Here is a 57671-nt window from a genome sequence, read left to right on the forward strand (position 1 = left end):
GGCTTGCAAGCTAGTTGACTGGCGACGTTCGAAAATCTAAGTCGCTCAGCAAAAGCTCTGAGATAGTGTCTGCAAAGAGCTTTGTATTAATATGACAGCTAGTATGTCCTGTACCCGCGAAATGCCCTAATTCAAAAAATTTTGAGGCAGGATGACCTCCGCCGCAGACACGAAAATAAGCACAGGTTTTCCGACAGAGATCGACTCCGCTTTCTATTTCTTGAGTGAAGCTTATTAGCTTTTTGTTATTTAAAACAACTTTCCTATCTAGAGCACCAATTGAGAAACTGCCAAGGTTTTCATGAGCAAAGCCAAGCAGCTCAGGTGAAAAAGTAAATAACTCTCCATGGGTAGAGACTGTCAGTATGGAAAGAGGAATGTTTTCGCAAAGCGTCATGGATTCTTGATTGCCGAGCAGTAGTTTTCGCATACGCTCAATCTGCGTGATCCTAACACTTAGTGGGATGTTTCTTCTGGCGTAAAAGAATTGGATAAAGGATTTAATCAAGTCTTCTACAGGTCGAGTGGATCGCAATCCAATTTTGTTCTCACCTTCTTTCTCTGGAATATTGATTGAGACGTTTCGGATGTTCAAAGAGGAAAAGAAATCAAACAATTTTTCTGGGTTTTTTAGGCTTTCTTCATCTGCAACCGAGATGATACCAAAGTCTACACCTGTATCCTGAACAAGCTTCAATCCACGCATCGTGGCTTCAAAGGTTCCCTGGCCATTGCGACGCACTCGGTTCTTGTCATGAATTTCTTTAGGGCCATCAAGACTTATCCCAATATGCAAATCACCATTAGAAATAAAACGTTGCCATTTGTCGTCAATCAATGTGGCGTTCGTTTGCAACTGAAAATATATGTTGGATTTTAGTTCGGATTTAATGAAATTTACGGCTTCCTCATAATATTCAACGGGGAGTGCCAGAGGTTCACCTGCATGCCAGCTGATGTTGACATTGTCAGCGAGCATTCCGGAAGAATTGAGTGCGCGTATATTATTTTTGAGGGACTCTAAGCTCATTTTGGTTTTGTTGTCTTTGTCCCCTAAATAACAATATGAACATGCAATGTTGCAAAAAGGAGTGGATTGAAGTATCAGAGTTGTCGTTGTTTTTGAGTAATCAGGGAAGGGTGTCTCTCCAGTATTTTCCAAACTGAGTGGATTGGGATATAACATGCGCATGTTGCACCTTTCTCTTTGGCTTTAGTTCTAGGTCTCTGGCGATACTTTCTTTTTCATCCAGCCCTCTGGTTTTGGACCTGTTTGTTTTTTTAGCCATCCCTCTGTAGTTTTTTGCTCTTCATCGTCATCTTGAGGTGTTTGAGAGTTTTCTGACACATATTGCTGTAATTGTTCATAGGCCGTCGAACTTTCAGGTGGGGCTGATTGATTATTCATCTTATATCCTGCGAGAAAAAAGTTAGGGGTTGTATGACCTCCCAGCTAACGCTAGCTTAGCTTGAAGAAAAAGCAAGGATGAAACTGAGTAATGTTAGACGCATTATTTTTGATGCTACAGCTTGATGATTGTTTAGTTTTTTATGCCAAGCAGCCCCGTTTTACAGTTTGATATTAGTTTTCGCTATTAAGACCCCGGTTCAATGAACCATCAGAGTTCGGAGTGGTGAGAGTCTGCTTTGGCCGATAGCCGTCACTCCGGCGCCATCATCACCGCGAGCGTCATCTTGATGAACTCTTCGTTCTTGTCGATGGCTTCCAGGGCGCAGCGCACATTGTCGGCGACATCAGCCGATCCGCGCTGCTCGACCCAATTCGAAAGCTCCAGGATGGCGGCTTCGAGGGCGAGTTGGTTTTCGTTGAGCTTGAACAGCAGGGAAGGGAGCAAGTCAGAATTTGGCATCGCGAATCCTCCGTGGAGATTTCAGCGTAGCATTGGGAGATAGTGAATGAAGGGATTGGTGTTCGGTCGGCAGGACGCCGGGGAGGGCCGAAAAGGTGTGGGGACTTTTTCGGGGATTCGCTATTTTCGGTTGAGCTCTGTAGGGCACCGTTTGCAGCGAGCGCCAGTAGAAGACTCAACAAATGCTGGGGATTGCGCCCATTTTCAAGCATGGGGTGCTAGGGGTCGAGTGTTCGAATCACTCCGTCCCGACCATATAATTCAAGGGGTTGCGAGATTTTATCTCGCGACCCCTTTTTATTTTTCTTCGTTTTTACCCCTACGAAACGACTGGCTCTTGGTGGAATCCTCACCGCTTTCGTGTGAGTAGACGTCCGTTGTTGTAACGCCTGGGTGATCTTCGATTCACCTGTTTCTGATAAGCGTCAGACTGGCGTCCCATCCGTTGCCAACCCCGAAAACTCCTCCATTGCATCCAGCAACGCCGCGTTGAAGTAAGCCTTCGATGTCCGGTCACACAGGATGAATAAGCTCGGCTGTTGCAGGGTACTGGCGTTGATCACGATCACGTTGATACGCGCGGCCGAGGTTTGCGCGACCGTGCCCGTGCCAAAAACCTGCGGACTCAAATCGACACCACAGAGTTTGGCCATGACCTCTGTGAGGTGATCGCCACTGAGTTGAAACCAGGCATGGCTATCCTGGCGCGGCAGCAGGTAATTGGCCTTGTGGTCCAGCTCCCAACGGGCCTCTTCGTCTGCAACACGCTCACCTTGATCCTGGGGGCTGCCCAGCAACAGGTACTCGGTCTGGGACAGGCGCGCCACTTGACTGCCGTCATCCTGTACGACCGCGCGGTTGGGAGCGTCCGGTAGCAAAAAGTGGCGGCTCAGCAAATATTCCGCACTGTGTGCACCGCGAAAACCCACCCGTGGCAGGTCGGTGAGGTCGGTTAGCGTGCAACTGGACAAGAGGGCCAGGGCAGGATGGCCGGTGCCAGGTTGTTGTCTCAGGCTGGTCATGGGTCAAAGCTCCTGGCGCGAGTTAGTGGGATCAAGGAAGGGTAACGGCACGACGTCGGCCTGGACCACGATTCCACCTTCGACGCGGATCGGAATTCGTTGTCCCGGCGAGCTTTGGTCGATGCCGGCATAGGCCAGGCCGATGATCTTGCCCAGGCTTGCGGAATATTCGCAGGAGGTGACGTTGCCACTGATGTCCGGGCCATTGAGCACCAGATGGCCTTCCAGCGGTTGCAGGCTGCCCTTGGGCAAAGTGAACCCAACGAGTTTGCGTTTTTGTGGCTGGGCTTCGAGGATATCCACCGAGCGCCGGCCAACGAAGAATGGCTTGTTGCGACTGACCGCCCAGCCCATGTCGATTTCCGCCGGATGGGTCATGCCATCGGTATCCTGGCTGATGATCACATGGCCTTTTTCCAGGCGCAGCAGACGCTGGGTTTCGACGCCGAAGGGACGTATGTCGTGTGCTTTGCCAGCCTCGATCAGCGCGTCCCAAAGTTTCAGCCCGTGACGCGCGGGTACGTGGATTTCATAACCCAGTTCGCCGACGAAACCGACTCGCAACAACCTGGCCTTGATACCGGTAACCGTACCTTGGCGGACGCCCAGATAAGGGAACGCTTCGGCGCTCAGATCCAGATCGGTGCAAACTTTCTCCAGCACCTGGCGTGAATCCGGACCGGCAACGTTGACCGCGCAGACAGCGGCGGTGACGTTGGCGACGTCCACGTCCAGGCGCCATTGTGCGTTCCACTTGAGCATTTGCTGATAGATGCGGTCGACGCCGCTGGTGGTGGCGGTGACGTAGAAATGGTTCTCGGCGAAACGAGCGCACACACCGTCATCGATCACGACGCCGTGCTCATTGGTCATCAATGCATAACGAGAGCGACCGATCGGTTGCTTGAGAAAGGCAAAGGTGTACATGCGGTTGAGCAGTTCGGCGGCGTCAGGGCCACGTACGTCGAGACCGCCCAGAGTCGATACATCGATAATCCCGACCTTGTTGCGCACGTGCAGTGCTTCGGCCTGCATACAGGCGTCGCGATCCTTGGCACTGCCATAGTAGGCCGGCCGCTGCCAAATCCCGGCGGGCATCATCTTTGCCCCCGCTTGTACATGCCGGGCGTGCATAGGTGTCTGGCGGTAAGGGTCGAAAGCCCTGCCGGCAACATGCGCCAGCTTTTCCGCCACAAAGGGTGGGCGTGCCGTGGTGACCCCGGTTTCGCTGATGTTGCGCTGGGTAGCCCAGGCGACCAACCGTGCGGTGGGCAACGCTGAGTGACGTCCCTGGGAAGGGCCCATGCCCACGGTGGAGTAGCGCTTGACCAGTTGCACGTCGCGATAGCCGATTTTGGTCGCGTTGACGATATCGGCCACTTGCAGATCCTCGTCGAAGTCGACGAAGTCCTTGCCTTTGGGGTGGGGGAAGATCGGCCAGTTGAAGTTGACCCGGGCTTCACCGCTGAACGGCGCGCGTTGCGTGCCGACCGTCAGGCTCAGCGCGAGGGCGGCTTCGGCACCGGCATTCACGCCGTCGGCAATCACGTTATCCAGCTGGTGACGACCGTTGACCGAACCGGCGACATTCAGATTCTTTGGCAGGCCGCTTAGAGTGAACTCGGCACGCAGATCGTCGTAGGCCAGTTTGCCGCCGGCTTGGCACAGCAGTTGATAGACCGGCATGTAACCGGCGGACATGCACAGCAAGTCGCAATCCAGTTGTAGGCCACTCTCGGCGACCTGACCTTGTGCGGTGATCTTGCGTACGTCGACGCCGGTGACATGCCGCATACCCTTTTCGTGCAGGGCTTCGTACACCGTGCTGTTGCTCAAACAACGGATTTTGCGTTGCGCCAAGGCCGCCAGCAGGGCGACGTTCCCCGGTGCATTGCGCAAGTCCACCACTGCGGCGACTTCCACGCCCTGATCGTGCAGATCCAAAGCCGCGAGGTAACCGTCATCATTACCCGTCAGCACCACCGCGCGTTTGCCCGGCTTGACTGCATACAACTTCATCAAGCGTTGCGCAGCGCTGGTCAGCATCACGCCCGGCAAATCGTTGTTGCGAAACACCACCGGTTGGTCGAAAGCGCCGCTGCACACCAGGCATTGGCGGGCACGCACCTTGTACATGCGCTTGCCTTGGATGACCGGCAGGTAGTTGTTGGTGAACCAGGCGTTGCAGGTCGCCTCGGTGAGGATCCGGATATTGGCGTGTTGTTCCACCGCAGCGAGCAGCTCGCGGCGCAGGGATTCGGCTCTCTTGCCTTCGATATCGAAACGGGCATAGGTCAACGAACCACCGAGAATCGGTTGTTGTTCGATGAGCAACACCTTCGCCCCGGCATTGGCCGCCGTCAGCGCCGCATGCAGTCCGGCGGGCCCGGCACCGATCACGGCAACGTCGGTGAACAGGTAAGCCTTGTCGTAATACTCGGGCTGGAGGGTCAGGTCGAGCACGCCGAGGCCGGCCTTCTTGCGAATGATCGGTTCCCAGACTTTCCACATGCCCTTGGGTTTGTAGAAGGAACGGTAGTAAAAGCCCACTGGCATGAATTTGGAGAACTTGCCCAGGTAGGCATCGCGATCGTTGTCCAGTGAGCCGTTGACGTTCTGCGCCGTGACCTGCAAACCGGCCGACAGCGCGTGAGCATCGGCCAACACATTGGGCTCCTGGGGCAGTTGCACCAGGCTGTTGGCGTCCTGTCCGGCCATGGTCAGCGGGCCGCGCGGGCGGTGGTATTTGAACGAGCGCGAGATCAGGAAGCGTCCATTGGCCAACAGGGCGCTGGCGATGCTGTCGCCTTGCAGGCCTTGATAGCGATGACCGTCGAAACTGAAATCCAGCGGCTGATCACGGTCGATCAGCAGGCCCATCGGGGCGGGTAGGCGGTTCATCCTGCGATCTCCTGGGCGGCGCTGAAGTCGACGCGGGCGGTGAAGAGTTCCTTGGGGTCGAAGGTGCGAAGAATTTCATCGCTGACGGTGTGACGCTCTGCCAGAAACCAGTAGCTGGAAGGGGTGTGCATCCACCATTCGCGCACCACGCCGGCGAGGTTGTCGGTGTTGAACACGTAGTCGGCCCATTCGGCATCGCTGCAGCGAACGGGATCGGGCATTGGCTTGAACTCGCCGCCATAAGTGAATTCGCTGATATTGCGTGGCCCGTTGAGCGGGCAATTGATGATTTTCATGGTCCGCTCTCCGTCAGTGGCTGGCCGCCGTAGCGCCCATTTCGTTGACTTGCTGGAAGGTCGAAAAGCGCTCGAGGCCGAAAGGCTTGATCAGATCCGGCACCTTGCCGCCGCTGGCCACCAGTTCTGCCATGGTCTTGCCGCAGATCGGTGTCGCCTTGAAACCCCAGGTGCCCCAACCGGCGTCGAGGTAGTAATTTTTCACCGGCGAAAGCCCCATGATCGGGCTGTAATCCGGGGTCATGTCGGTGATCCCGGCCCATTGGCGCATCAGCTTGGCGTTGGCCAGAAACGGGAACATTTCGATGGCGTGGGCCAGCAGGCTTTCCTTCAGATCGAGCGTGGAACGGGTGTTGAACAGCGGATAAGGATCGGAGCCGCCGCCGAACACCACCTCACCACGGCTGGTCTGTTGCACGTAGCAATGCAGCGCCGAGGAGCTCACCAGCGGATCGAGAAAAGGTTTGAATGGTTGCGTGACCATGGCTTGCAGCGGAAAGGTCTGGATCGGCGAACGAATCCCTGCCTTGGCCATCAGCAGCGAACTGTGCCCGGCAATCGCCTGCACCGCGCAGCCGCACTTGATGGTGCCGCGATTGGTCTTCACGGCGGTGATTGCCCCATTCTCGATGATCAGGTCTTGCACTTCAGTGAGCTGGTGGATTTCCACGCCGCGCTTGGCCGCCTGCTTGGCGTAGCCCCAGGCGACGGCGTCGTGGCGCGCGGTGGCGCCGTCGATGTGCCAGAGGCCCGCGATGACCGGCAGGTGACCGGGGTCGAGGTTGAGGCTGGGCACCAGTTCGCGAATCTGCTGGCGGTCGATCATTTCGGTGCGACCACCGAAGTGCTTGTTGACCTCGGCCCGCTGGCGGAACGAACGCACGGTGGCATCCGTATGGGCCAGGGTCAGTTGGCCGCGCTCGGAGTACATGATGTTGAAATCGAATTCGTTGGACAGCCCCTGGAACATCCGCACCGACTCGGCGTAAAAGCGCACGCCTTCGCTGGTCAGGTAATTGGAGCGGATCACCGCGGTGTTGCGCGCGGTATTGCCACCACCCAGATAGGACTTTTCCAGTACCGCGATGTTGGTAATGCCGTGGTACCTGGCCAGGTAATAAGCGGTTGCCAGGCCGTGGCCGCCGGCACCGATGATCACCACGTCATAGCTCGATTTGAGTTCCCGGGGCGGCGGTAGATCGACTTCCACCGGATACTCCGAACTCAACCCGTACTTCAATAGATTGAACGGCATAGGGCCTCCGATTGGCTGCGTTGAGCCTGATGTTGCACCAGGGCTGCGGTCACGGTGTTTTTCATCAAAAAGGCAATGGTCATCGGGCCGACGCCACCGGGAACCGGGGTGATCGCCGCGACGTGGGGCAGGGCGCTGTCGAAATCGACGTCGCCCACCAGACGGCTGCGGCCCTGGTCGTCGATGCGGTTGATGCCGACATCAATCACCACCGCGCCGGGCTTCAGCCAGCTGGCGTCGATCAGCCGTGGGCGCCCTACGGCGGCGATGACGATGTCGGCCTGACGGCACAACGCCTGCGGATCCGGGCTGCGCGAATGCAGCACGGTCACTGAGCAATCAGCCTTGAGCAGCAGGGCGGCCATGGGTTTGCCGACGATGTTCGAGCGGCCGATCACCACCGCGTGTTTACCGCGCAGATCGCCGCAGGTTTGTTCCAACAGGTACAGGCAACCGCTGGGCGTGCAGGGGGCCAGCACCGTGCGGCCCTGGCTGAGGCCACCGACGTTTTCACTGTGAAAACCATCGACGTCCTTGACCGGGGCGATGGCCTCCAGGGCGCGCAATTCGTCGATGTGAGCCAGCAACGGCAATTGCAGCAGAATGCCGTTGATCGAAGGGTCGGCATTCAGCCTGCCAATCAGGTTCAGCAGTTGTTCGGTGCTGGTGTCGCTGGACAGTCGATGCTCCACGGAGCGAATGCCCACCTCTTCGGCGCGCAGGATCTTGTTGCGCACGTAAACCTGGCTGGCCGGGTCGCTGCCCACCAGAATCACAGCCAGGGCCGGTTGAATGTCTTGCTCGCGAAGATCATCCACGTCCTTGCGAACCTGGATCAGCACACGCGCGGCGGCGGCTTTTCCGTCAATCAGTCTGGGCGTGTTCATCGAAAGATCACCGTTCTGTCCTGGTTGAGGAAAACCCGGTGCTCCAGGTGGTACTTGACTGCCTTGGACAGGGCCACGGTTTCTGTGTCACGGCCGGTGGCGACCAGATCGTCCGGCAGATAAACGTGATCGACGCGCTGCACTTCCTGTTCAATGATTGGCCCTTCGTCGAGGTCACTGGTGACGTAGTGCGCCGTAGCGCCGATCAGTTTCACCCCGCGTTGGTAAGCCTGGTGATAAGGCTTGGCACCTTTGAATCCCGGCAGAAACGAGTGATGGATGTTGATCGCGCGGCCCGAGAGTTGCTTGCACAGGTCATCGGAAAGGATCTGCATGTAGCGCGCCAACACCACCAGTTCGGTGCCAGTGTCGTCGACAACTTTCATCAACTCGGCTTCCTGCCGGGCCTTGGTGTCTTTCGTCACAGGCAAATAGATGAAGCGTATACCCTCGCGCTCGGCCATGGGCCGCAGGTCCAGATGGTTGGAAACGATGGCGGTGATGGTCATGTCCATCTCGCCCTTGTGGTAGCGGTAGAGCAGATCGGTCAGGCAATGGTCGAACTTGCTGACCATCAGCAGTACGCGCATCGGTTCGCGGGTGTCGTGCAGTTCCCAGGTCATGTCGAATGCGTTGGCGACGTCGCTGAAGCCTTCTTTGATCTGCTGGATATCACCCAAGTGTCCGTCGTTGAAACGGAACACCGCGCGCATGAAAAATCGGCCGCTGAAGTCGTCGTCGAATTGCGCCATCTCCCCGATGTAGCAACCGTTGTCAGCCAGGTATGTGGTGACCGCCGCGACGATGCCGGACACCGCGGGACAGGTGATCTTGATGATGAAATGGTTTTTTTCGTGTTGCATGACACGTCCTCGGGAAGATGGCGGCAGCTCATCGCATAGCGAAAAAAACATGGGTAAACAGCAATCTCGTCCGTGAGTGAATTTTCTTATGGGGAATAAAATATTCCTGAAGTTGGCTTTATAGGGGAATGCCCGCGCCGCGTCCAGAATTTTTGTGAAAGTTTTTTAACTGGCAGGAAAACGCCTGAGGCCGACACAGGTCGGCCTCAGGGTTGGAATCGAACGGGGAGTGGGGCGGGGATTATTCTTTGTCGTTGCCGTAATTCATGATCGACAGCAGGCGGATCGGCACTTGCACCAGCTGTTCCGGGCCATGGGGGATTTCTCCTTCGAAGGTCAGGCTATCACCGGCTTCCATGCGATACAGCTGATTGCCGTGGCGATAAATCAATTCGCCTTCGAGCAGGTGGAGAAACTCGGTGCCCGGATGGGAGAAGGTCGGAAACTCCTCGCTGGCGTCATCCATGCTCACCATGTAGGCCTCGAAACTCTTCTTCGGCCCGCGTGTGTGATTGAGCAGATGGTAGGTATGGCCTTTCTCGGTTCCGCGACGAACCACTTCCATACCTTGATCGGCCTTGACCAACTGCGCGCTGCCATCTTGCTGATCGTACTCACTGAACAACTTCGACAAGGGTAGACCGAGCACGTCGCACAGACGGCTCAGGGTATCGAGGCTGGTGGAGACCTGGGCGTTTTCAATTTTGCTCAACATGCCTTGGCTGATGTCGGCAATTTTCGCCACATCGGACAATTTCAGGTCCTGCGCCTGGCGCTGGCGTTTGATTTGCAAACCCAGGTATTGCTCGAGCTTGAGGCGCGGGGCGGTTTCGGTCGGCATAGTCTTTAGATCCTGCACACTTTCTGTTCAGTAATATTAGTTTCGCACTGAGAAAGTGCAAATCTCGGCGTTCCTCTCCAGCCCATTGGGCGGTATTCCCACCGGGAAAAGAATATTCCCATATATACAGCACAAAAGCGCTGGTTACGGCACTTCAGCTTTTCATTCGCGATTCTGGCAAGGGCCTTGCATTCCTATTGGGAAACTAACTTTCTTTTCAGGAATATAAAAAGGAAGTGACGGCCTTTCCACAATGATTTGCCCTTTTTCGCGAGGAGTGACGAGCAATGTTGCCAGCAGAAACCCAGCGCATCATCGACAAGCACGGGATCAAGTATGTGCTTGCGCAGTTTGTCGATATCCATGGTTCGGCCAAGACCAAATCGGTGCCGATCTGTGGACTCAAGGCCGTGGCCGAGGACGGCGCGGGTTTTGCCGGGTTCGCCATCAGCGGCATGGGCATGGAACCCCACGGTCCGGACTTCATGGCCCGTGGCGATTTGTCCACGCTGATGCCTGTGCCCTGGCAACCGGGTTATGGCCGGATCGTGTGCATCGGTCATGTCGACGGCAAGCCGCATCCTTATGACAGCCGTTACGTTCTGCAGCAGCAGGTTCGTCGCCTGGAAGACAAGGGCTGGACGCTCAACACCGGCCTGGAACCTGAATTCAACCTGATGCGCCGCGACGAGCTGGGCAAACTGCAGTTGGTCGACGCCAGCGACAACCTGGACAAGCCTTGCTACGACTACAAAGGCCTGTCGCGCTCCCGGGTGTTCCTCGAGCGCCTGACCGAAGCGTTGCAGGCGGTGGATTTCGAGGTCTATCAAATCGACCACGAAGACGCCAACGGCCAATTCGAGATCAATTACACCTACAGCGACGCCATGACCTCGGCGGATCGATTCACCTTCTTTCGTATGGCCGCCGGCGAGATTGCCAATGACCTGGGCATGATCTGCTCGTTCATGCCCAAGCCCGACCCGAAACGCGCCGGCAACGGCATGCACTTTCACCTGTCGATCAGCAGCGCCGAGAACAAGAACCTGTTCTTTGATGCCAGCGACCCGAGCGGCATGGGCCTGTCAAAAATGGCCTATCACTTCGCCGCTGGGCTGCTGGCCCACGGCCCGGCGCTCTGTGCTTTTGCCGCGCCGACGGTCAACTCCTACAAGCGGCTGGTGGTGGGCAACTCGTTGTCCGGCGCGACCTGGGCGCCAGCCTTTATTGCCTTCGGCGCCAACAACCGCTCAGCGATGGTGCGGGTGCCCTACGGTCGCCTGGAGTTCCGCCTGCCGGACGCCGGTTGCAATCCCTATCTGGTCAGCGCGGCGATTATCGCGGCGGGCCTCGACGGTATCGACCGTCAGCTGGAAATCGACCACGTCTGCAACGAAAACCTCTACAGCCTGAGCCTGGAGCAGATTGCCGCGCGCGGCATCAAGACCCTGCCGCAATCGCTCAAGGAAGCCTGCGATGCGCTGGAAGCCGACCCGCTGTTCGCCGAGGTCATGGGCCCGCAGATCGTTGGCGAGTTCATCAAGCTCAAGCGCATGGAGTGGGTGGAATACAGCCGCCATGTTTCCGACTGGGAAGTGCAGCGCTACACCGAATTTTTCTAGGCGCCACCGGCGCGCTCAAGCGAACCATCTCGCAGCTTGAAACTTGCGGCTGCCGAACGTAGTGAGGACTGTTGTCATGTGTGGAATCGTAGGCCTTTACCTGAAAAATCCGCAGCTGGAATCCCGGCTCGGTCAGCTCTTCGAACCGATGCTACAGGCCATGACCGATCGTGGCCCGGACAGTGCCGGCTTCGCCATCTATGGCGATGAAGTGCCCGATGGCTGGGTCAAGCTGACCCTGCAGGCGACCACCGAAGCCTTCGACTGGAAAACCCTGATGGGCGAACTGGAAGGCCGTCTCGGCTGTTCGCTGGACTGGTTCCAGAACGCCAGCGCCGCCGTCTTGAAGATCCATGCCGAAGAAACGCCAGTCCGTCTGGCCCTCGCCGAACTGGCCCCGAGCATCCGCATCATGAGCGCCGGGCAGAGCATCGAAATCCTCAAGGGCATGGGCTTGCCCCAGGAAATTTCCCAACGCTTCGGCCTGGCCAGCATGAAGGGCAGCCACATCATTGGCCACACCCGCATGGCCACCGAAAGCGCGGTGACCATGGAGGGCAGCCACCCGTTTTCCACCGGCGCCGACCTGTGCCTGGTGCATAACGGCTCGCTGTCCAATCACTTTCGTCTGCGCCAGGAACTCAAGCGCGAAGGCATCCACTTCGAAACCGACAACGATACGGAAGTGGCCGCCGGCTACCTGACCTGGCGCCTGCAACAAGGCGACTCGCTGAAAGAGGCGCTGGATCATTCGCTGGAGGACCTGGATGGCTTCTTCACTTTCGCCATCGGTACCCGCAATGGCTTTGCGGTGATCCGCGACCCGATTGCCTGCAAACCGGCGATTCTCGCCGAGACCGACGATTACGTTGCCATGGCCTCCGAATATCAGGCGCTGTCGAGCCTGCCAGGTATCGAACACGCCAGGATCTGGGAGCCGGCACCGGCCACCCTGTACATCTGGGAACGCGAGTCAGCTTAAGGAGCGCACACATGAAAACCATCGATCTTTCCACCGCCACCGTGCGTGATCTCAATCAGGCGCTGCATGACCAGGTCCATAACGTAGAAGACCGCGAGTGGGTGGTGACTCATTCCAACGGCAAGCACAACCTCGCGGTCGGGGTGAACCAGGCCGTGTCCATCGATATCCAGGGGCACGCCGGCTACTACTGCGCGGGCATGAACCAGAAAGCGTGCATCACCGTACATGGCAATGCTGGTGTCGGTGTCGCGGAAAACATGATGTCGGGCATGGTGCGGATCAAGGGCAGTGCGTCCCAGGCCGCAGGCGCCACCGCTCATGGCGGGTTATTGGTGATCGAAGGCGATGCCGGTGCCCGTTGTGGAATTTCCATGAAAGGCATCGACATCGTGGTCGGCGGCAGCATCGGCCACATGAGCTGCTTCATGGGCCAGGCCGGGCGCCTGGTGGTGTGTGGCGATGCGGGCGATGCCCTGGGTGATTCGCTGTACGAAACCCACATCTATGTGCGGGGTACCGTCGCTTCCCTGGGTTCGGACTGCGTCGAAAAAGAGATGCGCGCCGAACACCTGGAGGAACTGCAAGTTCTGCTCAACCGCGCCGGTTTCGAGCACAAGGCGGCTGACTTCAAGCGCTACGGCTCGGCCCGTCAGTTGTACAACTTCAAAGTCGATAACGCCTCCGCGTACTGATCCAGGAGCAAGAATATGAGCGACTCCACTAATCCAAAATCCCCTCCAGTCCTGCGCGAATCGGCCACCTTCGATCGCCTGACCATCCAGGAAATCCAGCGTGCCGCCGAGACCGGTATCTATGACATCCGCGGTGGTGGCACCAAACGCAAGGTGCCGCATTTCGACGACTTGCTGCTGCTCGGCGCCAGCGTGTCGCGCTACCCGCTCGAAGGCTATCGGGAGAAGTGCGGCACTGACGTGATCCTCGGCAACCGCTTCGCCAAGAAGCCGATCCACCTGAAGATTCCGGTGACCATCGCCGGCATGAGCTTCGGTGCGTTGTCGGCCAATGCCAAGGAAGCGTTGGGCCGAGGCGCGACAATCGCCGGTACCAGCACCACGACCGGTGACGGCGGCATGACCCCGGAGGAGCGCGGGCAGTCGCAGCATCTGGTCTATCAGTACCTGCCGTCGCGCTACGGCATGAATCCGGACGACCTGCGCAAGGCGGACGCCATCGAAATCGTCCTGGGGCAGGGCGCCAAACCCGGTGGCGGCGGCATGTTGCTGGGCATGAAAGTCACCGAACGGGTGGCCGGCATGCGCACCTTGCCGATCGGCGTCGACCAGCGCAGTGCCTGCCGTCACCCGGACTGGACCGGGCCGGATGACCTGGCGATCAAGATTGCCGAGATCCGCGAGATCACTGATTGGGAAAAGCCGATCTACGTAAAGATCGGGGCGAGCCGGCCTTACTACGACGTCAAGCTGGCGGTGAAGGCCGGGGCCGATGTGATTGTGCTCGACGGCATGCAAGGCGGCACCGCGGCGACCCAGGAAGTGTTTATCGAACACGTGGGCATTCCGATTTTGCCGGCGATCCCGCAAGCGGTACAGGCTTTGCAAGAGATGGGCATGCATCGCAAGGTTCAGTTGATCGTTTCGGGGGGGATTCGCAACGGTGCCGACGTGGCCAAGGCCATGGCGTTGGGCGCCGATGCCGTGGCGATCGGCACGGCGGCGCTTATCGCACTGGGTGACAACCACCCGCGACTGGATGAAGAACTGCACAAGATTGGTTCGGCGGCAGGTTTCTACGACGACTGGCAGAACGGCCGCGACCCGGCCGGTATTACCACCCAGGACCCGGAACTGTCCAAACGTCTGGACCCGGTGGAAGGTGGTCGCCGTCTGGCCAACTACCTGCGCGTACTGGTGCTGGAGGCACAGACCATGGCACGGGCCTGCGGCAAGTCGCACCTGCACAATCTGGATCCTGAAGACCTGGTGGCCTTGACTGTGGAGTCGGCCGCCATGGCCCGGGTGCCATTGGCGGGGACCAGTTGGGTTCCGGGTTCCGGTACCGGTTACTGACAAAAAGCTGTGGCGAGGGAGCTTGCTCCCGTTCGAGTGCGCAGCACTCGCAAAATCCGTAATGGTTACCGGAATTTTGGGGCTGCTACGCAGCCCGGCGTCGGATCGCCGCCCGGAGCAAGCTCGCTCGCCACAGATATCGGAGGGGCTGAAATACCGCGGCATGTAAATTCAATGATCAAGAGGTCTCCCAAGAGGCCCGTACACACTCATTTTGCTCGCTGCCAGACACCTACCATTCTTTTGCAGGAGCTTTGAACATGATCAATCGTCTTCTCGGCAAATCCCTTTTCGGCTTATTGGCGGCCGGCGCGCTCGTGCCGCTGGCGCAGGCGGCCGATGCACCCACCTTGAACACCGGCAGCACCGCCTGGATGGTCACCGCCGCGGTGCTGGTGTTGTTCATGTGTCTGCCGGGGCTCGCGTTGTTTTACGGTGGTCTGGTGCGGGCGAAAAACATGTTGTCGCTGTTCACCCAATGCTTCGGCATCGCCGGTCTGGTGGGCGTTTTGTGGGTGATCTACGGTTACAGCATGGTGGTCGACACCACAGGTATGGTTGAAGGGGAGGTGACCTTCAACAGTGTTGTCGGCGGGCTGAGTCGGGCCTTTCTCGCCGGAATGACCCCGGAAAGTCTGGTCGGCGAGATACCGGAAGGGGTGTTCGTGACCTTCCAGATGACCTTCGCCATCATCACCCCGGCGCTGATCGCCGGCGCGTTTGCCGAACGCATGAAGTTCTCAGCGGCGCTGCTGTTCATGGCCCTGTGGTTCACCCTGGTTTATGCCCCGGTGGCGCATATGGTCTGGGGCGGTGCGGGGGCCTTGATGCATAACTGGGGCGTGCTCGATTTTGCTGGCGGTACAGCGGTGCACATCAATGCCGGTGTCGCCGCGCTGGCTGCCTGCCTGATCCTCGGCAAGCGCAAGGGCTACGAGAATACGCCGATGCCGGCGCACAACTTGAGCCTGACCATGGCCGGCGCGGCCATGCTTTGGGTCGGCTGGTTCGGTTTCAACATCGGTTCCGGCGGCGGTCTCAATGGCACTTCGGGCATTGTCATGCTCAACACCCAACTGGGTGCTTGCGCGGGGATTCTCGGCTGGATGTTCACCGAGTGGTTCAAGGTCGGCAAGCCGAGTGCTTTGGGCCTGGCCAGCGGTGCTTTGGCCGGTTTGGTCGGCATTACTCCGGCGTGCGCCTATGTGGGCGTAGGCGGCGCGTTGGCCATCGGTCTGCTGTGCGGGGTGTTCTGCTACCTGAGCGTCACTGTGCTGAAACGCCGCTTCGGTTATGACGACAGCCTCGACGTGTTTGGCTTGCACGGCATCGGCGGAATGATTGGCGCGGTATTGACCGGCGTGTTCTGCGTGCCGTCCCTGGGCGGGTTGGTGGAAGGCGTGAGCATGGGGGCTCAGGTCGTGGCGCAGATCAAGGGCGTGTTGCTGACGACGGTGTACTGCTTCGCCATCAGCTGGATCATTCTCAAAGTGGTCAATGCCCTGGTCGGCTTGCGCGCCGATGAATCGGTAGAGGAAATGGGCCTGGATCTGGCCGAGCACAACGAGCGTGCCTACAACCACTGATCGTTACTGTTGAACGACACGGCCCACCTTCGAGTGGGCCGTTTTCGTGGTGCTCAGGTCAACGCTGCATCACTGATCGACTTTCGCTCGCGCGCTGCGGCGGCACGCTGCAATTGACTGGCGATCAGGGTGTTCTTCAGCAGATAGGCAATGGTCATCGGTCCGACACCACCGGGCACCGGCGTGATCGCGCTGGCCACGGTGCGTGCACTCTCGTAATCGACATCGCCGACCAAGCGGTTGCCCGATTCGCCGGCAATGCGATTGATGCCGACGTCGATCACCACCGACCCGGGTTTGAGCCAACTGGCATCGATCAGATTGGGGCGACCCACCGCAGCGACGACGATGTCCGCCAGCCTGCACAATGCTGGAGCATCGACGCTGCGCGAGTGCACCACGCTGACCGAGCAGTCGGCCTGCAACAGCAGCGTCGCCATCGGTTTGCCGACAATGTTCGAACGGCCGATGACGACCGCGTGCAAGCCACTCAGGTCACCGCAGGTTTCGTGCAGCAGACGCATGCAGCCGCTGGGTGTACAGGGCGTCAGGACCTCGATGCCCTGGACCAGTCCACCGACGTTTTCCCGATGAAAGCCGTCCACGTCCTTGATCGGATCTATCGCATGAATCACCGCCGCCTCGTCGATATGGGTCGGCAATGGCAATTGCACCAGGATGCCGTTCACCGTGACGTCGGCGTTCAGTTGTGCGATCAGCTCCAGCACATCGTGCTGGCTGGCGTTTTCTGCCAGACGGTACTCCAGGGAATGGATGCCGACCTCTTTGGCCCGCAGCAGCTTGTTGCGCACATAGACCTCGCTGGCCGGGTCTTCACCGACGAGCAGCACCGCCAGGGCAGGGTAGATCTGTTGTCGCGCCAGTACTTGAACCTCTTCTCGAACTTCCTCGAGAACCTGGGCAGCGATGGCTTTGCCGTCGATATCGCGGGCAAGTGCGGGGATGGTGCTGATCAAAAGAGTCACCGTTGTCTTGATTGTATGGGGACGATGCGATCATCGAGGCGCCGTTGCACCCCGATGATTCATCACAGACCTGCGGGCAAGGACGCTCAGGCTACCAGTTGATGGCAGCCGTATACCACCAGCACGCCCGCAATCAGCGTGGCATAGGGCAACCAGCCCGCGCGTTTCAGGCCGGCATCGGCTTGAACGTACAGGTCGTCGAGCATCGCTTGCGGGAAGCGCCCCTTGTCCTGCACATAGTGGCGGAAGCAGAACACCGGCAGGATCAGTAACGCCAGCAGCAAGCCCGTCATCAGCGTTCCCGCGCCCCAGATATCGGCACCCAACCCCATGCACGCCAGGTTGACGAAACTCAGTACGCCACCGGCTGCCAACAGCACGGTAGGGGCTTTGTACGGACGCGCCCAGTCAGGTCTGTCCAGACGATGGATCCAGCCGGCGTTGAGGTTGAGGAAGTTGAAGATGATGTAGCTGACGTTGGACGCCGCGAGCACGAATACATAATCGGACATCAGCAACAGCAGCAGATTGAATGACAGATCCGTCCACATTGCCGCAGTGGGGGCGCCGTGTTCATTGGTGCGCCCCAGGTATTTTGGCAGCCAGCCGTCCACCGATGCCTGATACAGGGTGCGCGAGGAACCGGACATCGAGGTCATGATCGCCAGCAAGGTGGCCAGGACCAGCATGATCAGCACGATGTTGGCGACCACCTTGCCGCCGCCAATGCTGTCCGCCATGACCTGGCCAACCCCCATGCCGCTGTAGATCGCCGGCGCTAACAGACCGCTGTAGACCGCAGGCGTGATGACCGCGCCGCTGGCATCGAGCACTGCCGGTGTGACTAGCTGACCAAGGCCGAGACTGCCTTGAAACGCCAGGGGTACCAGGGTGAACACCAGAATGCACAGCAAGCCGGCATAGAAGATCGCCTTGAAGGTGTCGCGCTTGGGGTCCTTGAATTCCCGGGTGTAGCACACCGCCGTTTCGAACCCGTAGGTCGACCACGCAGCCATGAACAACCCGCCGGCCATCAGCGACCAGCCGGAAATGTCCCAGGGTCCGTCGATGACTTGTCCGGCCGCATCATGTGCCAGCGGGTACAACGGCAGGAAATTGGCCTGGGCCGCATCCCCGGTGAACAAAGGCACCACACCCACCAGCAGCAATGGAATCAGTGACGTTACACCGAGCACCAGGGTCAGGCGTGCCGAGCGCAGGATGCCACCATGTTGCACGGCAAAGACCGTCAGCAGGATCAACAGGCCGATGGCAAAAGTTGCGTTGATCCGTAGCGACAGGCCGCTCTTGATCCAGCCCAGATCGACCAGGGTCAGTTGCCAGGTGTTGATCAGCGCATCGGCGGGAAACAAGGCGGTGAGGATGTAACCCGCCGCCAGCCCTGAGCCAATGGACAGCACCGGCGACCAGGCCAGCCAGTTGCACCACACCGAGACCGGTGCGATCAGCTTGCTGTAACGCACCCAGGCCACCGCGCCGTAAACCGAGGCACCGCCAGACTTGTGCGGGAACAGTCCAGCGATTTCGGCATAGGTGAAGGCCTGTATGAACCCGAACAGGATCGACACGATCCAGACGATCCAGGCCGGTTTGCCGACCGTGGCGGCAATCGCGCCGATAGAGAACAGCACCAGGGCGGGCACGCCACTGGCGACCCAGAACGCCCCGCGCCAATCGATCTTGCGGTGCAGGCTGCCCACTGAACCGGCGGCCTGCGGTACGGCCTCGAACGTAGTCGCTTCCATCTTCGTATTCCCATGTCTGAGTAGTGGTAGTGGGGCAGTCAAAGTCAGGTGGCGCACAAGCTCGTTTAATCGATCAACTGCGTACCCGGCTCTTGTCCGGGTCGTAGAAAATCGCCGCGGTGACCGTGGCGCTGATGCGCTTCTGCAGGCCATCGACTTTGCCGATCTCAAGCGTTGTGCCGACGTCGGCGCAGGCCACGTCGACCCGGCACAGCGCGATATTGCTGGCCAGCAGCGGCGAGCGGCAGGCACTGGTGATGACCCCGACCTGGGCCCGACCGTGGTACACCGGGTCACCGTGGTGGGCGCCTTCGTTACCGCTCAGTTGCAGACCCACCAGTTTGTGAGCGGGATGGGTGCTGCGCCGCAACAGGGCGTCGCGGCCGATGAAGTCATCGGTTTTGCTTTTCAGCGGTACGCAAAAGCCGATACCGGCCTCGAACGGATCGGTCTGGTCGCTGAATTCGTAGCCGGCAAAAATCAGCCCGGCTTCGATGCGCAGCATGTCCAGCGCTTCCAGGCCCAACGGCACCAGGCCCAAGGGTTGGCCCAGCGCCCAGATTCGGTCCCAGACCCGCTCGGCATCCTCAGGCTGGCACCAGACTTCGTAGCCCAGTTCACCGGTGTAGCCGGTGCGCGAGATCATCAGCGGGCAGCCGTCGTAACCGTCCAGGCGTCCCACCAGAAAACGGAACCAGCCCAGGGTTTCCAGACTCGGCTGGTTGGGCGCGGTCCAGACCATTTGCTTGAGCAGCTCGCGGCTCATCGGGCCTTGCACCGCCAGGTTATGGATCTGCTCGCTGGCGGACTTGATCCAGACCTTCATGCCGAGTTTTTGCGCCTGCTCGCGCAGCCACACCCCGGCGTAGTCTTCGCCGCAGATCCAGCGGAAATTGTCCGGGCCCAGGCGCAGCAAGGTGCCGTCGTCGAGCATGCCGCCGTGTTCGTGGCACATGGCCGAATACACCACTTGACCCACCGCCAGGCGACGCACGTCGCGGGTCAGGCAGTACTGCAACAAGGCTTCGGCGTCGGGGCCGATGATTTCGAATTTGCGCAGGGCGGTCAGGTCCATCACCGCCGCTCGCTCGCGGCAACCGAGGTATTCCTCGATCGCGCCATAGCCGTCATAGCGCAGCGGCAGCCACCAGTTGCGGTAGTCGACGAAGCTGCCGGTCAAGGCGCTGGTGCGTGAGTGGAACGCGGACTCACGGGTAAGAATCGGGTCGGCATCGGCCGTGGTTCGAGTGCTCATGGCGATGGAAAAACGCTCCTTTCCGCTGTAGATGCGGACATGGATATCGGTTGGGCTCCAGCCATTGGCCGGGTCGATGTCATCCGGGCACGAAGTACTGCCGCACACCAGGTCGGTCATGGCGCGCAGCAGCACGTAGTCGCCGGGACGCGACCAGGGTTCATCCAGGGTCATCTGCTGGTGTGCGTCGATCCCGGTATTGAAGAAAAAATTGATCGCCGGCCAGCCGCCCCGGGTCTTGACCCCATGGGGTGCCAGCACCTGGCTGAGGTTGTCGCTGCAGTTGTCGTGCCCGAAGTAGCCGTGGCTCTCGTAATAGCGCGCGGCGCAGGCCAGGGCGAAGGAGTCGTGGCGGCCGACGGTGTCGCGCACCACCTCCAGCATCGGCTGCATCTGCCGGTCGAAAAATTTCGAAAACAGTCCCGGTGCCGGATAGGCGCTGCCGTTCAGGGTGCGGGTCACGGTCTGGTCCAGGTCCAGTTCCAGGCCGCGATCCAGTGCCCGTCGATCCAGGGCGACGAAGTCCGAGCACTGGCGACCGGCGACATCCAGCACCTGCACATACTGACCTTTGCCGACGGTGTAACTGCGGGCGGTGCCGGCGCTAATGGTGAATTCGTCAATTAACTCGCCCAGGGGTTCAGGCAATGTCGGGAGCAGCAGCGGCGAGGGATTGGCCCGTGTCACCCACAACCTCAGTTCGCTGGGCCGATACTGCCGATCGACAGCCGTTGGCCCGGCGGGCGCAGCGACAATCACCAGCAGTTCATCGCTGGCGATAAAGTGGCGGCTGAAGTTGGCGGGGCGGTCCTCGTCCCAGAGTGAGATGGCGCTGGGCAGATGGTGCGGGTCAATCCCGCGCCGGCTCAAGGCCTGGTTGATGCGACGCGACTGCAAGGTCGGTTCGGCGAGCCGTGCGCCGATGAAGCCGCAGGCAGTCGAACCGCTCAGCGCCCAAGCTGCCAGGGTGTTGCGACCGAGCGTATCCATGGCCAGCAATTCGCAGGGTTGCCGGCCTTCGAGGTCGATCACTTGCAGGCTGTCGCCGGGCTGCAACGCGACAAGGGTCAGGCCGCCGGCGGCCACCCGATAGCGCTCCAGGGCCGGGGCTCGGGCAAACAGTCCGGGCTCCCGCGGGCGGGAAACACGAGGTGCGTTCATGGTGAGGCTCCCGGGTCAACCGATCGACTTGACGGACATCGGCGGTTCAGCGAGGTACGCCGCCATGGAATCGTCAAGGGCATGCAGCCAAGGCGTGTGGTGGGGTGGCGACTGGGTGCCGGTCATCAGCGATCGGTAGGACTTGTCGCGGTACCCCATGATGTTGTGGGCCTTGTCGTGCTTCCAGTGCAGGAAGGTGTCGTTGACCGCGGCGATATCGAAGTTCGGGTAGTCGGTGGCGTCCACCAGTTGCTGGATATAGGCGCCCTGGTATTCGAACATCTGCTGGTTGGTTTCAAGCTGCTGTTCACGGGCATGCCATTGCTGATTATCGGCGGCCCTTTGTGTCTGGTCGGGTAGAGTGATGCGTTGCAGGATCACGTCGCGGGCGTACCAGGCCTGGGCGTCGAACATGTTGAACGAGTACCACTGGTCCTGCATGCCGAGGTAGATCAGTTGCGGGTTGGGCTCCCAGAAAATGCCCTTGTACAGGTTCATCGGCCATAGCCGGTTGTCGGTCTTCAGGCACAGTTCGTCCGGCAGGAAGGGGAAGTGATGTTTGTAGCCGGTGCAGAGGATCACCGCATCGATGTGCTTGTGGGTGCCGTCGATAAAGTACGCGCGGTTTTTTTCCAGGCGCTGCAACAGCGGTTTTTCTTCCCAGTTGGCGGGCCAGTCATAGCCCATGGGCGCGGTGCGATAGCAGCTGGTGATGCTGCGGGCGCCGTACTTGTAGCACTGTGAACCGATGTCTTCGGCGGAATAGCTGCTGCCGACGATCAACAGATCCTTGCCCTTGAACTCCAGCGCCTCGCGGAAATCATGGGCGTGCAGGATGCGCCCGCCGAACTGCTCGAATCCTGGGAAGTACGGCATCTTCGGCGTCGAAAAGTGCCCGCAGGCGTTGATCACATAATCGAACTGTTCCGAGGTCTGGGTATCGCTGCCGTGGTCGTGGGCGACCACCGTGAAGCGGCGAGTCTCTTCGTCAAAGGTGACCTGGCGCACCACATTGTTGAAACGGATGTAGTCGCGAACCCCGGCTTTTTCGACGCGGCCCTTGATGTAGTCCCACAGCACTTCCCGTGGTGGGTAGGAGCCGATGGGGCGGCCAAAATGTTCTTCGAAGGTGTAGTCGGCGAACTCCAGGCATTCCTTCGGGCCGTTCGACCACAGGTAGCGATACATGCTGCCATGCACCGGTTCGCCGTTCTCGTCCAGGCCGGTGCGCCAGGTGTAATTCCACATGCCACCCCAGTCTTGCTGTTTTTCATAGCAGACCAGTTCCGGGATGGGTGTTCCCTGGTCCCTGGCCGATTGAAATGCCCGCAGTTGAGCCATGCCGCAAGGGCCGGCGCCGATGATTGCTATGCGTGTGGTCATGGTCGTTTCTCGTGGCTATGTCTCGTGTCTGAGGATCGGAAAAGGGCTCGCTCAGCGAAAAATCACCGTCTTGTCCTGGTTGATGAACACCCGGTGTTCCAGGTGGTATTTCAGGGCTTTGGAAAGCGCTACGGTTTCGGTGTCGCGGCCGATGGCAACCAGCGAGTCGGGCAGGTGGGTATGGTCGACCCGCTGGATTTCCTGCTCGATGATTGGCCCCTCGTCGAGGTCGCTGGTGACGTAGTGGGCGGTGGCGCCGATCAGCTTTACGCCACGGTCATAGGCCTGGTGATAGGGCTTGGCGCCCTTGAAACCGGGCAGGAACGAGTGATGGATGTTGATGGCCCGGCCGGACAGCTGCTGGCACAGTCCGTCGGACAGAATCTGCATGTAGCGCGCGAGCACCACCAGATCGGTCCGGGTGTCCTCGACGATGCGCATCAACTCGGCTTCCTGGCTGGCCTTGCTGTCCTTGGTGATCGGCAGGTAGATGAAACGAATGCCTTCGCGTTCGGCCATGGCTCGCAGGTCCAGGTGGTTGGAGACCACTGCGGTGATGTGCATGTCCATCTCGCCTTTGCGGTGGCGGTACAGCAGGTCAGTCAGGCAGTGGTCGAACTTGCTGACCATCAGCAGCACCCGGGTCGGCTGACTGCTGCAGAACAGTTGCCACTGCATGTCGAAGCCGCCGGCCAGGTCACCCAGATCCTCGCGCAGGGCACCGATATCGCCCGTCACGCCGGTGTTGAAGCGGAACACCGCGCGCATGAAAAACTGCCCGGTGAACTCGTCGTCGAATTGCGCCAGCTCGCTGATGTAGCACTGCTGTCCGGCCAGGCAGGTGGTGATCGCGGCCACGATGCCGGACGCTGCCGGGCAATTGATCTTGAGAATGTAATGTTCGTTGGAAGTGTCCATCGAAGGCCCCTTGGATAAAGTGGTTGGAGGCTCAGCCCTTGGCCGTGCGCTTGTTTTTTTCCGGGTCGTCGAAGGGCAGGGCGTGGGTCACTGCGGCGCTTTCCTGGCTACCGCGCACCTGCAGGGCAATGCCTGGATTCGAGCAGGCGACGCTCATGCGGGCGATGGCCATTGAGCGTTTGCTCAGGCGCGAATACATGCCGCAGGTGACCACCCCGACTTGCTGGTTGCCTTGCCACAGAGTGTCGCCGGCCTGGGCGGCGCGGACGCCTTCGAGCAACACGCCGGTGATCTTGAAGCGCTCCCGGCCGCGCAACCGAAAGTGCTCTTCGGCGCCACGGAATTCGCGTTTGTCCGGGGAGACGGTGAAATCCAGGCCCATTTCCCACAGAGTGTCGCCAGCCTTCTGATCGGCGAAGGGGTACATCTGCGAGTTGTCGTAGGGGAAAAACATCAGCGAGCTTTCCACCCGCAACCAGTCCAGGGCGGTAAAGGCGCAAGGGATGATGCCCAGGCCCGCGCCCTGTTCGAGGATCGTGTCCCACAACGCCGGGGCATCGGCGGCCTTGCAGAAAATCTCGTAGCCGCGTTCGCCGGTATAGCCGGTGCGCGAGATCATCACCGGGCGATCGAACAGGCGGGTTTGCAGGTGATGGAAGTAAGGCAGCTGACGGATCCCGGGAACGTGCTCGGCGAGAAAGTCCACCGCCAGCGGCCCTTGCAGCGACAGGTCGTGCAGGTCGTCATCGAACAGCACCGCCACCTGCCGGCCCTGGGATGAGCGCACGAGCATTTCGTAGCCGGTGCCCGCGCCGTGGACCACCATGAAGGCGTTGGGTCCGGTGCGGTAGACGATACAGTCATCGACGAACTTGCCTTCCTCGTCGAGCATCGAGGCATACACCGACTTGCCGGGGTACAGCTTGGCGATGTCGCGGGTGGTCGCCCATTGCAGCAGGCTCTCGGCGTGGGGGCCGACGTAATGGACTTTTTTCAGCCCGGACACATCCATCAGTCCGGCCCGGGTGCGGATCGCCTGATGGTGATCGGCAAGATCGCTGTCGTAGGTCCAGGCAGTGCCCATGCCGTTCCAGTCTTCGAGGTTCGAGCCGAGTGCGCGGTGCCGTTCGGCCAGTGCAGAAATACGCCATGAATGCGTCATGTGAAGGTCCTTGTCGGAAAAAAGTGGGTCAGGGTTCAGGCTTGCGGGTCGAAGCGGCTCAGCCACTCGACCAAGGTCTGTCGGTAGCGGCTCATGCCCTTGTAGTCGGCGATCGGCTCAGGCAGGTCGCGCAGCACACGGTGCAGGCGGCAGCTCCAGCCGGGCTGGGTGACCAGCTCCTGCATGCTGATCAGGTAGGTGCGGATGCTGAACATCACCGCGTTGCTGCGCGGCAGGCGGGCCATCACTTGCAGCTCGACCCGCAGGTGAACCTGTTGCCCGACGTTTTCGGCGGTGATGCGGCCGCGGTCGGCGCCCCATTCATGGAAAGTCTCGGGGGAGGAGTCCAGGCGCGGGTTGATGGTCAGCGTCCAGTTCAGACGCCGCACCGGCTGCCCCACTTGCAGGTTGAGCAGGTATTTCAGCGCGCGGTCGAAGATGCCCATCTGGTGGGCCATGGGCACCGGCGAGTGCCACTGCTTGAAACTCATGCCGGCGTCGAAGGCCAGGGACCAGTCGGCCGGGCTGGTGACCAGGCCGGCGTCCATGTACAGATCGCCGTCGCGTTGATCGAGCAGGGCGAAATCCCCTTGCACCTGTCGGCCGATGAACTCCAGCGGCTCGCAGGGCAGGCTGGTGGCATCACCGAACACAAAGTGCTGATCGATGTTCAGCAGCGTGTTGCGCCAATGCCAGTGATCACCTTCACGCACCAGCGAGAACCACTGCGGATAATCCGCGGCCAGGTGCTCCATGAGCATCTGCAGCGCATCCCAGGCGGCCACTTGCATGTGCGGCATCACCAGGTAACGCCGTGGGTCCTTGTCCAGTACCAGGGCGCGTTCGGCCATTTCCGAGCGGTAGTGTTCGTCGATGTCGAACCCGTGCTGGTAAATCGAGCCGGGATCCCGGGAGGTCGCCGGTTCGATGTTCACCGAATACAGGTAGCTGTCCTCGGTGAAGGGGAAGGGAAAACGGCGGATGGCGGCGGGGCTGTTGCGAAAGCTGAAATCGTCTCGATAGCTCTGCACGGGGCTTGATTGAATGGTCATGGTCGACTCCTAAAGATCCAGCGAAACGCAAGGGCCGCAGCCGCGAGAGACACAGGGCATGAGAAAGTCGGCCTGCTCGGCGGGGCTCAGAAAACTGTCGCGGTGTTCGATGTCGCCGCCCACGTAGCGGGTCATGCACTGGCCGCAGACCCCGCCGCGGCACAGGTTGGGGATCTGCAGCCCGACGGATTCCAGGGCTTCGAGCAGGCTTTGTTCGGCGCCGACTCGCAAGCGCCGACCGCTGCGCAGCAGTTCCAGATCGAAGGGTTGGCCCGGTTGTGCGGCATTGAAGGCTTCCCAGTGCACCCGGCCGGGCGGCCAGCCGAGTGCCCTGGCCTGTTGCCGAACCGCGTCGAGCAACGGTTGCGGGCCGCAGGTGTATAGGTGGCTGCCCAGCGGTCGATCACGCAGGATCCGGCTCAGGTCCGGGCGGCTGGCGTAGGTGTGCAGGCGCGATCCCAGTCGCTGTTGCAACGCTTCGACATAGGCATCGCTCAGGCCCGGACGACAGAGGTAGTGCAATTCGAAGTGGGCCTTGCGTTGTTCCAGGGCCGCGATGTAGGCCATGAACGGCGTGATGCCGATGCCTCCGGCGATCAGGATGTGCAGGCTGGCGGTCGAGTGCAGGGCGAACAGATTGGCCGGCGGCGAAATCTGCAGCGTGTCCCCGATCTGGACCTGCCGATGCAGGTAGTGCGAGCCGCCGCGGGAGGCCTCCTGCAGGCGTACGGCGATGCGRTAATGCTGGCTGTCCGCCGGGTCGCTGGTGAGTGAATAGGCATTGCGCAGCTTGCCCTCGGCCAGTGGCAGGTGAACCTGCACATGACTGCCGGGGGAGAACGCCGGCAGGGGCCCGGCGCACGCCTGCAGGGTGAATTCGCGCACCACTGGGGTAAGCATTCTCGCCGCGCTGACCCGTACTTCGATTGCGGCGCTCATGACCGGACCCCGGCATAAGGCTGGTCGGGGTTGGTGCAGACGCCGAGGTACGCCCCCAGGCGGCGGGAAAAGTGTTCGCGGACTTCCAGCCCTAGGTCGCAACCGATGCAGGTCAGCAGCGCCTCTGGCCCGGCGGCCTGAGTCAGGCCGCAGTGCACGCAATACACCAGGCGCGCACCCGCAATCGTGCGGGTGATGTCGATCTCGTCATTTTCCAATCCGGCGCTGCGGGCCTCGCCGTGGATGCGCCAGATAAAGGCCTCGTCGCCCATGATGTAGAGATGGCTGCCGACGGTGGCGCTGACCAGCACCTGATGCAGGCGCCGGGAAAAGTCGGCGCTCTCGCCATTCAGCACCAAGGGCTGTTCCAGTTCCCCGACAACGGGCGAGCAGGCGGCCGCCGATTGCATGACCACGATGTGCCGGGTGACGCTTTCACGAGGCAGCGGCTGGCGATAGCGCGGGAGGCTGTGAAGTCGGTCCGGGGCGGCGCTGTGTCTATCCGTCATGTGGGCTTTCCTGGCTGATCCGCGCCTGTCGAAGGGCGAGAAAGGTGGTGTTGGACTGGGAGTCTGTTTCCTGTTGGGGAAGATACTTTCCTGTGGGGAAAATCTTCTCAATCCGGAAAAAGGGCTATGTCTTTGGAGATAAGTCCTGTGCAACGCCTGTTCGGGGCATGGAAGTTGCTGGTCTTTGCTCAGGGCTGAGCAACCGGACGGGGAGTTATCGATAGTGCGAACACGACCACAGTGGTGGCCGCTCTGGTTGGGGCGTATTCGCCCCGAACAGGCACGCAGCGTGCGCAAACTGCTGGCCGGATTGCCCTTGTGTCAGGTGCACGCTGACGGTGCCTTGTCGGGTTTTCTGGATCGTTTCGAAGCATTGTTGCCGACCTGCAAACTGAATCTGATCCTGGGCGGCGAAGACCTGGGGCCGGCACGGCGCGGATTGCTCGAGGGCTGTCAGGGTGTTGCGCGTTGCCCTTGGCGTGACTCGACACTGCCTGATGCTGCTCAGGCCTGTGGCCCTTGCCGGCAACGGGGCGTACATCGCCTGCTGTGTGCCTTGCCGCACAGCGACGATTCGAGCAAAGGGGTGTTGTTGCTCGATACCCCACAACAGGTCCACGCAAGCTGGCGCCAGTTGCTGGAAGAGGCGGCGCAGGCGGTCGGCGTCACCGTGCGCTTGCGCTGCTACAACCGTGAGCAACAGCGCAAACAGGCCACGTCCCGGCACGGCGCCCTGGCCCGAGAACTGCACGATTCGGTGGCTCAGCAGTTGGGTTATCTGTCGTTCCAGGCGCGTTTACTGCAGTCGCAGTTGGGCGAGCCTGCGCAGGCCAGTGCCGCGCTGCAGGAACTGTGCGGCGGCTTGAGCCAGCTGCAGCGCCAGGTGCGCGAGCTGATCACCAGTGCTCGTCTGACCATGGACGGGCGCTCGCTGCGCCAGGCCCTGGCCGACTCTGTCGCCGAGTTCTCGCGGCGCTGCATCATCGTTTTTGAACTGGACAATCGCCTGGCTGATGACGCTTTGAGCCCGGAAACCGAATTGCAGATTCTGCAGATCATTCGCGAGGCACTGGCCAACGCGGTACGCCATTCCCATGCACGGCATGTGCGCATCGAGTTGCGGCAAAACCAGGACGGTGATGTCTCGGTGACGGTGGAGGATGACGGCATCGGCCTGAGCCCGGCATCGGGGGAGGACAACCATTTCGGCCTGGCGATTATCCGCGAGCGCGCCGCGAGCATTGGCGCCCGATTGACCATTGAGGCGATCCGCCCGCACGGGGTCCGCGTACACCTTGGCCTTCGCCGCCACCAAGACCTGCCACAGGGGAGTTTCGATGGACTGCACGACCTTATTACTGATCGATGATCACCCGTTGTTTCGCAAAGGACTGGCACAGCTGTTCGGCGCCAGCGACGACTTCGAAGTGGTGGGGCAGGCCGCCAGTGGCCGCGAAGGCATCAACCTGGCCGTGAGCCTGGCGCCGCAGCAGGTCTTGCTGGACTTGCACATGCCCGGCTTGAGCGGTTTGCAGGTGCTCGACGAACTGCGTCAGTTGCGCCTCGACTGCCAGGTGGTGGTGCTCACTGCATCGATGGATCGCGCCGAGCTGTTGACCGCCCTGCGCTTGGGGGCCAGTGGTTATGTGCTCAAGGAAACCGAGCCTGATGCGTTGTTGGACTACATGCGCAATTGCCACAAGGGCGCGATCGTTCTGGATTCGACCCTGATTGCCCTGCTTGCCGATCAGGGCGAGTCGGTGCACCGACCTGCGCACGATTCGAATCCGCTCGACACCGGCAACCTGACTGAGCGCGAGGGGCAGACCCTGGCCCTGATCGCCGCCGGCATGAGCAATAAACAGATCGGCCGGGAACTGGGGATCAGCGATGGCACGGTCAAAATCTATGTGAGGAATCTGTTGCAGAAACTCAGCCTGCACTCGCGCCTGGAGCTGGCGGCGTGGGTGCACAACGCCGCGTCGGTGAGACACGAGGAGCGTCATTAGATGATGGAACGGCCAGAGGCATTCGTGCAGACACTGCCCTTGCACCTGATGGATCGCTTTCCTGCGGCGCTGCTCGAACTGCGCGATAACGGTCAGATCGCCCACTTCAACCTGGCCTGGGTCGAGCTGATGGATCTGCCGGGTACGGAGCGTAATCTCATCGATTATGTGCACCATGAAGACCGTTCGTTGTGGCGCCAGGCCCTGCATGAACTGCGTCGGCGCCCCGAAACCTCCTTCAACCAGCGGCTGCGTTTTGTTCACCCTTCGGGGGAACTGCGCTGGTTCGACGTCAGCCTTAAGCGCGGGCTGCAGGGTTTCTATCTGGTGGCCGGCGACATCACTGCACACAAGCGGCGCGAGATTGCCTTGCAGGCCAGCCAGCGCAGTAGCATGAGCTTGCTCGACAGCATGCCGGGGCTGATCTATCGCGGTCGCAACAACCGCGACTGGACCATGGAATTCGTCAGTGCCGGTTGCCTGCAACTGACCGGGTATCCACCGGAGCGGCTGGTGGACAACCATGAATTCACCTACAACAGCCTGATCCTGGCGCAGGATGCCGATTACGTCTGGCGCGAGGTGCAATATGCCTTGTCGCAGCAAAAGCCGTTCGAACTCAATTACCGGATTCGCTGCGCCGATCAGTCGATCAAGCACGTCTGGGAAAAGGGCGTGGGGATCTATGCCGACACGCGTGAAGTGCTGGGTATCGAGGGGGCGATTTTCGAGCGCAATACCGGCCAGGACCTGGAGCGTTGAACGCAGGTTTGCGGGGAAGGCACAACGCCGGGCATTTCCCCGGTGTTGTGGTTTTTTCAGAGGTTGATCAGGAGAGTTCGCCGACTCCGTGGGTGCGCTTGCCGAGTTTCATCGTCCATTGAGATTCGACCGGCCAGATTGCCACCCTACCTGAGGATCCGGCCGACATCGGTTGCGGTCAGCGACTCGAGTTCTTTGATGGTGATTTTGGCCATGAAATGGGTTCCCCCCTACTTTTACCCCCACAAAAACGTCGGCTCTTGATGGACGTTCCTGGACTCTCGTGGCGCAGAACACCGCTGGAGCTCTAGTAAATACTGGCTTGGAAAAATCCAGAGTAAAATTTTGGGATCTTTCAAGAAGTATGAAAAAGGAGATGGGGTGCTAGGGGTCGAGTGTTCGAATCACTCCGTCCCGACCATATAATTCAAGGGGTTGCGAGATTTTATCTCGCGACCCTTTTTTATTTTTGGTCGTTTTTCCCCCTACAAAACGACTGGCTCTGGGTGGATCTTCAGCTGATACCAAGACCGGAATTTGCCCCGTGGGCTTTGGTCCCAGCTTGATAAGTGAGTTGACGACGGTTTGGGTTCATTCCTGTCGCACGTTACCGGCGCTATTGGYCGATAGCTGCCGGTCGCGATAGGCTGCTAATGACCCAAGCGGACATTCGATATCGGCATCATGACGCTGCTGATTCGATATTTGTCGTCAAATCTTGATCTCTCGCTGCTGGGCCGCTCTATACGACTTTGCCGGACGTGTCTGACCTCGATGGCATCAGAACCGCGATCAACGCTGGCATCAGGATCAGCGCTCCGATCATGTTCCAGATGAACAGCAGCACTAGCAGAAGCCCCATATCAGCCTGGAACTTCAATTCAGAGAAGGCCCAGGTGGAGACCCCGATTGCCAGGGTTACGCCGGTAAATGCCACCGAAGTCCCGGTGGTCTTCAGCGTTTCGAAATAAGCAGCGCGCATGCTCAGCCCCTGGTGCAGAAAACCTTCCATGCGGCTGTACAGGTAGATGCCGTAGTCGACGCCGATTCCGACGCCAAGGGCGATCACTGGCAAGGTAGCGATTTTCACGCCCAGGCCCATGTGCGCCATCACCGCTTCGCACAGCACGGTCGACAGGTACAGCGGCGCCATCAGCGCGATGGTCACTTTCAGCGACTTGAACTCGTAAAACACCACCAGCGAGATGATCACGAACACCAGCAGCAACATCAGCTTTTCCGAGTGTTTGATCACCTGATTGGTGGCTACTTCGATCCCAGCGTTCCCGGCTGCCTGGAGGATCTTGAACTCGCCGGTGTCGTACTCGTTGTTGAACCGTTCGACTGCTTCACTGACACGACTCAGGGTTTGCGCCTTGTGGTCGGCCAGGTACAGGCTGATGGGCGCGATGTTGCAGTTCGGGTCCACCAGTTCTGCGGCTACCCCGGAGCGGGCATTGTTCATCACGTACTGGTCACGGGAGAACTCGGCCCATTTCGGATTGCCTTCATTACGCGCAACGATGTTGAAGCGCATGGTGCCGTACAACGACTGCACAGACTCGACCCCTTTCACTTCGAGCAAACGCCGTTCCAACTGGTTGGCCAGGTCGGCCGCGGCGAAGCGCGAACATTGCTCAGGTGGTGTCTTGAAGATCAGTACGTAGACATCGGTGCTGGTGCTGTAGTGGGAGAGCAGGTAGGCGTTGTCCTGATTGTATCGAGCTTGCGGGCGGAATTCCGGTGCGCCGGCATCCAGGTCACCGATTTGCAGGCCCTGGCGCGCATGGTAACCAAGGCCCAGTAACACCAGGCTCGCAAGAATCAGAGCGATAGCAACCGGTTTACGCGTTACGCCCGAGAGTCTGCGGAAGATCGGCCAGCTGGAGTCGCGGCGTTCATGCTGTTGACGCAGGCCACGAGGGCTTATGCCGACATAGGACATCAGCACCGGTAGCAGGAACATCTTGGTGAAGATTGCCACGAACACGCCAATGCTGGCGGTCACGGCCAACTGTTGAATTACGCCGATGTCGATCACCAGCAGGGTGATGAACCCGACTGCATCGGCCAGCAGCGCTGTACTGCCCGGAATGAACAGAGCACGAAATGTACGCCTCGACGCCTGTAGCGCATCGCAACCATTGCCCATTTCGCTCATCATCAGATTGATGTTCTGCACGGCATGGCTGATGCCAATGGCAAAGATCAAGAAGGGCACCAGGATTGAGTAGGGGTCCAGTCCGTAGCCCAGCAGCTTGAGCAGACCCAACTGGCAGATCACCGTGAGCAGGCAGGTCAGTACCGTGACGGTGGTACTGCGCCAGCAGCGGCAATAGAAGTACAGCAGTACGCTGATCAACCCGACGGTGATGGCGAAAAACAGCGCAATATCGCTGGCTGCGGCCAGCAGGTCACCGACAATCTGGGCAAACCCGATCACCCGAATGGTCACGCCTTGCGCGCTGAAGTGTTCACGCACCTGCTTGTCCAACGCCTCGCTGAAAGCCCCGTAATCCAGGGGCTTTCCGGTTTGCGGGTCGTTGTCGAGCAGGGGCACGCGGATGATCGTCGAGCGCCAGTCGTTCGCCACAAAGCTACCCAGCATGTTGGCACGCAGGATGTTCTGCCGTACCTGGAACAACGACTCGGTACTCGCGTTGTAGGTGTCGGGGATCACTCGGCCAGTGCGTACCCCCTCAGTGTTCACCTCACTCCACAACGCGTTGGGGGTCCACAACGACTTGAGCTTTCCACGGTCGACGCCAGGCAGGTAGAAAATCCTGTCATTGACTTCGCGCAGCGTTTCCATGAACGCCGGGTCGAGGATCTCGCCCTTGGGATTTTCTACCAGCACGCGCAATACGTTGCTCTGTGGTCGCAATACGTCCTCGTACAGCAGATAGTTCTGGATAAAAGGATGACTGCTCGGAATCATCCGGGAGAAGCTGGCGTCCGGGTGCAGCGCCAGGGCTTTGTAACCCAGGAACAAGGAAGCAACGAGGAAGAACACCAGGACTGCCAGACGATTATGGAATAGCGTTCGTTCGATGAAATCCAGCATTCGTGGTTCGGCGTTTTCCAGCTGATGAGGAGGTGGGTCGAGGTTCAAGCGGGAATTCATCAACGCAGTTCCTTCAGTTCGTCTGTGGCAAGCACGCGCAGGCCATTGTTGCCGACCAGGGCCAACTGTTTGCTGCCCAAGGGGACAGCGCCAAGCCAGGCGCCTTTGACAGCACTCTGGCGGACGCTGAATTGCCGCAGATCGGTACTGTGCAGCAGAAGGCCGGCTTGCCCGGTCAGCCACAGGCTGCCGTCGGCTAGTTGTTCGCCGCCATAGAGACTGGCCTTGATGGGCAACGGGATGGCCTGCCAGTGCTGACCCTGGTCGCGGCTGGAGAACAGGCTGGCGCCAAAGCCCATCGCCAGGATTTGCCCATCACGCAGTTGCATGAGTTTGTAGAGCGAAGCGGGTGTCAGTTGTTGGGCCGGCAACCATTGACTATTGACTTGCCGGTACAGGCGTCCACCTTCGCCTGCAATCAGCAGATCACCGTTGACCAGTCCCAGAACAGCGTTGAGGTGCAGGCGCTCCGGGTTGTCCAGGTCCGGCAGATAATCCCAGCGCTGACCGCCATCTCGGGTGTGCAAAACCATGCCATAGGCGCCGACGACCCAGCCTTCCTGAGCGTTGCGAAACCAGACATCCAGCAGCGGCCGTGAAGGGCCGGCGGCGGCACCGGCATTGATGTCGTCGAGGGCGAAACGGGCGTTATCCAGGGCCAGTAGCTGTGCCTCGTTGTCGGTGTTATCGGTGCCGACAGCGTTTTCCAGGCGGGCCACCTCGGCCTCGGCCCACTTGAGCATCAAGGCATTGATGGTCCTGCCATCGAGTTGTTTGTCCCAGGACTTTCCGCCATCGCTGCTGTGCAACACCACACCGTCATGACCCACGGCCCAGCCTTGGAGATCGTCGACAAAATGTACAGCGGTGAGCAATACGTCCACCGGCACCTTGGCCTGTTGCAGTTGGCCGTCTGGCTCACGCAGGAGAATGTGGCCGTCTGCTCCCACCATCACCAGTCGTTCGCCCAGGCGCTGGATATCGGTGAGTGGTGCCTGGCTGGCGCTCGCTGATACCCGGGAGGCGCGCTCCAGGCGATCGGCCATTGGCGCGGCAAAGGGGGAGGTCGATAGCGCGGCGGTAGTCAACCCAACGAGCAGACCCAACGTCGAGCGGGTGGGGATTTTCATGGCAGATGTCTCGGGAGGAATAACTGGGGTGGTACATGACCACCCCGGTGTCATGGGGCAGGCAACTCAGTGACCTGACCGTCGCAATGCCGCCGGGCTGAAATCGGCAATCTTGGCGCTGATGCCGAACTGGGTGTTGCGCTCTTCGTTCTCCAGTCCGTACACCACATAGCGGCGAGCCTGCAGGTCGTAGGCAACGTCGCTCAGTTGAAGGCTCGAGAGCACGTCATAACGCTGCAACGTATGGGCTTCCTGCATGCGCCACAGATCACCGCGACCGTCGTACAGGTCGGCAGCAAGAATGCTCCAGCTGTCCTCGTCGACGTAAAACACGCGCTTGGCGTAGATGTGTCGCTCTCCAGGCTTGAGGGTCGCTTCTACCACCCAGACGCGATGCATCTCGTAGCGCAGCAGGTCCTGATTGAGGTGATTGGGCTGGATGATCTGGTTGTACTTGAGTGAGCGATCGGCCAGCTTGTAGGTGTTGTAAGGCACCAACATTTCTTTCTTTCCGATCAGCTTCCACTCGTATTTATTCGGTGCACCGTTGTACATGTCGATGGCGTCGTAAGTGCGCAAACCTTCCGAGGTACCGACCGGGGAGTCATAGGCTGCTTCGGGCGCGCGCAACACGCGGCGCTGGCCCGGGTTGTAACTCCATGCCAGGCGTGGTTCCTGGGTCTGGTCAATGGGTTCGTGGATCAGCGTCTGTCCACCCGCAACGCTCTCGGGCGAGATGACCTTGCCCAGGTAGTAGTACAAACGGTTCGGCTCGGGATTGCCCATGGCCGAGGCCATCATCACTTTTACGTCACGACGGATCGGGGTGAAGTTGCCATTGCTCTGCACCACCATTTCCGTGGGGAAGTATTCGTAGCCACCGGTGCGGTACCGAACGAAGTGATTGAACAATACCTCGATACCCGAGTGAGGAATGGGGAAAGGCACGCTGCTCTTCTCATAGCCGATCAGACCATTACCACCGTCAGCCAGTGAGATCTTCGGGGCTTCTCGGACTATCTCTGCGTACTCGGTTTGCGGCAAGGCAGCGGTGCGGTGGGTGGGGTAAACGAGCATTTTGAAGTCAGGGTACTTCTCCAGCATGGCCTGGTAGCCGGGAGTGAGCACTTGAGCGTACTGCGCCTTGTTGGTCTGGGTGATGCTGTACAACGGTTTTTCACTAGCGTAAGGGTCGACATAACCCTGGCCGGCCTGGAACCCCGGCGGTGGCTGGGTCAGCCCACCGGTCCAGGCCGGAATGCTACCGTTGGCGTTTGCAGCTTTTTGTCCGCCGGTGGGCGTCAGATCCTGGCCCAGGCGGGCGACTTCGCTGGCGTCTACGTTGGCCAGGACACAACCATTTCCCAAACTCAGGAGAGTGCCCAGTACGGTGGCGTGAAACAAAGTGGTGTTCATGGAGTACCTCATCAATCAGAAGCCCATTCGCAGGCTGAGAGAAACAAAATCCCTGTCGGTGCTGGCGAAGGGCGTGTTGCCACTGGCCGACCAGGAGAGCTCGGCCGAGTAGTCCTGCAGGTAGTCGAATTTTGTCCCGACCGACCCGAGCAGGCGGCCTTCGGAAAAGACGCCGTCGTAGGACCAGCCCTTGACGTCCTGACCGAAGGCCATGAACGGCGAGACGTTGATCCCGGCCAGCAGCGCCGGATAGCTGAGTTGAGCGCGCAGGCGATAGCCCCAGGAGAATTTGCTGGTGTACCCGTCTGTGGAACAGCCTCGATTCTGGTATTGACTTGGAGACCCGAGGGCGCAGCCGATCGTGTTGCCATTGGCCAGGTCGGAGCCATACAGGTCCCCCTTGGCATATCGGCGGTCATTCAGGTCGGGCAGGTCGTGCATGTACTTCATACCCGCCTCGCCAATCAGGTTGAGGTTATCGGCGCCCAGCACCTGGGGCAGCGACTTGAGGAACCCCAGCGAAAGCTGCGAGATCTTGCGCCGGTCGTAGCCGTTGTAGACCGATCCAGGTGCGGCGTTGATGGCATCCTCACCAAGGGTGATGTTCTGGCCGATCGCTTGGCCTAATTGCACCGGGTTGCCGGCAAAGGCTGGGATCAGATCGCCGTTGGCCAGTTGCACCGGCTGGTTGGGTCGGAAGCTGTATTCGCCAAAGACTGACGTCCCCCACAGGTTGCTGGAGAAGCTCAAGCCGAAGATACGGATGTCTTCCGGGAAGTCGGCGAAGTAGGTGCCGTTGGTGTCTTGCCGGCCTGCGATCCAGCCAGCTCCTGGACCAGGGCGCAGGTCCGTGGTGATGCTGGTGTAGGGAGTGCGTGAATGGATGTTCATCGCGTAGGCGCCGAATTCGGTGTCGAGCTGATCAGCGAAGTAACGCAATGCGAAACCGAACTGACCGTTGTCGGAGGGTTCGTTGTCACCGGTACGGCGGATGATCTGGTCGTTGGCAAAACTCGCTGGATCGTTCGCTCCGCCACGAGGTACACCGAAACAACCATCTGGAAGAAAGTCGTTGCTTGAAAAGTAGGTGCCGCAACCTTCCAGCACCGTGCGCCGCCATTGCAGTTGATAGAACGCTTCGAGGCTCAGGCTGTCCGTCAGGCCGAAGTTGCCATACAGCATCGGCACCGGCAGCAACGCTTCCTTGACCTGCGATCCGGGTCGACGCAAGGCAGCGACGTCGACGGGATTGATCGCGTTGATGCCGTTCTGGAAGTACAGGCCTTCGCCCCAGTTGATCACCTGGTTGCCCACCCGGGCATTCAAGGGATGCTCGGCAATGGTGAAATCACCGAACACGTAAGCATCCAGCAACGCCACCCCCTGAAACTTGGCGAGTTCGTCAAAGTGACTGTCATCGAGCTTGCTGTTGGGTTGGTAACCGTTGGAAGAGTGCCCGAAGTCGACTTCACGGTTGTTCAGGGTGTAGTCGTACCAGGCCTTGCCGCGAATGAAGGCGCCATAGTTTTGCCAGTTAAGTTCCATTTCACCCAGCAGGGTGACGGGTGAGGACACCAGGTTGCGCTTGCGAAAGTTCAGCCGCCCGTCATCGCCCGTACGACCGCCGCTGGGGTTGAACTCACCGGGTTTACCGTAACCGATGGCGTTGGCGTTACCCTGGAATATGTTATCGGCATTGGGTTTCTCGGCGCTCCACACACCACCCAGGCTGAGGCTGCCATTGTAACGGCCACTGACTTCACCCCAGGTGAAGTCGGCAGCGCTGGCGTAATTGCACAGGGCACAGGCCAGAGGTGTCAGGAACAGGCCGGTGAGTTGCCGGCGATGGAGCCGCGCAATGCCGCCGCTTGATGGAGAGCCCATGAGGTCTGCCTCTTAATTATTGTTATAGGAAGCCCGTCGGCACACCTGGCGCGGGGACGCCAGGTACCGTTGAGTTGTAAAACCGGGAGTCAGGCCAGCCCGAGAGGGCCGGCATGGATCGTTACTTGAGGGCTGGGAGCAGGGCGCTCACCATGCTGTTGAAGGCCGTGACGCTATCAACTTTTGGCGCTGCGATATGTGCGGTGGTGTTCGCACTGGTAGCCCTGGGCGCCATGTCCGGTGCGGAGGACATCTTGACGATCACCAGTTCTCGTTTGGGGTTGATATAGATCCGCTGGCCAAAGCGACCGGCCGCCTCGACGGAGCCGTCACCGTCGTTTTTCTGATACCAGTAATTCCTGTAGGAATAGCCCGCTCGCTCCTTGGCGTTCGGATTGCCTTCGATTAGGGCCTGGTTGGCATTGGGCTTCAACGCCAGTTGAACGGCCTGCGCAAACGGGTCGTCGGCCTGTCGTGCAGCGGCGGCTTGACGGACGGCTTCGGCAAATCGAGCGACGTCATGCAGGGTGCTGCTCATGCCTCCACTGGCCATTTCGGTACCCAATTGATCCACCTGAGCGTAGGCATCGTCCTCTGCAATACGGGACCAGATGCGTTCCGAAACCAGCGTCGACCAACTTTTCCCGGTGATTCTGCGCATGGCCCAGGCGACCGCTTCAGGCGAACCGTTCTGATAGAACCAGATGTCCGTGTCGGTAGATTCTTGTGGGCGTGTCGCCACTTTCAGAAAGTCATAGATATTGTCGGGCATGCCCTCTCGGCGAGGCAGGATGCCGGCCGCCGCAAACAGCCCCAGATCGGGTGGCAGATTGACCGGGTAGATGGCGCGAACCTGCATGTCGAGATTCTGTTGCACGGTGGCTTCGCCGAACGGCGTGCCGGTCAGCTCCGGGACATAGCTCGCCAGTCGGGCCGTCGGGTCCATCTTGCCTTCTGCGATGAGGCTCGCGGCAAGCAACCCCGTCACTGACTTGGTCATTGATGCCCAGATGTGCGACTGCCGAGGGCTGAATGAATCCAGGTAGCGCTCGTACACCACCTTGCCGCGTTGCAGGACAATGAAACCATCGGTGTAAGTCTGCTGTAGATATTCCGGCAAGGTCAGCAATGCGTCTCCCACCTTGAAATTCAGCTCATCCAGGGCGAGCCGATTGCCAGGGATCAGCGGCAGGGCGGTTGGACCCCGGTCGATGCCGGTGGTGGGCGACATTGATCGCGCATTACGCAGCGCCCAGCGCAAATTGGGCATTTCAAAAGCGTTGAGTTTGTTCACGCGCTTATCCATCGCCGGTGGAAAACCCTGCATCACGCCCAACTGAATTGGATCGGTGGTGGTTACAGCGGCAACGGCCTGCCCGCTGATCGCAGCCAACAACAGGACGGGAAGTAACCTAAAGGACTTTGCTGCCAGTTTTGCTGCAACGTTTTTTTCATTTTTCGTGACGCACATTTTTTTTGTTATCTCCTGATGGCGTGGGTTGCCAAGGTGTTGCCAGCGTCGACTGGATCAAACGGGCTGGACATTGATTCCAGTCTGAGAGCGGGATATACATAAGCGCAATGCATCACTAGCTATCGATACATAACCAACAGGAATGCCATGGACGTACGTGACCTTGAGTATGTGATCGCTGTCGAGCAATGCGGCACCATCGGTAAGGCCGCCGATATGCTGGGCCTCACCCAACCTTCGCTAACCAAAGCCGTGCGCCGGGTTGAAACCTTGTTGGGGGTCATGCTTTTCGAACGAACCTCCACAGGCATGCGGGTGACCCAGGCGGGTGTGCAATTTCTGACACGAGCCAAACGTCTGCGCCGCGACTACGACGATGCACTGGCAGAGATGCGCAGCATTCGAACGGGCGAACAGGGCGCCGTGCGATTGGGGTACTCGCCATCGCTTCCCGATGGTCTGCTGGTCGCCAGTTGCCGCCGTCTGTTGCGCGAACGCCCGGCCGCCCGCTTGCGTCTGCGTCGCCGCCTGGCCCAGGAGTTGCTGGACGCATTGCGCAGCGGCGAGATCGATGTGGTGGTGATGCCGTTACCCGGCGTCACGCCCGAGTTCGCCACAGAATATTTGTACGAAGATCGTCTCGCTGTCGTGGCTGATACAGGCCACCCATTGCTGGCAAGGCCTCGCCTGGATTTGAGCGACTTACAGGGTGAGGAGTGGCTGCTGCCGGAAGGCCATATCGTTATCCGGCAATCGCTGGAAGATGCCTTTCACCGACATGGACTGGCGCCGCCGTTGCTGCGCATAGAGGCTGACTTCAGCAGTGAGGCCCTGTTTCAGTTGATCAACGGTACCAACATTCTGACGATATCGCGGTGTGGGCAGATGACCCGTTCGGCCGGGTTGGAACCGCTGAATCTGGTGGTCGATGGCCTTGAGTTCAATCGTCGGATAGGGCTGGTTACCCGCACCGGAGGCTATCTGTCCCCGGTCTGCTGCCGGTTGATCGACCTGTTCAGGGAGGAGGCGACGCCAAGCAATATGGCGAAGTGGCTGTAGCGACTTTTGCACGTGGCTGCACGGAATTTTGCGCTCAGCCCTATCCCGTTTTGTTATGGGTGCTCATCAAACAGTGGTATTGGCGAGCATTTTTTCTCCGCTTGTAAGATCGGTCGCCCTCGATCTACTTCGGAGAATAATTAAAAGTGAACCTCGCAAAGATACTGAGCCGAAGTGCGCGTTATTGGCCCGATAATCTGGCCGTTATCGATACACGGCAACGGCTGACTTATGCGCAACTGGAGGCACGCACCAATCGCCTGGCATCGGGATTATTGAAGCTGGGCCTCAAGCAGGGCGCGCATGTTGCGATATTGGCAATGAACCGTGCTGAACTGGTCGAAGCGGAAGTTGCTTTCTATAAAAACGCAATGGTCAAAGTGCCGATCAACGCTCGGTTGTCCCCTGAGGAAATCATCAGCGTTCTCAATGACTCGCACAGTGAGGCGGTCGTTACCACAAGCCATTTCGCCAGTGCGCTGGCTTCGTACCGGCAAGCGCTACCGCATTTGAAATGGGTGATCGCGTTGGCCGAGACCGGTGGCGATGTTTCCTATGATGCCGTGCTGGAGATGGGCGCAGAGACCCCGGTACACACTGATCCGGACGACGATCAGCTGGCCGTGCTGCATTACACCTCCGGTAGTTCGGGCGTGCTGAAGGCCGCGATGCTGACGTTTGGCAACCGCAAGGCGCTGGTGCGCAAGAGCCTGGCCAGCCCGGTTCGCGGTGCGGGTTCTGATGACGTCATGGCCCACGTCGGGCCGATTACCCATGCCAGCGGAATGCAGATCATGCCGTTGCTGGCGGTCGGTGCCTGTAACTTGTTGATCGAACGTTACGACGACGAGTTGTTGCTGCGCACCATTGAGCAAGAGCGGGTGACGCGCTTGTTCCTGGTGCCAGCGATGGTCAACCGCTTGGTGAATTTCGCGAATGTGGAGCGCTTCGACCTCAGCAGCCTGCGCCTGGTGATGTACGGCGCTGCGCCGATGGCTCCGGCGCTGGTTCAGCGAGCCATCGAGGTGTTCGGGCCGATTCTGGCGCAAGGCTATGGCGCGGGGGAAACCTGCTCGTTGGTGACCGTGTTGACCGAGCAAGATCATCTCGTCAAGGACGGCGATGTTCGGCGGCTTGCTTCTTGCGGACGCTGTTATTTCGAAACCGATCTGCGGGTAGTCGACGCGCAATTCGAAGACATCAAACCCGGTGAGATCGGCGAGATCGTGGTCAAGGGCGCGGACATCATGAAGGGCTATTGGCAGGCGCCGGAGTTGACGGCAGAAGTCATGCGCGACGGCTTCTACCTGACTGGCGATTTGGCCACGGTCGATGAACTGGGTTACGTGTTTATCGTCGACCGCAAAAAGGAAATGATCATTTCCGGCGGTTTCAACGTTTACCCCACCGAAGTCGAGCAAGTGCTGTACAGCCTTCCACAGATTTTCGAAGCCGCTGTCGTCGGTGTACCAGACCCACAGTGGGGCGAGGCGATAAAGGCCGTTGTGGTGCTCAAGCCCGGAGCAAGTCTGGACCAGGAGCAGATCATTGAGTACTGCGCCCAACACCTTGCCGGATTCAAGAAACCACGCAGTGTCGATTTCATCGACGAGTTGCCGAAGAACCCCAACGGCAAGGTAGTACGCCGCCTGGTTCGTGACGAGTACTGGAAGAACAGCGATCGCAAGATCTGAAACCACCGAAGAGAATTAGACATGATCGAACCAAGCGAAAAAGCCAAACGCATCATCAGTGACATGGGTGCCTTCATCCGTGACGAAATCATCCCGCTGGAAAAGAAAGAGCAATTGCAATGGGGTGAAGCCCATCCCAAGGCCATCCTCGCCGATGTCTGGAAACGCTCCTGCGAACTCGGTTTTTACAATGTCATGTTGCCCGAGCCTCTTGGCGGAGCGGGATTGAGTGTGGTCGACCTGTGCGCGGTCAAGGAGTCGGCCATCCTGACCGGCTCAATGCTCGCCCCTCATGTGCTGGGCGAGTTGAGCGGGCCGCCGCGTATCGGCCATCTGTTTCGTGTGGCCAGCGATGTGCAGGTTGAGAAGTTCTTGCAGCCTGTGTGTCGTGCGGAAAAAGCCGTGTGCTTCGCCCTTACTGAAGCCGAGGCCGGTTCGGACGCCAGCGCCATCAAAACCAGCGCTCGGCTCAATGGTGATCACTACGTACTCAACGGCGCCAAACGCTACATCTCCGGTGCTCCTTACGCCGATATTGCCGTGTTGCTGGCGGTCACCGGGCCGGGGCAGGGCGCGGCAGGTATTTCTGCCTTCTTCGTTGACCTCAAGGCGCCTGGCGTGAAAATCGATTCGGACTATCAGGTCATGTCTGGCGCAGGCAGCCACGGCAACATTGAGCTTTGCGACGTCAAGGTGCCGGTGGAAAACCGCATCGGTGAAGAAGGGGCCGGTTTCAAGCTGGCGATGGGGCGCATTACCCTCAACCGTCTGTTGCATTGCCCGACCATGTTGGGGATGGCGGGGTTGGCGTTGAATCTGTCAATCGACTATGCGCGTACGCGGACTCAGTTCGGCAAGCCGATAGCCATGTTTCAGGCGGTCAACCATATGATCGCCGACATGGCCACCGAGTTGCTGGCCGCACGCAGCATGATGTACGCCACTGCGGCGTTGAACGATGCGGGCGGTGATATCAAGGTTCAAGCGCCGATGTGTAAAGTGTTCGCCTCGGAAACCGCGTTTCGCATCGTCGACCGTGCCGTTCAGGTTCATGGCGGTGCCGGTTTGATCCGGGGCAACCCGGTGGAATGGTTGTTCCGCGCCACCCGGATGATGCGAATTCTCACCGGTACCAGCGAGATCCAGCGCAACACCATCGCCAAGGGTATTTTGATGCCCGACTAAGCATAATCCGCAACGCCTGCCTCCGGGCAGGCGACTCACTTATAACAATAATCAGGGGTACTCCATGCTTAGTGTTGAATCAGCCTACCGGCCAAGGGCTGCCTGGACGATTGCAGTTCTGCTCGCCGTGATGATGTTGGTTAATTTTCTCGACAAGGTAGTTATCGGCCTGGTCGCGGTGCCGATGATGCAGGAACTGGAGCTGTCCCCGACGCAGTTCGGTTTTGTCGCAGGCGCGTTGCACTGGCTGTTTTCGATTTCAGCCGTGGTCGGTGGCTTTGTTGCCAACCGCAAGCCAACGCGTATCTTGCTGCTGGGCATGGGTTTGTTTTGGGCACTGATTCAACTGCCTATGCTGTTTGCCACCTCACTGTGGGCGATCGTTGCTTGCCGGGTGTTGCTCGGAATTGGGGAAGGCCCGGCATCACCGGTGGCCACTCATGCGTTGTACAAGTGGTTCCCTGATAACAAACGCAGTCTGCCGGTGGCTTTGCTGCATTCAGGCAGCGCCATGGGTTTGCTGGTGGCCGGTCTGCTGATTCCCTGGATCAGTTTGCATTACGGCTGGCGCACTAACTTTGCGGTGCTGGCCCTGGTCGGTCTGATCTGGTGCATCGTCTGGTTTCGGTTTGGTCGCGAAGGACAAATGGACAGGGTCCATGTGAATGCTGCGCAGCCGGATACAGGCCACATACCGTATCGTCGGTTGCTGAGGGATCCGACAGTGTTGGGCAACTACGTCGGCCACTTCGCGGCCAACTGGTCGCTGGCGCTGACCTTGACCTGGGTTCCGGCCTATTTGGAGAAAGGGTTGGGCATGGCCTCGTTGAGCGCGGGGAAGATGTTCGGCGCTTTCGTGCTGGTGACCACGCCCCTGAGTCTGATCATGGCGTGGTGGTCCCAGCGTCTGTTGCGTCGTGGTCTGCCGTCGCGTGTTGCACGTGGCATGTTCGTGTCACTGTGCCTGATCCTGAGCGGGCTGCTGGCTGCCGCACTGGTGTTGCCCGGGCTGTCGGTGGTTGAACGAATGGCCTGTCTGACGTTCAGTGGTGGCCTGGCGCTGGTGATGTATTCGATCGGCCCGGCGATGCTGGCCGAGGTCGTACCCAGCGGGCAGCGCGGCAGCATGCTGGCCATTGGTAATGCCTGCGGATCACTCGCAGGGCTTGCAGCGCCTGTCGTCACCGGCTTTCTCGTACAGGGTGCGACGGGCATCAACGGCGAGGGTTATGCCCATGGTTTTCTGGTCTGCGGGGCCATTCTGGTCATTGCCGGTTTGAGCGGGCTATACATGATGAACCCGCAGCGCTCGCGTGCTCAATTACATGATGGGATGCCTGCTGTCGCTGTGCGTGCTTGAGCGGATCAAGCTTCTTCGTGAGGTAATTGCCGTTCGATCAACTCGCCTTTCCAGCGACCTGATTGCACGGTTTCGACGAGGATCGAGCGGACCAGATCGCGCATGCAGGAGGCCGCGAAGGACAGGGGTTTGTGGGTCGAGTGGGCGATGGTAATGGTGCGTTGCAGGCATGGCTCGACGATCCTTCGCGCGCATTGCAGTGTCCCTTCCTCGACCGCAGGCCAGTTGCAGATGGTTGCCGCCAGACCGCTGCGCACCAGACTGCTGAGTCCTTGAGCGGTCTGCTGTTCGTAGACCACATTGAGTTCCACTCCGGCCTGCATCGCTGCCTGTTCCGCCCGGCGGCGCAAATGCGAGCTGCTGCGCGGGGCCATCACCAGGGCGCTGGCGGCCGCCTCGACCAAGGTGATGACTTCACTGTGATTGGCCACAGCCAATTGACCCAACCAATAAAGCTCTTCGGTGAACACCGGATCGGCGTGCACGTGCTCCAGCTCCTCGGCGTTGGGCACCACGCCGAAATCAACCTTGCCCAGTTCGATCGCTTCGCCGCCTTCCTGACTCAGGCCATCGCGTACAGTCAATTCGATGCCCGGAAACTTTTCACCGGCACGGGTGATAATCAGCGGCAGCAGCAGCGTCGATGCAGTGACAGGTATGGCAATAGACACGCGCCCCTTTGGATTGCCTTTGGTCGATTCCAACTCGTCCTTGACCGAATCGACGGTCTGCACCACCGAGCGTGCGATTTCGAATAGACGTCGACCTGCGTCGGTAAGGTTGATGCCATCGTGCAAACGCTCCAGTAACTGCACCTCCAACTCTTCTTCGAGCAAGCTGATCTGCCGGCTCAGTGCGGGCTGGGCGATGTACGCCTGTCGAGCAGCGCCCGAGAAACTGCCTGCTTCGGCAATAGCGATCAGATAACGGAGCTGTTTCAGCGTCATGGACAATTCTCTGGCCATGCCAATGCGTTATGGCATGTATTGAAAGTTGATATTTGTCTAGAAAAAAGCGGCTCCTTAGTATCACCAAACAGAGGAGGTGATACTACTCATTCCTGCGTTTGGATTTTGTAAGTTCAGTCAATGATCACAATGACAACTTGCTTCTGCGCGCGCCGACATGAGCTTTAACTCCACGATGCTGCATTTAAAAAACGCATTTCTATAAGGGCGCGCTGAGTGAAGATTTTCAATTCCAGGTTCAGCCTCAATCGTTACTTTACCGATGAGGGGCAAACGCCCGATCCGCGGTTCACGTTGGCTAACGAGCGTACCTTTCTTGCCTGGATCCGGACGGCATTGGCGTTGCTGGCCGGTGGTGTTGCCATCGAAGCGTTTGCCTCTTCGGTGCTGACCGAGAGCGGCAAGGTGCTGTTGGTGATCCTGCTGTTGAGCCTGAGTCTGCTGGTCAGTGTTTGGGCATTCTGGCGCTGGGCCGGTGTCGAGCGCGCATTACGCAACGGAGTTGAACTGCCAATTCCATCGTTGATTCCCATTCTTTCGCTAGGCTGCGCTGCAGTGACAGTCGTTGTGTTTTTGCTGTTCTGCGGGCGTGCTTGATGGATGCGGGCCTGCAGGCGGAACGCACTGCGCTTGCCTGGCGTCGAACGCAGCTCGCATTTTTTCTGGTGGCTGCACTGTCGATGCGCTGCCTGTTGCATCACCCGGCGCTGACACTGTTGATTTCGTTACAGGCGATTTTACTTGCCGTGTTCATTGCGCATGGCCAACCGCATCGCTACGCCAGCCATTTGGCCGCATTGACGTCGGCCGACTTGGTGGCAAGACCTGTAAGCATTTTACTGTTGAGTATTCATGTTTCATTGATAGCACTGACCGCATTGATGGCAGTGCTGTTGTCGTCACTATAAGGAATAGATATGAAGCCAGAATGGTCCTGCCTCAAAGACGTGAAAATCATTGATGCCAGTCAGTTGTTGCCTGGTCCGCATGCAACTTCGTTACTGCTGCAACTGGGCGCCGATGTGATCAAGGTGGAACGGCGTGGTAGCGGTGACCCGTCCCGTGAGTTGGGCAGTGCAGTATTTGCCCAATTCAATCGCGACAAACGTTCTGTGGCGCTTGATCTGCGTGACAGTGCAGACCGGGAAGCTTTCCTTGAACTGGTTCGTGACTGCGACGCCGTGGTCGAAGGGTTCCGTCCCGGTGTGATGAAAAGCTTTGGGTTGGGTTTTGACGACCTGGTCAAGGTCAATCCGGCGATAGTCATGTGTTCCATCTCCGGCTTCGGTCAAACCGGTCCTTATGCGGACAATGCGGGGCACGACCTGAATTACCTCGCACTGGCCGGCTACTGGGCAGCGCCGACACAGGTCGAGAGCAAGGTGGCTCGACCAGGCGTGCGCGTGTCGGACTATGCCGCTTCCAGTTATGCAGCACTGTCACTGGTGGTCGCGATCATGAGTGCACGGCAAAATGGTGTCGGTCAGCACTTGGACGTGTCGATTCACGACAGCATTCTTTCCTGGACAGCCCCCACGGCATGGTTGGCCAGGAACTTTGAAAAGAACCCGGTGATGTCGCCCATGGTGATGCCGGAGAACGATATTTTCGAAACTCAGGATGGCCGTTACATCGCGTTAGGCATTCTCGAAAACAAGTTCTGGATAAATTTGTGTGATTGCCTCGGTGAGGTATTTCCCCTGCTCAAGGATGTACGATTTTCAACGAGGATGGGACGTTTGGCTTGTAAGCAAGAGGTCAATCAACTGCTCAAACAGATCTTCCGGACCCGACCCCTTGCTGAGTGGCGCCAGTACCTCGCCGACTTTGATTTGCCATTCTCACCGGTACTCGAAGCCCGTGAGCTATTTTGCGACGTCCACGTACAATCACGAGGCACCCTTCGTGAGTTTGCAGAAGAGGGCGCGGTCGCGGTCCGTTTTCCGGTCAAGTTCTCTCTTGGTTTGCCTGATTCTGAAGGGAGAGTTCCCACGCTTGGGGAATTCACGTCAGCGACCGCCAAGTGAAAAATGAATAACGTATGTTTGGCAATTTCAATTTGAAACGATGGCTCCGCCCAGAAACAGACACGGGCACAGATTACTTCTGGGGCGAGAATAGTTAATCATCAATGAGCGCTTCTGGCCGATTTCTGCCGGTCATGACTGGCCTGAGTCGATACGAAGCAATCGTTTGGCGATATCTGCGAAACTATGGGCGATTCTATATTGAAGAATCTGATCTATGAAGGCAGCAGGGATCCAGTCGCGGCGTAGTCTGGAAAAAACATCATCCATTCGGTCGGTGGGAGCTCGTAGGTTGAGGACAACTCAGTACTGAGTCGATCGCCCAACAGATTCCAGGCGCGTTTCCTCCCTGAGGATCCGGCCGGCATCATTGGCGGTCAGCGACTCGAGTTCTTTGATGGTAATTTTGGCCATGAAATGGACTCCCCCTACTTTTACCCCCACAAAACGACTGGCTCTGGGTGGAATCTTCAGCTGATACCAAGGTCATGGCGCGAGAAGACTGCCTCGCTGTGTCCTGGTCGCTTGAGCAGAAGGGGACGACCGTTAAAGAGTCTTTTCCGGCGCCGGTTGGTCGTTGGGGTGGGCGATGATTGTTTTGAGCTCTGTGCTCATGGGGAATTTGAGATTCAAGCCTTTGGGAGGGATGGGTTGAGTAAACCATTTATCGTAGATGGCGTTGATTTCGCCCGAGGCGAAAAGTGACTTGATCGAGTCATCCACGACTTTTTTGAGATCCGGATCACCCCGACGCATTGTGCAACCATAGATTTCGTTGGATTGCGGGGTGCCGGTAACCACCCAATCTTCCGGTTTCTTTGCCTTGGCCATCTCGCCCGCCAGCAATGCGTCGTCCTGCATGAACGCAATGGCGCGACCGGACTCGAGCATTTGGTAAGACTCACCAATGTCTTTGGCAGAGATGACGTTCATGTTCATCTTTTTCTCGGCATTCATGACCTTGAGCATCCGCTCGGCAGTGCTGCCAGCAGTGGTCACGACGTTCTTGCCGTTGAGATCCTGAAAGTCCTTGTAAACCGAATCCTTCCTGACCAACAAGCGGGTGCTGGCTTCAAAAATACCGACCGAGAAGTCGACCTGCCGGGCTCTCTCGGCGGTATTGGTTGTGGAGCCGCACTCCAGGTCCACAGTGCCGTTTTGCACCAGCGGGATACGCGTCTGAGATGTCACCAGGTTGTATCGTACGTTCAGCTTGGGCATACCGAGTTCTTGCTTGATAGCCTCGACAATCTTTAATTGAATGTCATGGGAGTAGCCCACCGGCTGACCGGATCCGTCGGCAATATAAGAGAAGGGAATGGACGAGTCTCGGTGACCCAGGGTGATGGTTCCCGAGGTCCTGATTTTCTTGAGCGTGCCGGTGAGTTCGGCAGCCATAAGGGGAGTACTGCTTAAGGCTGCTGTCAGGGTAACGCCCAGGATTGTAGGGAAGGCACGCATCAAAAGCTCCTCATAAGGGTCAGGCGAGTCTTTTTCGGACTCGCCCATCTTTGGCTCGGCGAAAGGTCTCGCGGAGCTTGGTGATTTGCCGGTTGTCAGTGACGGTCCAGGCAGACGGTCCGTGCGTTACAGAATTCGCGCACGACGCAAGAGTGCTGCCGTCGAGTCAGGTCGCGCGCGCCAGGATGGCCTGTGCACGGCCTATGACAGGCGCATCGACCATTTGCCCATCGAGCACGAATACACCTTCACCCGAACTGGCGGCGTCCATGATGCGTTGCGCCCAGTGCAGTTCCTCCAGACCGGGTTTTAGCGCTTGATGGATAATCGCCACTTGGCTCGGATGGATACATAGCGCGCCACCAAACCCCATTTCGCGGGCAAACTGAACGGTGCTGTGCAGGCCGACGGTGTCCTGTATGGAAGGAAACACGCCATCCAGCGCCGGAGCGAGGCCGACCACCCGAGTCGCGAGCAGTACTGCGTATCGAGCGTGGCTCAGGATCTCTTCGGCGGCATGGCTGCCGGTGGTCAAGTTCAGGTCCAGGCCCAGATCAAGGCTGCCGAACGACAAGCGTTCAACGCCCTGGGCCTGGGCAATCGCTTGGAGTTCGGCCAGGCCCTTGGCGCTTTCGATGATGGGCCAGATCGGCTTTTGGGTATTGGCAGCCGTGAGGACGTGCTCCGCGCTTTCTGCTTTGGGCAGCAAAACTCCGATCACGGCGGCGTGTCGTCGACAAAGCTCCAGATCTGCCACGTGGGCCCAGTGATCCGGGGCATTCACTCGCACCAGAATCGGGGCGTCCGGATTGTCACTCAAGAAGCGCTCCAGGTTATCCCTGGCCTGTTCCTTGAGGTTTTCCTGCACGGCATCTTCCAGATCAACAATGACCCGGTCCGCACCGGTAGCGATGGCTTTGGGTATGCGCTCTGGACGAGTGGCCGGCACAAACAGGGCGGAGCGAACAATGGACGTATTCATGGTGTTTCTCCCGCGCTGAACTCGACTTCGCCGATCTGCGCTGTACCGTCCTGATTACCTGCCCAGAGCTGTGCCTTGCCGCTGTCGATCAGACGTCCGCCGACCTCGAAAGGGTGAGGCGAAATCAAAGGTCGGACGCCACGGAAGGTGAAGCGCTTCAAGCGCACGTTCGGGTGCGCTTTGGTAAAGGCACGCAGATTCAGGGTGGCGATCAAAGGACCATGCACCACCAATCCCGGGTAACCTTCGGTCTCTGTGACGTATGGCCAGTCATAGTGAATTCGATGGCCATTGAAGGTGACGGCGGAGTAGCGGAACAGCAGGGGCGCCGAGGGCTCGACGCGTGCCTGCCATTGGCCTTCAGGGAGTGCTTCGGTGCCGCTCAGTTTGGGAGGAGTGGGTTCCCGATAGACGATGTCTTGCTCATCTTGAAGAGCGCGTTTGCCATCCTGGAAATACTCATGGCGTACCGTGACAAACAATAAGGAACCCGTGCGACCGTGCTTCTCTTCGACGTTGAGAATGGTTGATACACAGGTCACGTCAGCCTCCACCTTCAACGGCTGGTAAAACTCAAGTCGACTACCCGCCCACATGCGATTGCGGTTGTGGGCCGGCGGCAGGAATCCTCCGAGCGCCGGATGACCGTCCGGGCCCAGTTCGTCGGCGGTAACCGATTCCTGAAAAAACGCCCAGTGCCACAAGGGGGGGAGTGGTTCGCCAGGCTGCGGTGCCACTTCGCTCAACGTCGCGGCAATTCGTTTCACCAAAGTGAAACTGATCCGGTCCTGGCTTTCCTGACGACGTCCAATCCAGGCTGAAAAATCGGTACTGCTCATATTTATCGCTCCTGTCGGTCGGTGATCAGGCCAGGGCGGCCATTTCTGGAATCGCTTCGAACAAATCCGCCACCAGGCCGTAATCGGCCACCTGGAAGATCGGCGCTTCTTCGTCCTTGTTGATCGCAACGATCACCTTGGAGTCTTTCATGCCGGCCAGGTGCTGGATCGCGCCGGAGATACCGACGGCGATGTACAGCTGTGGAGCAACGATCTTGCCGGTCTGACCGACCTGCATGTCATTGGGTACGAAACCTGCGTCGACCGCGGCGCGGGAAGCACCGACGGCAGCGCCCAGCTTGTCGGCCAGGGCGTACAGGTGTTTGAAGTTGTCGCCGTTCTGCATGCCGCGCCCGCCGGAAACGACGATCCTGGCAGCGGTCAGTTCCGGACGATCGGACTTGGCCAGTTCTTCACCAACGAAGCTCGAAGTGCCTGCGTCGTGGGCAGCGGCAACGGCTTCAACCGATGCCGAACCACCTTCAGCGGCCACCGGGTCGAAACCGGTAGCACGTACGGTGATCACTTTCACGGCAGCGTTCGACTGCACGGTGGCGATGGCGTTACCGGCGTAGATCGGGCGCTTGAAGGTGTCAGCGCTTTCCACCGAGATGATCTCGGAGATCTGGTCAACGTCCAGCGCAGCGGCAACGCGCGGCAGGATGTTTTTGCCGTTGGAGGTGGCGGAGGTCAGGACATGGCTGTAAATCGTGCGTTGTTCGATGACCAGATTCGCGACTAACGGAGCTACGTTTTCCGGCAGCAGATTGGCGTAAACGGCGTTGTCGGCGACCAGCACTTTGGCCACGCCAGCGATTTTCGCAGCCGCCTCAGCCACTGCACCGACAAATGCGCCGGCCACCAGAACGTGGATGTCACCACCGATTTTAGCCGCAGCCGCCACGGTGTTCAGCGTGGCCGGGGCCAGGACTTTGTTGCCCTGCTTGTCATTGGAATAGTCAGCAATCACCAGGATCGTCATTCAGATCACCTTCGCTTCGTTCTTCAGTTTCTCGACCAGTTCAGCCACCGACTTGACCTTGATACCCGCGCTGCGTGCAGCAGGCGCTTCGACTTTCACGGTCTTGAGGGTGGCGGCGGTGGAAACGCCCAAAGCGTCCGCGGTCACTACTTCGAGAGGCTTCTTCTTGGCTTTCATGATGTTGGGCAGAGACGCGTAGCGCGGCTCGTTCAAACGCAGGTCGGTGGTGACGATGGCCGGCAGTTTCAGGGAAACCGTCTGCGCGCCGCCGTCGACTTCGCGAGTCACGGCAACGGTGTCGCCGCTGATTTCAACTTTGGACGCGAACGTGCCCTGACCGTAGCCGCTCAATGCAGCGAGCATCTGGCCAGTCTGGTTGTTGTCGCTGTCGATGGCCTGTTTGCCAAGGATCACCAGCTGAGGCTGTTCCTTGTCGACAACAGCTTTCAACAGTTTGGCAACAGCCAGGGAAGTCAGGTCTTCGGCGGACTCGACGAGGATGGCGCGGTCGGCACCCAGAGCCAGCGCGGTGCGCAGTTGCTCTTGAGCGGTTGACGGGCCTACGGAGACGACGACGATTTCAGTCGCAACACCCTTCTCTTTCAGGCGTACGGCTTCTTCCACGGCGATTTCGCAGAACGGGTTCATCGACATCTTGACGTTGGCAAGATCGACGCCGGAATTGTCCGCCTTGACGCGAACCTTGACGTTGTAATCCACAACGCGTTTGACAGCTACAAGAACCTTCATGGATTCCTCGTTACTCTCCGGTGAAAAGAAAGTCGCCTAGGCGAACCTGGCGGTTGATGCTCATCGGGCGCAAGGGCACCTCCAAAAACGCCGGCAAAGGTGTCAAGTGACCATCGCTCATGATGTGGATGACCGTTCGTCAGTGGTGACTGACGAGTCATTCAACATCGCGGCGTGTAAACTGCGCATCAAACCCGCGCGGCTCATCACTCTCTACTCCCATCGCCCTGTCTTTAGAGGTGCTCTTGAAACCAACAGTCAGCCTACGGCGAGCGCAAAACCGCCCGTATCTTGACCGGAACGCCTATTCCGGTCAATACGCCAAAATGGCCGTTCATAAGGCGCGTGACTTTGATTTCTCTGGCCTCGAGCCAATTCAAACAAACGTTTGTATTGGACGCTGAGAGTGGTGTAGATATAATGCGCCACCCAAAGAGAAAGGTGGTCAATCGATTGTCCGCTCTCGGCGTTGCGCCGGGATTCATGGATGCGACACCGAACCTCCAAATTAGAAAAAAAACTGTTGAGCCTTGAGTAGGAGATAACCTGTGGAACGCGAATACATGGAATTCGACGTTGTCATCGTCGGTGCCGGCCCCGCTGGTCTTTCCGCCGCCTGCCGCTTGAAGCAGAAGGCCGCCGAAGCCGGTAAGGAAATCAGCGTCTGCGTGGTCGAAAAAGGCTCCGAAGTCGGTGCTCACATTTTGTCCGGTGCCGTGTTCGAACCACGGGCCCTGAACGAACTGTTCCCGGACTGGAAAGAACTCGGCGCGCCGCTGAACACCCCCGTCACCCGCGACGAAATCTTCGTTCTGAAGAACGCTGAAAGCGCGCAGAAAGTTCCTGACTTCTTTGTGCCCAAGACCATGCACAACGAAGGCAACTACATCATCTCCCTGGGCAACCTGTGCCGCTGGCTGGCCCAGCAGGCCGAGAACCTGGGCGTGGAAATCTACCCGGGTTTCGCCGCTCAGGAAGCGCTGATCGACGAGAACGGCGTGGTTCGCGGGATTATCACCGGTGACCTGGGCGTCGACCGCGAAGGTAATCCGAAGGAAGGCCTGTACACCCCTGGCATGGAACTGCGTGGCAAGTACACGCTGTTCGCCGAAGGTTGCCGCGGCCACATCGGCAAGCAGCTGATCAAGCGTTTCAACCTGGACACTGACGCTGATGCCCAGCACTACGGCATCGGCCTGAAAGAAATCTGGGAAGTCGACCCGGCCAAGCACCAGCCTGGCCTGGTAGTCCACACCGCCGGTTGGCCGATGGACATCATGGGCACCGAGAACACCGGTGGCTCGTTCCTCTATCACCTGGAAAACAACCAGGTGGTCGTCGGTCTGATCGTCGACCTGTCCTACAGCAACACCTACCTGTCGCCGTTCGACGAGTTCCAGCGCCTCAAGCATCACCCGGTGCTCAAGCAGTACCTGGAAGGCGGCAAGCGCATCAGCTACGGCGCGCGTGCCATCTGCAAAGGCGGCCTGAACTCGCTGCCGAAAATGGTGTTCAAGGGCGGCGCGCTGATCGGTTGCGACCTCGGCACCCTGAACTTCGCCAAGATCAAAGGCAGCCACACCGCGATGAAATCCGGCATGCTCGCCGCTGAATCCGTGGCTGACGCGCTGTTCGCCGAGAAGGACGGCAGCGAAGAACTGACCACCTACGTCGACAGCTTCAAGAACAGCTGGCTCTACGAAGAACTGTTCGCCAGCCGCAACTTCGGCCCGGCGATCCACAAGTTCGGCGCCATCGTCGGTGGCGGTTTCAACTGGCTGGACCAGAACATCTTCGGCGGCAAACTGCCGTTCACCCTGCACGACACCAAACCGGATTACGCTTGCCTGAAACTGGCGGCCGACTGCAAGAAGATCGACTACCCGAAACCGGACGGCAAGATCAGCTTCGACAAACTCAGCTCGGTGTTCATCTCCGGTACCAACCACGAAGAAGAGCAGCCGTGCCACCTGAAGCTGGCCGACGCGAGCATCCCGATCGGCAAGAACCTGCCGCTGTACGATGAGCCGGCACAGCGTTACTGCCCGGCCGGCGTGTATGAAGTGATCACCAAGGAAGACGGCGAGAAGCGCTTCCAGATCAACGCCCAGAACTGTGTTCACTGCAAGACTTGCGACATCAAGGATCCTGCACAGAACATCACCTGGGTGGCACCGGAAGGCGCTGGCGGCCCGACTTACCCGAACATGTAAGCCGAACCGCGAACATCAAGGCTCCCGAAACGGGGGCCTTTTTGTTGCCCGAAAGATTGAGTTGACCGGACTGGCGTCTTCGCTGGCAAGCCAGCTCCTACAGGTAAACTGCTGAACCCTAGCGAACACCGCGCAGCGGTGCCAGATATCAAGCCGCGCGCTCGTCCCCGGGATTACGCTCGAAGTACCGCTTGTACTCGCGACTGAACTGCGACGTGCTCTGATACCCCACCCGATGCGCCACCTGCGCCACGCCCAGTCCCTCCCCCAGCAACAACTGCTGCGCCCTGAGCAGACGCAATCGCTTCAGATACTGCACCGGCGACAACAAGGTGCTGCGTTTGAAATGCTCGTGAAAGGTCGACGCACTCATGTTCGCGCAACTGGCCAGGGTCTCGACGTTCAACGGTTCGGTGTAATGCGCATGCAGATGACTGAGGGATGCCGCGATCCGGGCGAACTGCCCCTGCTGCTCAACCAGCGCCCGCAATACATCGGCTTGCGGACCGCGCAATGCGACGAACAGTAACTCGCGCAAACGCGCTTGCCCCATGATCTGGCATTCCAGCGGATCGTGCAGGCAACGCAGCAGCCGCTCGACACAACCGCGCATGGCATCATCGAGCACTGCCGAGGTCATGGACTCAGGCGTTTGCGCCGGAATATGCCGCCCCGGTGCCAGGCCCATCGCCAATACCAGCTCGCCCAGCATCACCCGGTCGATCGCGACCGACACCCCGAGCATCGGCCCGTCCGGCGCGGCAAAGGTTTCACACTCGAACGGCACCGGCAGCGCCTGAATCAGATAGTGCCCTGCCCCGTATTCAAGGGTGCGCGGCCCCAGGTACGCCAGTTTGCTGCCCTGGGCGATGATCACCAGGCTCGGCTCGTAGATCTGCGGCCCACGGGCCACATCGCAACTGGCCCGCAGAACCTGCACGCCCGGCAACGCGGTCGGGACGAAACCGTCGCGAGTGGACAGCGGCTCGATCAGCGAAACCAGGCTGGCATTGGCATCAAGATGACGGGTCAACAGCATGAAAAAACTTCGCAAAAAAAGGGATGAAAGCATCATCGCAGGTCTGATCGCCAATGGGATCGCTCAAGGACCGATGCCGGAGGAATAGGCATGACACCCGGAGGAATCGCCATGGCCGGTACAGGGAACGACGCCCAGAATGCGCCACCTCACCCGTCAGCGCTTTTGCGAGGTTCACCATGTACACCGCCATCGGATACGCCGCCCAGTCGGCCACCACTCCCCTCGCCCCTGTGAAATTCGAACGCCGCAGCCCACGGGCCGACGACGTTGCCATCGAGATTCTCTACTGCGGCGTCTGCCATTCCGACATCCATCAGGCCCGCAACGAGTGGGGCATTGCCGTTTACCCGCTGATGCCCGGCCACGAAATCGTCGGCAAAGTGACCGCCGTTGGCGCGAACGTGACCCGACACAAGGTCGGCGATCTGGTCGGTGTCGGCTGCATGGTCGATTCGTGCCGCCATTGCGAGGCGTGCCAGGCCAACCTGGAGCAATACTGCCTCGAAGGCCCGACCATGACCTACGCCACCCCGGACCGGGTCGATGGCAGCAACACCATGGGCGGTTACTCCGACAGCATCGTGGTCAGCGAGCACTTTGTGGTGCGGATCCCGGAAAAACTGGCCCTGGCCAGCGCCGCGCCAATCCTGTGTGCCGGCATCACCACCTACTCGCCGCTCAAGCACTACGGCGTGAAGGCCGGCGACAAGGTCGGGATTCTCGGCATGGGTGGCCTGGGCCACATGGGCATCAAGTTCGCCAAGGCCATGGGCGCCGAAGTGACGCTGTTCACCCGTTCGGCAAGCAAGGCCGAAGAGGCTCGCCGTCAGGGTGCGGACCATGTGATCGTGTCCACCGATGACGCGCAGATGCAGGCCGCCGCCGGTCACTTCGACTTCCTGCTAGACACCATTCCGGTGCAGCACGACCTCAACCCCTACCTCGATACGCTACGTTTCGACGGCGTGCATATTCTGGTGGGTCTGATCGAACCGGTGGAGCCGCCGGTGCATGCGGCCAAACTGGTATTGGGACGTCGCGTGCTGGCGGGTTCGCTGATCGGCGGCATCGCCGAAACCCAGGAAGTGCTGGATTTCTGCGCCGAGCACAACATCACCTGCGACATCGAAATGCTCGACATCCGCCAGATCAACGAGGCTTACGCCCGCATGATCGCCGGTGACGTCAAGTACCGCTTCGTCATCGACATGGCGACCCTCAAGGTTTAAACCTTAAGACCCAGCTCCGCCGACAGCCGGGCCGTGACCCCTTTGATCAGGGGAATCAGCTCGGCCATTTTTTCCAGCGGCATGTACGGCACAGTACTGGCGATGCTGATGCCGGCGACGATGCGTTTGCTGGCATCACGAATCGGCGCGGCTACGCAGCGGATCGACGGTTCGTTGTCTTCCAGGTCGAAGGCGTAGCCGCCAGCTACGTACTCGACCATGCGCTGCTCGAACTGCTCCCAGGATTGCTCCGGGTGCTGCGGCCAGAACTGGTTTTTCCCACCCACCGGCAGGCTGACTTCGTACAGGCGCTGCCACTCTTGCGGCGAATCATCGAGCATCAGCGCCTTGCCGATCCCGGTGCGTGCCAACGGCATGCGATGGCCGACCCGCGAACGCATTTCCGGGCCATTGCGCCCCGGATTCTTGTGCAGGTACAGCACTTCGTCGCCTTCACGAATCGCCAGGTGAATGGTGTCGCCGGTCAACGCCGACAACTCGTCCAGATACGGCCCGGCCAGGGTCACCAAGGGCAACTCTTCACGCGCCTGAAAGCCCAACTCGATCAGTTTCGGCCCCAGCAGATAACCGACTTGCGGCACCACCCGCAGATAACGCTCGTCCACCAGGCAACTGGCCAGGCGATGGGTGGTGCTGCGCGTGGTGCCGATCAGCCGGGCGATTTCCTTGAGATCGCGGGCGCCACTGGCCACGGCCTGAACCACACCCAACCCGCGAAGCAGGGTCTGGGTGCCGGTCGGTGCGGCGTCCTT

The 57671-nt window shown here is 59.3% G+C and carries 49 protein-coding genes (1 of these 49 only partly in view); 17 read left to right on the forward strand and 32 right to left on the reverse strand.

The features are described from left to right. Positions 1 to 10 precede the first annotated feature (10 nt). The 10 genes from grrM to AC1DWG_RS05020 form a co-directional block, all read right to left on the reverse strand. On the reverse strand, positions 11 to 1192 hold the full coding sequence (gene grrM, locus AC1DWG_RS04975) for a cyclophane-forming radical SAM/SPASM peptide maturase GrrM/OscB (protein WP_477787389.1): 1182 nt from the start codon (positions 1190 to 1192) through the stop codon (positions 11 to 13). A gap of 27 nt (positions 1193 to 1219) precedes the next feature. Beyond that, positions 1220 to 1408 (reverse strand): hypothetical protein, encoded by a 189-nt coding sequence (locus AC1DWG_RS04980; RefSeq protein ID WP_477787390.1) that lies wholly within the window; start codon positions 1406 to 1408, stop codon positions 1220 to 1222. Positions 1409 to 1661: 253 nt separating this feature from the next. Continuing rightward, positions 1662 to 1871 (reverse strand): hypothetical protein, encoded by a 210-nt coding sequence (locus tag AC1DWG_RS04985; protein ID WP_477787391.1) that lies wholly within the window; start codon positions 1869 to 1871, stop codon positions 1662 to 1664. Between the two features lie 425 nt (positions 1872 to 2296). Then, positions 2297 to 2893: a sarcosine oxidase subunit gamma gene (locus tag AC1DWG_RS04990; RefSeq protein WP_477787392.1), complete on the reverse strand. Its 597-nt coding sequence runs from the start codon at positions 2891 to 2893 to the stop codon at positions 2297 to 2299. Between the two features lie 3 nt (positions 2894 to 2896). Further along, positions 2897 to 5794, reverse strand: coding sequence for a 2Fe-2S iron-sulfur cluster-binding protein (locus AC1DWG_RS04995; protein WP_477787393.1), 2898 nt, complete (start codon positions 5792 to 5794; stop codon positions 2897 to 2899). Further along, complete coding sequence (locus tag AC1DWG_RS05000; protein ID WP_160386915.1) at positions 5791 to 6090, reverse strand: sarcosine oxidase subunit delta; 300 nt, start codon at positions 6088 to 6090, stop codon at positions 5791 to 5793. Before AC1DWG_RS05000 ends, AC1DWG_RS04995 begins: the two co-directional genes overlap by 4 nt. A gap of 13 nt (positions 6091 to 6103) precedes the next feature. Then, positions 6104 to 7345, reverse strand: coding sequence for an FAD-dependent oxidoreductase (locus AC1DWG_RS05005; RefSeq protein WP_477787394.1), 1242 nt, complete (start codon positions 7343 to 7345; stop codon positions 6104 to 6106). Further along, positions 7327 to 8232 (reverse strand): bifunctional methylenetetrahydrofolate dehydrogenase/methenyltetrahydrofolate cyclohydrolase FolD, encoded by a 906-nt coding sequence (folD, locus tag AC1DWG_RS05010; RefSeq protein WP_477787395.1) that lies wholly within the window; start codon positions 8230 to 8232, stop codon positions 7327 to 7329. Before folD ends, AC1DWG_RS05005 begins: the two co-directional genes overlap by 19 nt. Then, positions 8229 to 9095: a formyltetrahydrofolate deformylase gene (purU, locus tag AC1DWG_RS05015; protein ID WP_477787396.1), complete on the reverse strand. Its 867-nt coding sequence runs from the start codon at positions 9093 to 9095 to the stop codon at positions 8229 to 8231. Before purU (AC1DWG_RS05015) ends, folD begins: the two co-directional genes overlap by 4 nt. A 241-nt stretch (positions 9096 to 9336) precedes the next feature. After that, the gene (locus AC1DWG_RS05020) at positions 9337 to 9936 is read right to left on the reverse strand and encodes a helix-turn-helix domain-containing protein (RefSeq protein ID WP_008003699.1); all 600 of its coding nucleotides are present in this window, start codon (positions 9934 to 9936) and stop codon (positions 9337 to 9339) included. Between the two features lie 287 nt (positions 9937 to 10223). Here AC1DWG_RS05020 and glnT point away from each other — a divergent pair, with 287 nt between their 5' ends. The 5 genes from glnT to AC1DWG_RS05045 all read left to right on the forward strand — a co-directional run bounded on the left by glnT (position 10224) and on the right by AC1DWG_RS05045 (position 16177). Continuing rightward, a complete protein-coding gene (gene glnT / locus AC1DWG_RS05025) occupies positions 10224 to 11558 on the forward strand; it encodes a type III glutamate--ammonia ligase (protein WP_477787397.1) in 1335 nt (444 codons plus the stop codon). Positions 11559 to 11634: 76 nt separating this feature from the next. Next, positions 11635 to 12540: a class II glutamine amidotransferase gene (locus tag AC1DWG_RS05030; protein WP_477787398.1), complete on the forward strand. Its 906-nt coding sequence runs from the start codon at positions 11635 to 11637 to the stop codon at positions 12538 to 12540. An 11-nt stretch (positions 12541 to 12551) separates the two neighbouring features. After that, the gene (locus AC1DWG_RS05035) at positions 12552 to 13235 is read left to right on the forward strand and encodes a GltB/FmdC/FwdC-like GXGXG domain-containing protein (RefSeq protein WP_151213101.1); all 684 of its coding nucleotides are present in this window, start codon (positions 12552 to 12554) and stop codon (positions 13233 to 13235) included. Between the two features lie 15 nt (positions 13236 to 13250). After that, positions 13251 to 14591, forward strand: coding sequence for an FMN-binding glutamate synthase family protein (locus AC1DWG_RS05040; protein ID WP_477787399.1), 1341 nt, complete (start codon positions 13251 to 13253; stop codon positions 14589 to 14591). 260 nt (positions 14592 to 14851) lie between these two features. Then, positions 14852 to 16177 carry an ammonium transporter gene (locus tag AC1DWG_RS05045; protein WP_477787400.1) on the forward strand — a complete coding sequence of 442 codons (1326 nt, stop codon included), beginning with the start codon at positions 14852 to 14854 and terminating at the stop codon, positions 16175 to 16177. A 53-nt stretch (positions 16178 to 16230) separates the two neighbouring features. Here AC1DWG_RS05045 and AC1DWG_RS05050 read toward each other — a convergent pair whose 3' ends face one another. The 9 genes from AC1DWG_RS05050 to AC1DWG_RS05090 all read right to left on the reverse strand — a co-directional run bounded on the left by AC1DWG_RS05050 (position 16231) and on the right by AC1DWG_RS05090 (position 27308). Beyond that, positions 16231 to 17154 (reverse strand): bifunctional 5,10-methylenetetrahydrofolate dehydrogenase/5,10-methenyltetrahydrofolate cyclohydrolase, encoded by a 924-nt coding sequence (locus AC1DWG_RS05050; RefSeq protein ID WP_477787401.1) that lies wholly within the window; start codon positions 17152 to 17154, stop codon positions 16231 to 16233. A gap of 95 nt (positions 17155 to 17249) precedes the next feature. Then, the gene (locus tag AC1DWG_RS05055; protein WP_477787402.1) at positions 17250 to 18929 is read right to left on the reverse strand and encodes an APC family permease; all 1680 of its coding nucleotides are present in this window, start codon (positions 18927 to 18929) and stop codon (positions 17250 to 17252) included. A 73-nt stretch (positions 18930 to 19002) separates the two neighbouring features. After that, complete coding sequence (locus AC1DWG_RS05060; RefSeq protein WP_477787403.1) at positions 19003 to 21345, reverse strand: DUF1989 domain-containing protein; 2343 nt, start codon at positions 21343 to 21345, stop codon at positions 19003 to 19005. A 15-nt stretch (positions 21346 to 21360) separates the two neighbouring features. Further along, positions 21361 to 22728 carry an NAD(P)-binding domain-containing protein gene (locus AC1DWG_RS05065; protein ID WP_477787404.1) on the reverse strand — a complete coding sequence of 456 codons (1368 nt, stop codon included), beginning with the start codon at positions 22726 to 22728 and terminating at the stop codon, positions 21361 to 21363. Between the two features lie 51 nt (positions 22729 to 22779). Then, positions 22780 to 23646 (reverse strand): formyltetrahydrofolate deformylase, encoded by an 867-nt coding sequence (gene purU / locus AC1DWG_RS05070; protein WP_477787405.1) that lies wholly within the window; start codon positions 23644 to 23646, stop codon positions 22780 to 22782. A 31-nt stretch (positions 23647 to 23677) separates the two neighbouring features. Further along, positions 23678 to 24808 (reverse strand): aminomethyl transferase family protein, encoded by a 1131-nt coding sequence (locus tag AC1DWG_RS05075; protein ID WP_477787406.1) that lies wholly within the window; start codon positions 24806 to 24808, stop codon positions 23678 to 23680. A gap of 35 nt (positions 24809 to 24843) precedes the next feature. Continuing rightward, positions 24844 to 25860, reverse strand: coding sequence for a heme-dependent oxidative N-demethylase family protein (locus tag AC1DWG_RS05080; protein WP_477787407.1), 1017 nt, complete (start codon positions 25858 to 25860; stop codon positions 24844 to 24846). A 9-nt stretch (positions 25861 to 25869) separates the two neighbouring features. Further along, complete coding sequence (locus AC1DWG_RS05085) at positions 25870 to 26799, reverse strand: PDR/VanB family oxidoreductase (RefSeq protein WP_477787408.1); 930 nt, start codon at positions 26797 to 26799, stop codon at positions 25870 to 25872. Beyond that, the gene (locus tag AC1DWG_RS05090; RefSeq protein WP_477787409.1) at positions 26796 to 27308 is read right to left on the reverse strand and encodes a dimethylamine monooxygenase subunit DmmA family protein; all 513 of its coding nucleotides are present in this window, start codon (positions 27306 to 27308) and stop codon (positions 26796 to 26798) included. Before AC1DWG_RS05090 ends, AC1DWG_RS05085 begins: the two co-directional genes overlap by 4 nt. A 223-nt stretch (positions 27309 to 27531) precedes the next feature. On the opposite strand from AC1DWG_RS05090, the gene AC1DWG_RS05095 reads away from it, so the two are divergent. From AC1DWG_RS05095 to AC1DWG_RS05105, 3 genes are read left to right on the forward strand one after another with little or no spacing between them, the layout of a single operon-like run. Continuing rightward, entirely contained in the window at positions 27532 to 28677 is a 1146-nt protein-coding gene (locus tag AC1DWG_RS05095) for an ATP-binding protein (RefSeq protein WP_477787410.1), read from the forward strand. Continuing rightward, positions 28646 to 29317, forward strand: coding sequence for a response regulator (locus tag AC1DWG_RS05100; RefSeq protein ID WP_477787411.1), 672 nt, complete (start codon positions 28646 to 28648; stop codon positions 29315 to 29317). The genes AC1DWG_RS05095 and AC1DWG_RS05100 overlap by 32 nt, the downstream gene beginning before the upstream one ends. Beyond that, on the forward strand, positions 29318 to 30079 hold the full coding sequence (locus AC1DWG_RS05105) for a PAS domain-containing protein (RefSeq protein ID WP_477787412.1): 762 nt from the start codon (positions 29318 to 29320) through the stop codon (positions 30077 to 30079). Positions 30080 to 30821: 742 nt separating this feature from the next. Here the strand turns inward: AC1DWG_RS05105 and AC1DWG_RS05110 are convergent. From AC1DWG_RS05110 to AC1DWG_RS05130, 5 genes are all read right to left on the reverse strand, one after another. Beyond that, the gene (locus AC1DWG_RS05110; protein ID WP_477787443.1) at positions 30822 to 33143 is read right to left on the reverse strand and encodes an efflux RND transporter permease subunit; all 2322 of its coding nucleotides are present in this window, start codon (positions 33141 to 33143) and stop codon (positions 30822 to 30824) included. A 59-nt stretch (positions 33144 to 33202) separates the two neighbouring features. Continuing rightward, positions 33203 to 34333, reverse strand: a complete 1131-nt coding sequence (locus AC1DWG_RS05115; protein ID WP_477787413.1) for a YCF48-related protein — start codon at positions 34331 to 34333, stop codon at positions 33203 to 33205. Between the two features lie 66 nt (positions 34334 to 34399). After that, positions 34400 to 35749, reverse strand: a complete 1350-nt coding sequence (locus AC1DWG_RS05120) for a DUF1329 domain-containing protein (protein ID WP_477787414.1) — start codon at positions 35747 to 35749, stop codon at positions 34400 to 34402. A 15-nt stretch (positions 35750 to 35764) separates the two neighbouring features. Further along, entirely contained in the window at positions 35765 to 37633 is a 1869-nt protein-coding gene (locus tag AC1DWG_RS05125; protein WP_477787415.1) for a DUF1302 domain-containing protein, read from the reverse strand. Positions 37634 to 37754: 121 nt separating this feature from the next. Beyond that, positions 37755 to 38927, reverse strand: coding sequence for a serine hydrolase domain-containing protein (locus AC1DWG_RS05130; protein WP_477787416.1), 1173 nt, complete (start codon positions 38925 to 38927; stop codon positions 37755 to 37757). 327 nt (positions 38928 to 39254) lie between these two features. On the opposite strand from AC1DWG_RS05130, the gene AC1DWG_RS05135 reads away from it, so the two are divergent. The 4 genes from AC1DWG_RS05135 to AC1DWG_RS05150 all read left to right on the forward strand — a co-directional run bounded on the left by AC1DWG_RS05135 (position 39255) and on the right by AC1DWG_RS05150 (position 44405). Continuing rightward, the gene (locus AC1DWG_RS05135; protein ID WP_477787417.1) at positions 39255 to 40166 is read left to right on the forward strand and encodes a LysR family transcriptional regulator; all 912 of its coding nucleotides are present in this window, start codon (positions 39255 to 39257) and stop codon (positions 40164 to 40166) included. Positions 40167 to 40312: 146 nt separating this feature from the next. Next, positions 40313 to 41860 (forward strand): AMP-binding protein, encoded by a 1548-nt coding sequence (locus AC1DWG_RS05140; protein ID WP_477787418.1) that lies wholly within the window; start codon positions 40313 to 40315, stop codon positions 41858 to 41860. Between the two features lie 21 nt (positions 41861 to 41881). Beyond that, positions 41882 to 43045 (forward strand): acyl-CoA dehydrogenase family protein, encoded by a 1164-nt coding sequence (locus AC1DWG_RS05145; RefSeq protein WP_477787419.1) that lies wholly within the window; start codon positions 41882 to 41884, stop codon positions 43043 to 43045. Between the two features lie 64 nt (positions 43046 to 43109). Then, entirely contained in the window at positions 43110 to 44405 is a 1296-nt protein-coding gene (locus AC1DWG_RS05150) for an MFS transporter (RefSeq protein WP_477787420.1), read from the forward strand. 5 nt (positions 44406 to 44410) lie between these two features. Here the strand turns inward: AC1DWG_RS05150 and AC1DWG_RS05155 are convergent, their stop codons facing one another. Continuing rightward, on the reverse strand, positions 44411 to 45352 hold the full coding sequence (locus AC1DWG_RS05155) for a LysR family transcriptional regulator (protein WP_477787421.1): 942 nt from the start codon (positions 45350 to 45352) through the stop codon (positions 44411 to 44413). Between the two features lie 237 nt (positions 45353 to 45589). Here AC1DWG_RS05155 and AC1DWG_RS05160 point away from each other — a divergent pair, with 237 nt between their 5' ends. From AC1DWG_RS05160 to AC1DWG_RS05170, 3 genes are read left to right on the forward strand one after another with little or no spacing between them, the layout of a single operon-like run. Continuing rightward, on the forward strand, positions 45590 to 45970 hold the full coding sequence (locus AC1DWG_RS05160; RefSeq protein ID WP_477787422.1) for a YidH family protein: 381 nt from the start codon (positions 45590 to 45592) through the stop codon (positions 45968 to 45970). Then, positions 45970 to 46281, forward strand: a complete 312-nt coding sequence (locus tag AC1DWG_RS05165; RefSeq protein ID WP_477787423.1) for a DUF202 domain-containing protein — start codon at positions 45970 to 45972, stop codon at positions 46279 to 46281. Before AC1DWG_RS05160 ends, AC1DWG_RS05165 begins: the two co-directional genes overlap by 1 nt. A 9-nt stretch (positions 46282 to 46290) precedes the next feature. Further along, positions 46291 to 47400, forward strand: coding sequence for a CaiB/BaiF CoA transferase family protein (locus tag AC1DWG_RS05170; protein WP_477787424.1), 1110 nt, complete (start codon positions 46291 to 46293; stop codon positions 47398 to 47400). A 546-nt stretch (positions 47401 to 47946) separates the two neighbouring features. On the opposite strand, the gene AC1DWG_RS05175 is transcribed toward AC1DWG_RS05170, so the two are convergent. From AC1DWG_RS05175 to AC1DWG_RS05195, 5 genes are all read right to left on the reverse strand, one after another. Further along, on the reverse strand, positions 47947 to 48861 hold the full coding sequence (locus tag AC1DWG_RS05175) for a transporter substrate-binding domain-containing protein (RefSeq protein ID WP_477787444.1): 915 nt from the start codon (positions 48859 to 48861) through the stop codon (positions 47947 to 47949). Positions 48862 to 49027: 166 nt separating this feature from the next. Then, entirely contained in the window at positions 49028 to 49843 is an 816-nt protein-coding gene (locus tag AC1DWG_RS05180) for an HpcH/HpaI aldolase/citrate lyase family protein (RefSeq protein ID WP_477787425.1), read from the reverse strand. Continuing rightward, positions 49840 to 50682 (reverse strand): HTD2 family dehydratase, encoded by an 843-nt coding sequence (locus AC1DWG_RS05185; RefSeq protein WP_477787426.1) that lies wholly within the window; start codon positions 50680 to 50682, stop codon positions 49840 to 49842. Before AC1DWG_RS05185 ends, AC1DWG_RS05180 begins: the two co-directional genes overlap by 4 nt. Positions 50683 to 50707: 25 nt before the next feature. Next, positions 50708 to 51664: an electron transfer flavoprotein subunit alpha/FixB family protein gene (locus tag AC1DWG_RS05190; protein ID WP_477763576.1), complete on the reverse strand. Its 957-nt coding sequence runs from the start codon at positions 51662 to 51664 to the stop codon at positions 50708 to 50710. Beyond that, the gene (locus AC1DWG_RS05195) at positions 51665 to 52414 is read right to left on the reverse strand and encodes an electron transfer flavoprotein subunit beta/FixA family protein (RefSeq protein ID WP_477787427.1); all 750 of its coding nucleotides are present in this window, start codon (positions 52412 to 52414) and stop codon (positions 51665 to 51667) included. A 548-nt stretch (positions 52415 to 52962) separates the two neighbouring features. Here AC1DWG_RS05195 and AC1DWG_RS05200 point away from each other — a divergent pair. Beyond that, on the forward strand, positions 52963 to 54627 hold the full coding sequence (locus tag AC1DWG_RS05200) for an electron transfer flavoprotein-ubiquinone oxidoreductase (protein ID WP_477753724.1): 1665 nt from the start codon (positions 52963 to 52965) through the stop codon (positions 54625 to 54627). Positions 54628 to 54775: 148 nt separating this feature from the next. On the opposite strand, the gene AC1DWG_RS05205 is transcribed toward AC1DWG_RS05200, so the two are convergent. Then, complete coding sequence (locus tag AC1DWG_RS05205) at positions 54776 to 55666, reverse strand: AraC family transcriptional regulator (protein ID WP_477765376.1); 891 nt, start codon at positions 55664 to 55666, stop codon at positions 54776 to 54778. A 179-nt stretch (positions 55667 to 55845) separates the two neighbouring features. Here AC1DWG_RS05205 and AC1DWG_RS05210 point away from each other — a divergent pair, with 179 nt between their 5' ends. Further along, positions 55846 to 56898: an NAD(P)-dependent alcohol dehydrogenase gene (locus tag AC1DWG_RS05210; RefSeq protein ID WP_477753726.1), complete on the forward strand. Its 1053-nt coding sequence runs from the start codon at positions 55846 to 55848 to the stop codon at positions 56896 to 56898. Here AC1DWG_RS05210 and AC1DWG_RS05215 read toward each other — a convergent pair. Next, a protein-coding gene (locus AC1DWG_RS05215; protein ID WP_108215376.1) for an IclR family transcriptional regulator crosses the window boundary here: on the reverse strand, positions 56895 to 57671 show its 3' portion. Its footprint extends 27 nt past the window's final position; the window shows 777 of its 804 coding nt (coding positions 28-804); its start codon lies off the right edge, out of view; it ends in the stop codon at positions 56895 to 56897. The two genes, AC1DWG_RS05210 and AC1DWG_RS05215, sit on opposite strands and share 4 nt — an antisense overlap.

This window comes from Pseudomonas sp. P4_B3 (assembly GCF_056402295.1).

What these genes read in the sequence shown, in the direction of transcription:
- AC1DWG_RS05065 (WP_477787404.1), bottom strand. Translation starts at nt 22,728, where the DNA reads ATGACCACACGCATAGCAATCATCGGCGCCGGCCCTTGCGGCATGGCT.
- AC1DWG_RS05090 (WP_477787409.1), bottom strand. Translation starts at nt 27,308, where the DNA reads ATGACGGATAGACACAGCGCCGCCCCGGACCGACTTCACAGCCTCCCG.
- AC1DWG_RS05075 (WP_477787406.1), bottom strand. Translation starts at nt 24,808, where the DNA reads ATGACGCATTCATGGCGTATTTCTGCACTGGCCGAACGGCACCGCGCA.
- AC1DWG_RS05185 (WP_477787426.1), bottom strand. Translation starts at nt 50,682, where the DNA reads ATGAGCAGTACCGATTTTTCAGCCTGGATTGGACGTCGTCAGGAAAGC.
- purU (WP_477787396.1), bottom strand. Translation starts at nt 9,095, where the DNA reads ATGCAACACGAAAAAAACCATTTCATCATCAAGATCACCTGTCCCGCG.
- AC1DWG_RS05150 (WP_477787420.1), top strand. Translation starts at nt 43,110, where the DNA reads ATGCTTAGTGTTGAATCAGCCTACCGGCCAAGGGCTGCCTGGACGATT.
- AC1DWG_RS05030 (WP_477787398.1), top strand. Translation starts at nt 11,635, where the DNA reads ATGTGTGGAATCGTAGGCCTTTACCTGAAAAATCCGCAGCTGGAATCC.
- AC1DWG_RS05105 (WP_477787412.1), top strand. Translation starts at nt 29,318, where the DNA reads ATGATGGAACGGCCAGAGGCATTCGTGCAGACACTGCCCTTGCACCTG.
- AC1DWG_RS05175 (WP_477787444.1), bottom strand. Translation starts at nt 48,861, where the DNA reads ATGCGTGCCTTCCCTACAATCCTGGGCGTTACCCTGACAGCAGCCTTA.
- AC1DWG_RS05125 (WP_477787415.1), bottom strand. Translation starts at nt 37,633, where the DNA reads ATGGGCTCTCCATCAAGCGGCGGCATTGCGCGGCTCCATCGCCGGCAA.
- AC1DWG_RS05170 (WP_477787424.1), top strand. Translation starts at nt 46,291, where the DNA reads ATGAAGCCAGAATGGTCCTGCCTCAAAGACGTGAAAATCATTGATGCC.
- AC1DWG_RS05110 (WP_477787443.1), bottom strand. Translation starts at nt 33,143, where the DNA reads ATGCTGGATTTCATCGAACGAACGCTATTCCATAATCGTCTGGCAGTC.
- AC1DWG_RS05135 (WP_477787417.1), top strand. Translation starts at nt 39,255, where the DNA reads ATGGACGTACGTGACCTTGAGTATGTGATCGCTGTCGAGCAATGCGGC.
- grrM (WP_477787389.1), bottom strand. Translation starts at nt 1,192, where the DNA reads ATGCGCATGTTATATCCCAATCCACTCAGTTTGGAAAATACTGGAGAG.
- AC1DWG_RS05005 (WP_477787394.1), bottom strand. Translation starts at nt 7,345, where the DNA reads ATGCCGTTCAATCTATTGAAGTACGGGTTGAGTTCGGAGTATCCGGTG.
- AC1DWG_RS05035 (WP_151213101.1), top strand. Translation starts at nt 12,552, where the DNA reads ATGAAAACCATCGATCTTTCCACCGCCACCGTGCGTGATCTCAATCAG.
- AC1DWG_RS05115 (WP_477787413.1), bottom strand. Translation starts at nt 34,333, where the DNA reads ATGAAAATCCCCACCCGCTCGACGTTGGGTCTGCTCGTTGGGTTGACT.
- AC1DWG_RS05040 (WP_477787399.1), top strand. Translation starts at nt 13,251, where the DNA reads ATGAGCGACTCCACTAATCCAAAATCCCCTCCAGTCCTGCGCGAATCG.
- AC1DWG_RS05120 (WP_477787414.1), bottom strand. Translation starts at nt 35,749, where the DNA reads ATGAACACCACTTTGTTTCACGCCACCGTACTGGGCACTCTCCTGAGT.
- AC1DWG_RS05210 (WP_477753726.1), top strand. Translation starts at nt 55,846, where the DNA reads ATGTACACCGCCATCGGATACGCCGCCCAGTCGGCCACCACTCCCCTC.
- AC1DWG_RS05155 (WP_477787421.1), bottom strand. Translation starts at nt 45,352, where the DNA reads ATGACGCTGAAACAGCTCCGTTATCTGATCGCTATTGCCGAAGCAGGC.
- purU (WP_477787405.1), bottom strand. Translation starts at nt 23,646, where the DNA reads ATGGACACTTCCAACGAACATTACATTCTCAAGATCAATTGCCCGGCA.
- glnT (WP_477787397.1), top strand. Translation starts at nt 10,224, where the DNA reads ATGTTGCCAGCAGAAACCCAGCGCATCATCGACAAGCACGGGATCAAG.
- AC1DWG_RS05080 (WP_477787407.1), bottom strand. Translation starts at nt 25,860, where the DNA reads ATGACCATTCAATCAAGCCCCGTGCAGAGCTATCGAGACGATTTCAGC.
- AC1DWG_RS05045 (WP_477787400.1), top strand. Translation starts at nt 14,852, where the DNA reads ATGATCAATCGTCTTCTCGGCAAATCCCTTTTCGGCTTATTGGCGGCC.
- AC1DWG_RS05000 (WP_160386915.1), bottom strand. Translation starts at nt 6,090, where the DNA reads ATGAAAATCATCAATTGCCCGCTCAACGGGCCACGCAATATCAGCGAA.
- AC1DWG_RS05145 (WP_477787419.1), top strand. Translation starts at nt 41,882, where the DNA reads ATGATCGAACCAAGCGAAAAAGCCAAACGCATCATCAGTGACATGGGT.
- AC1DWG_RS04990 (WP_477787392.1), bottom strand. Translation starts at nt 2,893, where the DNA reads ATGACCAGCCTGAGACAACAACCTGGCACCGGCCATCCTGCCCTGGCC.
- AC1DWG_RS05100 (WP_477787411.1), top strand. Translation starts at nt 28,646, where the DNA reads ATGGACTGCACGACCTTATTACTGATCGATGATCACCCGTTGTTTCGC.
- AC1DWG_RS05190 (WP_477763576.1), bottom strand. Translation starts at nt 51,664, where the DNA reads ATGACGATCCTGGTGATTGCTGACTATTCCAATGACAAGCAGGGCAAC.
- folD (WP_477787395.1), bottom strand. Translation starts at nt 8,232, where the DNA reads ATGAACACGCCCAGACTGATTGACGGAAAAGCCGCCGCCGCGCGTGTG.
- AC1DWG_RS05060 (WP_477787403.1), bottom strand. Translation starts at nt 21,345, where the DNA reads ATGAACGCACCTCGTGTTTCCCGCCCGCGGGAGCCCGGACTGTTTGCC.
- AC1DWG_RS05180 (WP_477787425.1), bottom strand. Translation starts at nt 49,843, where the DNA reads ATGAATACGTCCATTGTTCGCTCCGCCCTGTTTGTGCCGGCCACTCGT.
- AC1DWG_RS04995 (WP_477787393.1), bottom strand. Translation starts at nt 5,794, where the DNA reads ATGAACCGCCTACCCGCCCCGATGGGCCTGCTGATCGACCGTGATCAG.
- AC1DWG_RS05020 (WP_008003699.1), bottom strand. Translation starts at nt 9,936, where the DNA reads ATGCCGACCGAAACCGCCCCGCGCCTCAAGCTCGAGCAATACCTGGGT.
- AC1DWG_RS05205 (WP_477765376.1), bottom strand. Translation starts at nt 55,666, where the DNA reads ATGCTGTTGACCCGTCATCTTGATGCCAATGCCAGCCTGGTTTCGCTG.
- AC1DWG_RS04985 (WP_477787391.1), bottom strand. Translation starts at nt 1,871, where the DNA reads ATGCCAAATTCTGACTTGCTCCCTTCCCTGCTGTTCAAGCTCAACGAA.
- AC1DWG_RS05055 (WP_477787402.1), bottom strand. Translation starts at nt 18,929, where the DNA reads ATGGAAGCGACTACGTTCGAGGCCGTACCGCAGGCCGCCGGTTCAGTG.
- AC1DWG_RS05195 (WP_477787427.1), bottom strand. Translation starts at nt 52,414, where the DNA reads ATGAAGGTTCTTGTAGCTGTCAAACGCGTTGTGGATTACAACGTCAAG.
- AC1DWG_RS04980 (WP_477787390.1), bottom strand. Translation starts at nt 1,408, where the DNA reads ATGAATAATCAATCAGCCCCACCTGAAAGTTCGACGGCCTATGAACAA.
- AC1DWG_RS05165 (WP_477787423.1), top strand. Translation starts at nt 45,970, where the DNA reads ATGGATGCGGGCCTGCAGGCGGAACGCACTGCGCTTGCCTGGCGTCGA.